At 60.4% G+C, this 56759-nt stretch carries 53 protein-coding genes and 4 pseudogenes (2 of these 57 cut by a window edge); 31 read left to right on the top strand and 26 right to left on the bottom strand.

Features of this window, described 5'->3' with window-relative positions; all coding sequences use genetic code 11:
* A protein-coding gene (locus tag BS627_RS12650; RefSeq protein ID WP_077983578.1) for an MFS transporter crosses the window boundary here: on the top strand, positions 1 to 256 show its 3' end. It extends 1265 nt beyond the left edge of the window; 256 of the gene's 1521 nt are visible here — the last part of the coding sequence; its start codon lies beyond the left edge, outside the window; it ends in the stop codon at positions 254 to 256.
* Positions 257 to 467: 211 nt separating this feature from the next.
* On the opposite strand, the gene BS627_RS12645 is transcribed toward BS627_RS12650, so the two are convergent.
* The 7 genes and pseudogenes from BS627_RS12645 to BS627_RS24825 form a co-directional block, all read right to left on the bottom strand.
* Entirely contained in the window at positions 468 to 752 is a 285-nt protein-coding gene (locus BS627_RS12645; RefSeq protein ID WP_077983577.1) for a copper-binding protein, read from the bottom strand.
* A 23-nt stretch (positions 753 to 775) separates the two neighbouring features.
* A complete protein-coding gene (locus tag BS627_RS12640; protein WP_077983576.1) occupies positions 776 to 1252 on the bottom strand; it encodes a cupredoxin domain-containing protein in 477 nt (158 codons plus the stop codon).
* Between the two features lie 54 nt (positions 1253 to 1306).
* On the bottom strand, positions 1307 to 2656 hold the full coding sequence (locus tag BS627_RS12635; RefSeq protein ID WP_077983575.1) for a multicopper oxidase family protein: 1350 nt from the start codon (positions 2654 to 2656) through the stop codon (positions 1307 to 1309).
* A 14-nt stretch (positions 2657 to 2670) separates the two neighbouring features.
* Entirely contained in the window at positions 2671 to 4146 is a 1476-nt protein-coding gene (locus tag BS627_RS12630; RefSeq protein ID WP_077983574.1) for a TolC family protein, read from the bottom strand.
* Positions 4143 to 4373 (bottom strand): hypothetical protein, encoded by a 231-nt coding sequence (locus BS627_RS12625; protein WP_077983573.1) that lies wholly within the window; start codon positions 4371 to 4373, stop codon positions 4143 to 4145. Before BS627_RS12625 ends, BS627_RS12630 begins: the two co-directional genes overlap by 4 nt.
* Before the next feature lie 87 nt (positions 4374 to 4460).
* A complete protein-coding gene (locus BS627_RS12620; protein ID WP_077983572.1) occupies positions 4461 to 4874 on the bottom strand; it encodes a hypothetical protein in 414 nt (137 codons plus the stop codon).
* A 123-nt stretch (positions 4875 to 4997) separates the two neighbouring features.
* A pseudogene (locus tag BS627_RS24825) lies at positions 4998 to 5099 on the bottom strand (acetyltransferase); the annotation flags it as partial.
* Between the two features lie 150 nt (positions 5100 to 5249).
* Here BS627_RS24825 and bioB point away from each other — a divergent pair.
* Genes bioB through BS627_RS12590 form a run of 5 tightly spaced genes read left to right on the top strand, consistent with a single transcriptional unit; the run spans position 5250 to position 10396 of the window.
* Complete coding sequence (bioB, locus tag BS627_RS12610) at positions 5250 to 6284, top strand: biotin synthase BioB (RefSeq protein WP_077983571.1); 1035 nt, start codon at positions 5250 to 5252, stop codon at positions 6282 to 6284.
* Complete coding sequence (locus BS627_RS12605; RefSeq protein WP_077983619.1) at positions 6281 to 7426, top strand: 8-amino-7-oxononanoate synthase; 1146 nt, start codon at positions 6281 to 6283, stop codon at positions 7424 to 7426. Before bioB ends, BS627_RS12605 begins: the two co-directional genes overlap by 4 nt.
* Positions 7423 to 8061, top strand: coding sequence for a dethiobiotin synthase (gene bioD, locus BS627_RS12600; RefSeq protein WP_077983570.1), 639 nt, complete (start codon positions 7423 to 7425; stop codon positions 8059 to 8061). The genes BS627_RS12605 and bioD overlap by 4 nt, the downstream gene beginning before the upstream one ends.
* On the top strand, positions 8058 to 9353 hold the full coding sequence (locus tag BS627_RS12595; protein WP_077983569.1) for an adenosylmethionine--8-amino-7-oxononanoate transaminase: 1296 nt from the start codon (positions 8058 to 8060) through the stop codon (positions 9351 to 9353). The genes bioD and BS627_RS12595 overlap by 4 nt, the downstream gene beginning before the upstream one ends.
* Positions 9354 to 9409: 56 nt before the next feature.
* The gene (locus BS627_RS12590) at positions 9410 to 10396 is read left to right on the top strand and encodes a beta-ketoacyl-ACP synthase III (protein ID WP_077983568.1); all 987 of its coding nucleotides are present in this window, start codon (positions 9410 to 9412) and stop codon (positions 10394 to 10396) included.
* Between the two features lie 155 nt (positions 10397 to 10551).
* Here the strand turns inward: BS627_RS12590 and arsK are convergent, their stop codons facing one another.
* From arsK to BS627_RS24710, 5 genes and pseudogenes are all read right to left on the bottom strand, one after another.
* Positions 10552 to 11769 carry an arsenite efflux MFS transporter ArsK gene (gene arsK / locus BS627_RS12585; RefSeq protein WP_077983567.1) on the bottom strand — a complete coding sequence of 406 codons (1218 nt, stop codon included), beginning with the start codon at positions 11767 to 11769 and terminating at the stop codon, positions 10552 to 10554.
* A complete protein-coding gene (locus tag BS627_RS12580) occupies positions 11766 to 13193 on the bottom strand; it encodes an NAD(P)-binding domain-containing protein (RefSeq protein ID WP_077983566.1) in 1428 nt (475 codons plus the stop codon). The genes arsK and BS627_RS12580 overlap by 4 nt, the downstream gene beginning before the upstream one ends.
* 54 nt (positions 13194 to 13247) lie before the next feature.
* Positions 13248 to 13568, bottom strand: coding sequence for an ArsR/SmtB family transcription factor (locus BS627_RS12575; protein WP_077983565.1), 321 nt, complete (start codon positions 13566 to 13568; stop codon positions 13248 to 13250).
* Between the two features lie 76 nt (positions 13569 to 13644).
* Positions 13645 to 13875 (bottom strand): annotated as a pseudogene (locus BS627_RS12570) (NAD(P)H-dependent oxidoreductase); the annotation flags it as partial.
* Positions 13864 to 13985, bottom strand: a pseudogene (locus BS627_RS24710) (arsenical-resistance protein); the annotation flags it as partial. The pseudogenes BS627_RS12570 and BS627_RS24710, both read right to left, overlap by 12 nt.
* A 337-nt stretch (positions 13986 to 14322) precedes the next feature.
* Between BS627_RS24710 and BS627_RS12565 the strand changes: the two are divergent.
* The 5 genes from BS627_RS12565 (at position 14323) to BS627_RS12545 (ending at position 21287) form a co-directional block, all read left to right on the top strand.
* A complete protein-coding gene (locus BS627_RS12565; protein WP_077983564.1) occupies positions 14323 to 15267 on the top strand; it encodes a TAXI family TRAP transporter solute-binding subunit in 945 nt (314 codons plus the stop codon).
* 122 nt (positions 15268 to 15389) lie between these two features.
* On the top strand, positions 15390 to 17501 hold the full coding sequence (locus BS627_RS12560; protein ID WP_077983563.1) for a TRAP transporter permease: 2112 nt from the start codon (positions 15390 to 15392) through the stop codon (positions 17499 to 17501).
* Positions 17498 to 17875: a DUF1850 domain-containing protein gene (locus tag BS627_RS12555; RefSeq protein ID WP_077983562.1), complete on the top strand. Its 378-nt coding sequence runs from the start codon at positions 17498 to 17500 to the stop codon at positions 17873 to 17875. The genes BS627_RS12560 and BS627_RS12555 overlap by 4 nt, the downstream gene beginning before the upstream one ends.
* Positions 17876 to 18117: 242 nt before the next feature.
* On the top strand, positions 18118 to 19932 hold the full coding sequence (locus BS627_RS12550) for an ATP-binding protein (RefSeq protein WP_165691237.1): 1815 nt from the start codon (positions 18118 to 18120) through the stop codon (positions 19930 to 19932).
* Positions 19929 to 21287, top strand: coding sequence for a sigma-54-dependent transcriptional regulator (locus BS627_RS12545; protein ID WP_077983560.1), 1359 nt, complete (start codon positions 19929 to 19931; stop codon positions 21285 to 21287). Before BS627_RS12550 ends, BS627_RS12545 begins: the two co-directional genes overlap by 4 nt.
* A 125-nt stretch (positions 21288 to 21412) precedes the next feature.
* Here BS627_RS12545 and BS627_RS12540 read toward each other — a convergent pair whose 3' ends face one another.
* Together BS627_RS12540 and BS627_RS12535 are read right to left on the bottom strand one after the other, a co-directional pair.
* Positions 21413 to 22039 (bottom strand): GDSL-type esterase/lipase family protein, encoded by a 627-nt coding sequence (locus BS627_RS12540; protein WP_077983559.1) that lies wholly within the window; start codon positions 22037 to 22039, stop codon positions 21413 to 21415.
* 68 nt (positions 22040 to 22107) lie between these two features.
* On the bottom strand, positions 22108 to 23019 hold the full coding sequence (locus tag BS627_RS12535) for a 2-dehydro-3-deoxygalactonokinase (RefSeq protein ID WP_077983618.1): 912 nt from the start codon (positions 23017 to 23019) through the stop codon (positions 22108 to 22110).
* Positions 23020 to 23134: 115 nt separating this feature from the next.
* On the opposite strand from BS627_RS12535, the gene BS627_RS12530 reads away from it, so the two are divergent.
* From BS627_RS12530 to BS627_RS12490, 9 genes are all read left to right on the top strand, one after another.
* Positions 23135 to 24043, top strand: coding sequence for a dihydrodipicolinate synthase family protein (locus BS627_RS12530; protein ID WP_077983617.1), 909 nt, complete (start codon positions 23135 to 23137; stop codon positions 24041 to 24043).
* On the top strand, positions 24040 to 25206 hold the full coding sequence (locus tag BS627_RS12525; RefSeq protein ID WP_077983558.1) for a mandelate racemase/muconate lactonizing enzyme family protein: 1167 nt from the start codon (positions 24040 to 24042) through the stop codon (positions 25204 to 25206). Before BS627_RS12530 ends, BS627_RS12525 begins: the two co-directional genes overlap by 4 nt.
* 24 nt (positions 25207 to 25230) lie before the next feature.
* Positions 25231 to 26502: an ABC transporter substrate-binding protein gene (locus BS627_RS12520; protein WP_077983616.1), complete on the top strand. Its 1272-nt coding sequence runs from the start codon at positions 25231 to 25233 to the stop codon at positions 26500 to 26502.
* Between the two features lie 83 nt (positions 26503 to 26585).
* The gene (locus BS627_RS12515; protein ID WP_077983557.1) at positions 26586 to 27512 is read left to right on the top strand and encodes a carbohydrate ABC transporter permease; all 927 of its coding nucleotides are present in this window, start codon (positions 26586 to 26588) and stop codon (positions 27510 to 27512) included.
* 10 nt (positions 27513 to 27522) lie between these two features.
* Positions 27523 to 28353: a carbohydrate ABC transporter permease gene (locus BS627_RS12510; protein ID WP_077983556.1), complete on the top strand. Its 831-nt coding sequence runs from the start codon at positions 27523 to 27525 to the stop codon at positions 28351 to 28353.
* 2 nt (positions 28354 to 28355) lie between these two features.
* Positions 28356 to 29438, top strand: coding sequence for an ABC transporter ATP-binding protein (locus tag BS627_RS12505; RefSeq protein WP_077983555.1), 1083 nt, complete (start codon positions 28356 to 28358; stop codon positions 29436 to 29438).
* A complete protein-coding gene (locus tag BS627_RS12500) occupies positions 29435 to 30418 on the top strand; it encodes an NAD-dependent epimerase/dehydratase family protein (protein WP_077983554.1) in 984 nt (327 codons plus the stop codon). Before BS627_RS12505 ends, BS627_RS12500 begins: the two co-directional genes overlap by 4 nt.
* Positions 30415 to 32097 carry an SMP-30/gluconolactonase/LRE family protein gene (locus BS627_RS12495; protein ID WP_077983553.1) on the top strand — a complete coding sequence of 561 codons (1683 nt, stop codon included), beginning with the start codon at positions 30415 to 30417 and terminating at the stop codon, positions 32095 to 32097. Before BS627_RS12500 ends, BS627_RS12495 begins: the two co-directional genes overlap by 4 nt.
* A gap of 3 nt (positions 32098 to 32100) precedes the next feature.
* On the top strand, positions 32101 to 32862 hold the full coding sequence (locus tag BS627_RS12490; protein ID WP_077983552.1) for an SDR family NAD(P)-dependent oxidoreductase: 762 nt from the start codon (positions 32101 to 32103) through the stop codon (positions 32860 to 32862).
* A 40-nt stretch (positions 32863 to 32902) separates the two neighbouring features.
* Here BS627_RS12490 and BS627_RS12485 read toward each other — a convergent pair whose 3' ends face one another.
* Genes BS627_RS12485 through BS627_RS12475 form a run of 3 tightly spaced genes read right to left on the bottom strand, consistent with a single transcriptional unit; the run spans position 32903 to position 36067 of the window.
* Complete coding sequence (locus BS627_RS12485; RefSeq protein WP_077983551.1) at positions 32903 to 34015, bottom strand: ABC transporter substrate-binding protein; 1113 nt, start codon at positions 34013 to 34015, stop codon at positions 32903 to 32905.
* Complete coding sequence (locus BS627_RS12480) at positions 34012 to 35430, bottom strand: sensor histidine kinase (RefSeq protein WP_245307110.1); 1419 nt, start codon at positions 35428 to 35430, stop codon at positions 34012 to 34014. Before BS627_RS12480 ends, BS627_RS12485 begins: the two co-directional genes overlap by 4 nt.
* Positions 35390 to 36067, bottom strand: coding sequence for a response regulator transcription factor (locus tag BS627_RS12475; RefSeq protein ID WP_077983549.1), 678 nt, complete (start codon positions 36065 to 36067; stop codon positions 35390 to 35392). Before BS627_RS12475 ends, BS627_RS12480 begins: the two co-directional genes overlap by 41 nt.
* A gap of 253 nt (positions 36068 to 36320) precedes the next feature.
* On the opposite strand from BS627_RS12475, the gene BS627_RS12470 reads away from it, so the two are divergent.
* The 3 genes from BS627_RS12470 to BS627_RS12460 all read left to right on the top strand — a co-directional run bounded on the left by BS627_RS12470 (position 36321) and on the right by BS627_RS12460 (position 39472).
* Entirely contained in the window at positions 36321 to 37295 is a 975-nt protein-coding gene (locus tag BS627_RS12470; protein ID WP_077983548.1) for a Bug family tripartite tricarboxylate transporter substrate binding protein, read from the top strand.
* A gap of 161 nt (positions 37296 to 37456) precedes the next feature.
* A complete protein-coding gene (locus BS627_RS12465; RefSeq protein WP_077983547.1) occupies positions 37457 to 37930 on the top strand; it encodes a tripartite tricarboxylate transporter TctB family protein in 474 nt (157 codons plus the stop codon).
* 30 nt (positions 37931 to 37960) lie between these two features.
* A complete protein-coding gene (locus tag BS627_RS12460) occupies positions 37961 to 39472 on the top strand; it encodes a tripartite tricarboxylate transporter permease (RefSeq protein WP_077983546.1) in 1512 nt (503 codons plus the stop codon).
* Between the two features lie 237 nt (positions 39473 to 39709).
* Here BS627_RS12460 and BS627_RS12455 read toward each other — a convergent pair whose 3' ends face one another.
* From BS627_RS12455 to BS627_RS12440, 4 genes and pseudogenes are all read right to left on the bottom strand, one after another.
* Positions 39710 to 40639, bottom strand: coding sequence for a sugar phosphate isomerase/epimerase family protein (locus tag BS627_RS12455; RefSeq protein WP_077983545.1), 930 nt, complete (start codon positions 40637 to 40639; stop codon positions 39710 to 39712).
* Positions 40640 to 40735: 96 nt separating this feature from the next.
* A complete protein-coding gene (locus BS627_RS12450) occupies positions 40736 to 41908 on the bottom strand; it encodes a Gfo/Idh/MocA family protein (protein WP_077983544.1) in 1173 nt (390 codons plus the stop codon).
* 79 nt (positions 41909 to 41987) lie between these two features.
* Positions 41988 to 42868, bottom strand: a pseudogene (locus BS627_RS12445) (sugar phosphate isomerase/epimerase family protein).
* Between the two features lie 124 nt (positions 42869 to 42992).
* Positions 42993 to 43295, bottom strand: a complete 303-nt coding sequence (locus BS627_RS12440; protein ID WP_245307108.1) for a type 1 periplasmic-binding domain-containing protein — start codon at positions 43293 to 43295, stop codon at positions 42993 to 42995.
* Positions 43296 to 43443: 148 nt separating this feature from the next.
* Here BS627_RS12440 and BS627_RS12435 point away from each other — a divergent pair, with 148 nt between their 5' ends.
* Entirely contained in the window at positions 43444 to 44484 is a 1041-nt protein-coding gene (locus tag BS627_RS12435) for a LacI family DNA-binding transcriptional regulator (protein WP_077983543.1), read from the top strand.
* A gap of 9 nt (positions 44485 to 44493) precedes the next feature.
* Here BS627_RS12435 and soxG read toward each other — a convergent pair whose 3' ends face one another.
* Genes soxG through BS627_RS12415 form a run of 4 tightly spaced genes read right to left on the bottom strand, consistent with a single transcriptional unit; the run spans position 44494 to position 49533 of the window.
* The gene (gene soxG, locus BS627_RS12430) at positions 44494 to 45030 is read right to left on the bottom strand and encodes a sarcosine oxidase subunit gamma family protein (protein ID WP_077983542.1); all 537 of its coding nucleotides are present in this window, start codon (positions 45028 to 45030) and stop codon (positions 44494 to 44496) included.
* Complete coding sequence (locus BS627_RS12425) at positions 45023 to 47986, bottom strand: sarcosine oxidase subunit alpha (protein WP_077983541.1); 2964 nt, start codon at positions 47984 to 47986, stop codon at positions 45023 to 45025. Before BS627_RS12425 ends, soxG begins: the two co-directional genes overlap by 8 nt.
* Positions 47983 to 48258, bottom strand: coding sequence for a sarcosine oxidase subunit delta (locus BS627_RS12420; RefSeq protein ID WP_077983540.1), 276 nt, complete (start codon positions 48256 to 48258; stop codon positions 47983 to 47985). Before BS627_RS12420 ends, BS627_RS12425 begins: the two co-directional genes overlap by 4 nt.
* 24 nt (positions 48259 to 48282) lie before the next feature.
* Positions 48283 to 49533: a sarcosine oxidase subunit beta family protein gene (locus BS627_RS12415; RefSeq protein WP_077983539.1), complete on the bottom strand. Its 1251-nt coding sequence runs from the start codon at positions 49531 to 49533 to the stop codon at positions 48283 to 48285.
* Between the two features lie 89 nt (positions 49534 to 49622).
* Between BS627_RS12415 and BS627_RS12410 the strand changes: the two genes are divergently transcribed.
* The 7 genes from BS627_RS12410 to purU all read left to right on the top strand — a co-directional run bounded on the left by BS627_RS12410 (position 49623) and on the right by purU (position 56745).
* Positions 49623 to 50597 carry a GlxA family transcriptional regulator gene (locus BS627_RS12410; RefSeq protein WP_077983538.1) on the top strand — a complete coding sequence of 325 codons (975 nt, stop codon included), beginning with the start codon at positions 49623 to 49625 and terminating at the stop codon, positions 50595 to 50597.
* A gap of 34 nt (positions 50598 to 50631) precedes the next feature.
* Positions 50632 to 51312 (top strand): helix-turn-helix domain-containing protein, encoded by a 681-nt coding sequence (locus BS627_RS12405; protein ID WP_165691242.1) that lies wholly within the window; start codon positions 50632 to 50634, stop codon positions 51310 to 51312.
* Between the two features lie 96 nt (positions 51313 to 51408).
* Entirely contained in the window at positions 51409 to 52314 is a 906-nt protein-coding gene (locus tag BS627_RS12400) for a class II glutamine amidotransferase (protein WP_077983537.1), read from the top strand.
* 37 nt (positions 52315 to 52351) lie between these two features.
* Positions 52352 to 53038: a GltB/FmdC/FwdC-like GXGXG domain-containing protein gene (locus BS627_RS12395; RefSeq protein WP_077983536.1), complete on the top strand. Its 687-nt coding sequence runs from the start codon at positions 52352 to 52354 to the stop codon at positions 53036 to 53038.
* A gap of 16 nt (positions 53039 to 53054) precedes the next feature.
* Positions 53055 to 54383 carry an FMN-binding glutamate synthase family protein gene (locus BS627_RS12390; RefSeq protein WP_077983535.1) on the top strand — a complete coding sequence of 443 codons (1329 nt, stop codon included), beginning with the start codon at positions 53055 to 53057 and terminating at the stop codon, positions 54381 to 54383.
* Positions 54384 to 54465: 82 nt separating this feature from the next.
* Positions 54466 to 55773, top strand: coding sequence for a type III glutamate--ammonia ligase (gene glnT / locus BS627_RS12385; RefSeq protein ID WP_077983534.1), 1308 nt, complete (start codon positions 54466 to 54468; stop codon positions 55771 to 55773).
* Positions 55774 to 55860: 87 nt separating this feature from the next.
* Positions 55861 to 56745: a formyltetrahydrofolate deformylase gene (gene purU, locus BS627_RS12380; protein ID WP_077983533.1), complete on the top strand. Its 885-nt coding sequence runs from the start codon at positions 55861 to 55863 to the stop codon at positions 56743 to 56745.
* Here the strand turns inward: purU and BS627_RS12375 are convergent.
* On the bottom strand, positions 56728 to 56759 hold the end of the coding sequence (locus BS627_RS12375) for an HAL/PAL/TAL family ammonia-lyase (protein WP_077983532.1). Its footprint extends 1513 nt past the window's final position; 32 of the gene's 1545 nt are visible here — the last part of the coding sequence; its start codon lies off the right edge, out of view; its stop codon occupies positions 56728 to 56730. The two genes, purU and BS627_RS12375, sit on opposite strands and share 18 nt — an antisense overlap.

Below are 56759 nucleotides of genomic sequence, written 5' to 3'. Positions count from 1 at the left end.
GGTCGAGGGCGTCCAGGCTTCGCTTTGGGCAAACCTGCCTTCCGGTGCGGATGTGCATGAAGTGCAGTCGCTGGCGGAAAAGATCGCGGCAGGAACTGCCGGCGCCTCGGCGCAGGGGATTTTGGAAGAACTCGTCCATCGCGCGCTTGCGGACGGGTTCGGGCTGGTCATGCTCTATGCCGGCATCAGCGTCTGGTTCCTTGCCGCCATCAGTTTCATGATCTTCGGTCCGGCGCGAAAACCCGCCCGAGGTTAGGGCGACGGCTGCAAGAGGGAAAGCTGTTTTCTTCGCCTCGTCATTAGCAGCGTTGCGCCTGGAAGCGCGGAAACAGGGCCGCAGCATGCTGGAATGGATCAGCTTTAGGGATGATGCCAGCTCGGGAAAATCTGCGATCCCGTGGCTTCTTTACCATCGTATCGCACACGCCTGTGCGGATCTCTCACAGGCGTGTGCAACTGCCGATGTCTTATTTCACCTGGGCGACGACCAGCTTGCCGTTTTCGCGTTCGGCGACGAACTCGATATTGGCGCCTTCCTTGAGCTTGGCGAGGATCGCATCGTCCTTGACGCGAAACACCATCGTCATGGCCGGCATGTCGAGGTTCTTCAGTTCTTCATGGATGATGGTGACCTTCTTGGCTGCGGTATCGACCTTTTTGACCGTTCCCTTGGTGAATTCTTCCGCGAATGCACTGAGGGGAGCGGTGAGCAGGAGTGCCGTTGCAACGGCGATTTTTACGAGGGTCTTCATGGTCAGATTCCTTTGTTGCCGGGTTACTTTGCAGAAACTTTGAGATCGCCGCGCATGCCGGCCTCGTAATGTCCGGGCTTCAGGCAGGCGAATTCGAACATGCCGTCATTGGTGAATTTCCAGATGATTTCGCCGCTTTCGCCGGGCGCGAGGCTGATCGCATTCGGATTGTCGTGCTCCATTTCCGGAGCCTTCTCCATGGCGGCCTTGTGCTCCAGATTGGCCTTCTGTTCGTCGAGAATGAATTCATGGTCCAGTTCGCCGACATTCTTCACGGCGAAGCGAACCGTTTTGCCCTTTTTGAATTCGAATTTGGTGGGCGTGAACACCATCTTTCCATCAGGCGTTTCCTTCATCGTCACCTGAATGGTCTGGGTCACCTTGGCCTTGTCGCCCGGTTCACCGATCGCCATCGCTTCATGGCCGCCGCCATGAGTGCCCGATGCAAGGGCGGGCGTGGCGAGAGCGGCAAGAAGCAGTGCAATTTTCAGTTTGGTCATTCCATATTTCCTTGATTTTGGTGAGGGATCTTGTGGGTGTGTGTGGCTGCGCGATCAGCCGTGTTTCATCGGTTTCGGCGTGATCTGCGTTTTGGGGTCATTGGTCTTGGTCGTATCCGGCAACGTGCCGGTCCATTCCCAGGCCTGGGTTCCGGGCGGATTTTCGTACCAGCCGGGATCTGAGTAATCGCCCGCGGAGATGCCTTCGCGGACCTTCACCACGGAGAACATGCCGCCCATTTCGATCGGGCCGTGCGGCCCCCAACCCGTCATCATGGGTACGGTATTTTCAGGGATTTCCATTTCCATCGCGCCCATATCGGCCATGCCGGCGGTGCCCATCGGCATATATTCCGGCCGCACCTTGCGGATTTTCTCTGCGACAGCCTTCTTGTCGACGCCGATGAAGGTCGGGACGTCATGTCCCATGGCGTTCATCGTATGGTGCGACTTGTGGCAATGGATCGCCCAGTCGCCGACATATTTGGCGTCGAATTCGTAGGCGCGCATGGCGCCGACGGGAATGTCGATGCTAACCTCCGGCCAGCGCGCCTCGGGCCGCACCCAGCCGCCATCCGTGCAGGTCACCTCGAAATCGTAACCATGCATGTGGATCGGATGGTTGGTCATGGTCAGGTTGCCGACGCGCACGCGCACCCGGTCGTCCTTGGAAACCACCAGCGGATCGATGCCCGGAAACACCCTGCTGTTCCATGCCCACAGGTTGAAATCCGTCATCGTCATGATCTTGGGAACGGAGGCGCCGGGGTTGATGTCGAAGGCGTTGAGGAGGAACACGAAATCGCGGTCTACCGGCATGAAGGTGGGGTCCTTCGGATGGACAACGAAGAAACCCATCATGCCCATCGCCATCTGCACCATCTCGTCCGAATGCGGGTGGTACATGAAGGTGCCCGATTTCACGAGGTCGAACTCGTAGACGAAGGTCTTGCCGACAGGAATATGCGGCTGCGACAGGCCGCCCACCCCATCCATGCCGGACGGCAGGATCATGCCGTGCCAGTGGATCGTCGTATGTTCCGGCAGCTTGTTGGTGACGAAAATACGCACCCGGTCGCCTTCGACGGCCTCGATGGTCGGGCCGGGCGACTGACCGTTATAACCCCAGAGACGGGCGGTCATGCCCTCCGCCATTTCGCGCTCCACCGGCTCGGCGACAAGGTGGAATTCCTTGACGCCGTTGTTCATCCGGAAGGGCAGGGTCCAGCCGTTCAACGTGACCACAGGGTTGTAATCGGGGCCGGTAGTGGGCTTGACCGGGGCCTGGGTCGCGGCCGTTTCCATCACGGCCGCTTCCGGCAGGCTGGTGTTGGATGTTTTCGCCCAGGCCGCCGAGGAGACCATGGCGGCGCCGACACCCAGAAAGTTTCTTCTATTGAACATGGTGATTTCCTTTCTCAGTGTCCGCCACCGCCGCCAGCGGCGGCAACCTCGGTCTCCGCACCTGCCGCAGCACCCGTACCTCCCCCGTAGATGGCGGGAGCGAGGCCGGCCTCCGCGAGCCAGAAGTCGCGTTTGGCATTGATGGCCAGCAGGTTGGAACTGACCTTTTCCCGGCTGTCGGCCAGAAGCTCGAAGGTGTTGGTGATCATGCCATTATAGGTCAGCAGCGACTGCTCCTCGATTTTGGTGCGCAGCGGCACCACGCTGTTGCGGTAGTGTCGGGCGATGTCGTAATTTGAGCGATAGGCCTGATAGGCGGAGCGGGCTTCCGAGCGGACATTGACCGCCTTTTCCGCCAGCAGGTTCGCCGCACGCATATAGGCGAGTTCGGATTCCCGCATGCGTGCCTGACCGGAATCGAAGATCGGAATGACGAATTCCAGCTCTGCATTGCCGGTTGTCTGCTTGTGTTTTTCGCCATCCTCCAGCTCGCGTTCGGTCTCGAAGCCGGAGCGGATTTCGAGATCGGTCACATATCGGGTGGCTTCGGTGAGCTTGAACGATCGGGCGGTTGCCTCCAAATCGAGCCTGGTCATCTGCAGGTCCACGCGGCGCTGCAGCGCCTCGGCCTCGATCATGTCCCGTTTGGCAAGCGCCTTCGGAAGCGGGGGCAGGCGGTTGGGAATGGTGTATTCGATGTCGGCGCCCCACAGTCCCATCAGCCGCGTCAGTTCCTCCTTGGCAAGGCGGGCCTCAAGCCGCGCCTTGGCGATCTGGCCCGTCAGTTCGGCGTAAAAGACCTGCTCGCGGGCTTGGCCTTCCTTGTTGAGCGAACCCGCTTCCCCAAGCTTGACGGCAAGTTCCGAGGCGGCATCCGCCGCGGTCTGTGCCTGCGCCAGCTGGCCGACATTTTCCCATGCCGCCACTGCGGTGATCCAGGCGCGGCGGGTATCAGACGCCAGTTGCAGCGTCTTCAGCGCGGCGCCAAGCTGCGCCTTACGGAAACCGGTATCGGCGATCTCGACATTTTTCTTGAGGGTGGCGAGCGCCAGAATATTGGTGACGACGACACCTTCGATCGCCTTGTAGGCCCTGAGACCTGGGGTGCCGATCCCCGTCAGCCCGATGCCGATCCGCGGATTGATCAGCATGGTCGATTGCCATGCGGTGGCGGCGGATTCGCCGAGATCGGCATAGGCCGCCTGAAGGCCTTTGTTGTTCAGCAGCGCAACCTGCACCGCCGTCTCGACATCAAGGGTCTTGCTCTCTGCCATCAGCGATTTAACGCGGGCCTGCGTCGCCTGCGCCTCGGTCCGGTTCTGCACCCAGACCGCCTGTTTTCCCGTCGCCTCGGATGTCCTGGCCGAAACATTGGTGAAACCGGCGTCGCGCGACGCATACTGGGCGGCCGTGACACAGCTGCCAAGAAGAAACGGCAGGCAAAGGGTGGCCGCGAGTTTCGCGCCCAGTTTGAAGGTAAGTATCGTCATGATGCGTCTCCTTTCGGAGCCTGCGCATCGTTCTGGTTCCGCCAGGGCTTCGGATCCACCGGCGTGCGGTGCGCGTAACCCGCGACCGGGGTCTGATAGCGGATAGGGGCGGCGCCGAGCGACGGGTTTGCCGCGTCGTCATAGGAGGCGGTCTCGTTCATCAGGGATGTGGCTGTGCAGCCGCCCAAAAGCAGGGGCACTGCAACCACAATGTAAATTGGGTTCATGGTTATTTTCCGAACAGGAGATTCAACGGCGCGACGGCGCTAAAGCCGCTCACGCACGGTCATTGCCCAAAGGCGGGCTTTGCCTGTTCAGATATTCGGGGGACGGTGAAGCAGCGGAGTCTGGCCCAGCGCCTTGCTGTCATCGAGGAACGAGCGGATGCTGTTGACGACGGGTCTGCCAGTGGTGTCGTGGCTGATCAGGACCGCCATGCCGAGACAGAAATCGCCGCAGCATTGGGGCTTTGCGGTTTTTTGGGCGCCGCTATCATGCTCGGCGGTCATGTCGTTGTGATCATGACTATCGGACATCATGGTTGAACCGCCATGGTCCATCATCGCGCCGTGGTCGATCATGGCGGACTGATCGTGCTGCATTCCACCGGCTTCGGCAGGATGCATTGCGGCATCGACAGTGGAAACGCTATAGCCCGCCAGTGACAGGATCATCACCAGTCTGAACAACAGGGCCATTAATTTCGATGCTCGCAACATCTCACGCATGCGGGATAGAAAAGCTGCACTCCTGTGATTTGTCAATGGATATACCTCATAACCATTGACGAAAGCCGTCATGTCGCATTCCCGCGCAGCGCGGGTGGCAAGCGTACTGGCGTAGCTTGCGGCCTATTCTCCCGTTGCGCGACATTGAAGAGGATCGAGCGGATAGGGTCGCCCCTGTCCGCCGAGGGCGGAGCGTCCCGTCTGTTCGAATCCCAGCCGGCGATAACCCCATGGCCCCAACGATCCTGCTCCCGCATCTGCCGCCCATCTCTCCTGTCAAAAAATCTTTCCCGAAAAAAGTGCTTGCAAAACGGGGTTCGAGAAAAATAGATAAAACGAACTTCTATCTATTTATTTTGAGGGAAAGATCGACAGATGGGCCAGATCGTGACGCAAATTGACAGAAATCTAGCTCCAATTGCGAGTCCTGGAGATCGTTCGTCGCTTGAGGAAGCCATAATTATCTATAATTTGCCGTTTAACGATCTTCTGTTCCGCGCCCAGCAGGTGCATCGCTGTCATTTCGATCCGAACGCCATCCAGATGAGCCGGCTTTTATCCATCAAGACCGGCGGCTGCCCGGAGGATTGCAGCTATTGCAGCCAGTCCGCCCGCAACCCGACAGGCCTCAAGGCCTCCAAACTCATGGAAGTGGAGCGGGTGCTGGCTGAGGCGCGCAAGGCGAAGGAAGGCGGCGCGACGCGTTATTGCATGGGTGCTGCCTGGCGCAATCCCAAGGAGCGCGACATGGAGGCCGTGGTGGCCATGGTCGAGGGCGTGAAGGCGCTCGGCATGGAAACCTGCATGACGCTCGGCATGCTGACGCCGGAGCAATCCGAACGGCTAGCCGATGCCGGTCTCGACTACTACAACCACAACGTCGACACTTCCGAGCGGTTTTATTCTGAGATCATCACCACCCGCACCTTCGAGGACCGGCTGGAAACGCTGGCCAATGTCCGCGATGCCGGCATCAAGGTCTGCGCCGGCGGCATTCTCGGCATGGGGGAAACGGTGGAAGACCGGATCTCGATGCTGGTGACGCTCGCCAATCTACCGGTTCCGCCGGAAAGCGTGCCGATCAACATGCTGATCCCGATCCCCGGATCGAAGCTTGCCAATGCCGATCCCGTCGATCCCATCGATTTCGTCCGCACCATCGCGCTGGCGCGTATCCTCATGCCGCATTCGCATGTGCGGCTTTCGGCCGGGCGCACGGAGATGAGCGATGAGACACAGGCGCTCTGTTTCCTGGCCGGCGCCAACTCCATCTTCATCGGCGAGACGCTGCTGACGGCGGATAATCCGGGTGAGGACCACGACACGGCGCTTTTCCGCCGTCTGGGCCTGAGGCCGATGGAATTGCAGTCCACGGAATTGCAGTCTGGGGAGGCGGGAGGGTGCCGGTGAACCTTGCGGCGTTCTCCCCCTACGAGGCGAAGCTTGCCGGCCTGGAGCGCAAATCGCGGCTGCGCGCGCTTGCTCCTCAACAGGGGGTCGACTTCACCTCCAACGACTATCTGGGGCTTGCCGATTCACCCCGGCTGAAGGCGGCAATCGCCGACGCCATCGGAAGGGGCGTGCCGGTGGGGGCCGGCGGCTCGCGGCTGCTGCGCGGCAACCATCCCGAACATGAGGCGCTGGAAGCGGAAGCGGCGGTGCTTTTCGGGGCGGAAAAAGCGATCTATTTCGGCAGCGGTTTTACCGCTAATGTCGCACTGTTCTCCACATTGCCGCTGCGGGAAGACCTCGTTCTTCACGACGCCCTGATCCATGCCAGCGTCCATGACGGTATCGTGGCCGGCAAGGCGAAGGCGATCGCGGTGCCGCATAATCAGGTCGAGGCATTCGAACGGGAAATAATCCGCTGGCGGCAAGAGGGTGGCCGGGGCCGACCGTGGATCGCCGTCGAAAGCCTTTATTCCATGGATGGCGACCGTGCGCCGCTTTCGGCCCTGGCTGATCTTGCCGGGAAATATGAGGGCTTCCTTGTCGTCGACGAGGCTCATGCCACCGGTGTTTTCGGCCCCGGCGGGCGTGGCCTTGCCGCGGAGCTGGAAGGCCGGGACAATTTGGTGGCGTTGCACACCTGCGGCAAGGCGCTCGGTCTTTCCGGTGCGCTTTTGAGCCTGCCGGCGGTTCTCGCCGATTATCTCGTCAACCGCGCCCGCGGTTTCATCTATTCGACCGCACCTTCGCCGCTGATGGCTGCTGCGGTTCGGGAAGCCCTGCGCATCGTCGACGATGAACCATGGCGGCGCTTGCGGCTGGCGGAACTGGTAAACTTTGCCGGCGAGGAGCTTCGCTCCCGGCTCGGCGTTGCGCCCAGCGGCTCGCAGATATTACCGGTGATGATAGGCGACAATGCCCGTTCGCTGCGTATCGCCGCGCATTTGCGGGAGGGTGGTTTCGATGTGCGGGCGATCCGCCCGCCGACGGTGCCGGAGGGCACGGCGCGCCTGCGCATCGCCATCACGCTCAATGTGGATGAAAGCCAGATCGCCAATATGATCGGGCTGCTCGCCCTTTCGCTTGCGGAGGAGCGGAGATGAGCCCTCGTTTCGTCATCTCCGGCACCGACACGGGCATCGGCAAGACGGTTTTTTCCGCAGCGCTGACCCAGGCCCTGCAGGCATATTACTGGAAACCCGTGCAATCCGGGCTGGAGGAAGAAACAGACAGCGAGACGGTGGAACGGCTGGGTGGCGTGCCGCGCGGGCGTATTCTACCGGAGGCCTATCGCCTCAAAATGCCGGCTTCGCCGCATCTGTCGGCACGCGGCGAGAATATAACGATCGATCCCGCGCTGCTGCTGCCGCCGCAAACGGATGGACCGCTGGTGATCGAGGGGGCGGGCGGGCTTCTGGTGCCGCTGACGGACACGGTGCTCTTCGCCGATATCTTCGCCCGCTGGCAAATTCCGCTTGTGTTATGCGCAAGGACGTCGTTGGGCACCATCAACCACACGCTGCTCTCGCTCGAGGCGTTGCGGCACCGTGCCATTCCCGTGCAGGGCGTGGTTTTCATCGGAGACGAGAACCGGGAAAATGAGCGCGTCATCGCCAATATAGGCGCCGTTCGCCCGCTTGGACGTCTGCCGCGCCTGCCGGAGATGACATCGGAGGCGCTGCATCGGGCCTTTGCGCGACACTTCAATCTCGCTGATTTTCTGGAGACGCCGGCATGAGCCGTTCCCCGATCTGGCATCCCTTCACCCAGCATGGGCTGGAACCGCCAATGAAACGCGTGGTTTCTGCGGAAGGCGCATTTCTCGTCGATGAGGACGGCAATCGCCTGTTCGACGCCATTTCCTCCTGGTGGGTCATCACCCACGGGCACCGGCACCCGGCGATCATGGCGGCCATCCGCGCTGCGACAGAGGCCTTCGATCAGGTCATTTTCGCCGAGTTCTCCCATGAACCCGCCGAAACGCTGGCGCGCGGGCTGATCGAGCTTGCGCCCGCCGGGCTAAACCATGTGTTTTATTCCGATAGCGGCTCGACTGCGGTTGAGGTAGCGCTGAAAATGGCGCTGGGATATTTCCATAATCGCGGAGAAAAGCGCGACCGTATCGTGGTAATGGAACACGGCTATCACGGCGACACTATCGGCACCATGTCGACCGGTGAGCGCGGTGTCTTCAATGTCGCTTACGAACCGCTGCTCTTCGGCGTCGACCGGCTGGCTTTTCCGGAAGCGGGCAACGAACAGCACACGCTGGACATGTTCGAAAACTTCTGCCGTTCAGGCCGTATCGCCGCCCTGTTGGTCGAGCCGCTGGTGCTCGGGGCGGGCGGCATGAAGATTTACGGCGCGGATGTTCTGGCCGGGCTGAAACAGATCGCCGAACGCCATGGCTGCCTCGTCATTGCAGACGAGGTGATGACGGGCTGGGGCAGAACCGGAACCATGTTCGCCTGCGAACAGGCCGGCATTGCCCCGGATATTCTGTGTACCTCCAAGGGCCTGACCGGCGGCTCCTTGCCGCTGGCGGCAACGTTGTGCAGTGCGGAGATTTTCGATGCGCATTTTTCGACGGATCGCCGCAAGACCTTCTTCCATTCCAGTTCCTATACGGCTAATCCGATCGCCTGTGCTGCGGCTGTCGCCAATCTTCAGGTCTGGCGGGATGAGCCCGTGCTTCAACGCATGGGGCAATTGCAACAGGTTCTGCACGACAATCTCCAGCGATTTGCAGATGACCGGCGTTTTACCGGTATTCGGCAAATGGGGACCATCGCGGCCCTCGATCTCGTGACGCCCGCCGGCGGGTATCTCGCCGAGGCGGGGCCGCGCATGCGGCAATTGTTCCGTAAGCGCGGGTTCGTTATCCGGCCCCTCGGCAATGTGCTTTACCTGATGCCGCCCTATTGTTCGACGGCGGAAGATTTAAGCAGCGTCTTTGGCGCCATCGACGAGGTGGCCGGGATCGTCACCGAAACCGCTCCGCTAAAATCGCGCGCGCTCGGCATCGCGTGAAAACAGGGTGCGGCCATTTTCAGCCTGTTCCAGAACTGTCTCCGAAAGTCCTGACAATGCAGACCCGTTCTTCCCGCATGGCCGGTTTTGGTCATGCCGTTCCGTCAAGATGTGTTGAAAATGCCGAGATTGAGACCAGTCTCGGGCTGGAAGCCGGCTGGATCGAGCGGCGCACCGGCATCCGCACGCGTTATTGGGCGCAAGAGGGCGACACGCTGAGCGGCCTTGCGGCGAGAGCCGGTCGCATGGCGCTGGAAGACGCCGAAATCGCCTCCGATGACATCGCATTGACGCTGCTTGCGACTTCCACGCCGGATCATCTTCTGCCGCCCTCGGCGCCGCTGCTCGCACACAGGCTGGGCCTTACCCGATCCGGCACGATCGATCTTGCCGGGGCCTGTTCCGGCTTTCTTTATGCGCTCACGCTTGCGGATGGCTTTGTCCGCACCCACGGCCGCGCCGTGCTCGTCGTTGCCGCCAATATATTGAGCCGTCGTATCAATCCGGCGGAAAGGGCAAGCGCTGTCCTGTTCGCCGATGCCGCCGGCGCTGTCGTACTCAAGCCCTGCCGCCAGGCGCAGCGTGGGCTTTTGTCGGCCGATCTCGTTGCGGATGGCGGCGGTTACGATCTGATCCAGATAGCGGCGGGGGGCAGTAGCCAGCCCTTCTCAGCCGATACATCCACTGAGGAGGCGCTGATGACAATGCGTGACGGCCGCGAGGTTTTCTCCCGTGCCGTGACGCTGATGACCGAGACCGCGCAAAGGGTGTTGCATGAAGTCGGAATGACGGCAGTCGATATCGACCGTTTCGTGCCGCATCAGGCCAATGCCCGTATGTTCGACGCCGTCTGCGGCAATCTCGGCATTGACAGGCAAAAGACGGTCCGCACCATAGAAAGCTTCGGCAATTCTTCCGCCGCAACCATTCCGCTTTCGCTCTCCGTCACCAATGCCGAAAGGCCTCTCGCGGAAGGCGAAATCCTGCTTTTGACCGCCGCCGGCGCCGGTATGACGGGTGGAGCGGCCGTTTATCGCGCATGAACGATGCAGGGCACGGGATGTCGCGATGCTGTGCTGTATTCACAACTCAGGAAGCTGACTTTATTTGGAGAAATTTGGCTGGTGAACCTGGACCTTCATGGGGTGCGGAGGTGCTGCATAAGGCGGGTTTCCACATCAAGGATGAGCTGCCTGATTTAGGCAGGTTGTTCAAGCTGGGCCGTGTGGTTTCGCGACATTAAGCGCAGGATGCCGATGAAAGCTGCGACTGCAGCTGAACCGAGCAAGGCGGCGACCGACAAGGCCCATGCGACGCCGACCTCGTTCATCATGAAAGCCAAGACAAACGGTGCAGTCGACGAGATGACCAAACGGATCGAAAGGATTTGGCCTTGACGTTTTCCGTAACCTTGGCTTCCGAAGAGGACTAGCGGAAGAGTGCCTTGCACAATGCTGCTGAGGCCTGAACCCAGGCCGAAAACCACCGCAAACACCAGAGCACCTGGAACAGATGGAGCGGTGGCGATCAGAATAATGAGCGCCGCTGGCAACAGAACGGCGGAAATGAGTGCCAAGGTCAATTGAGACAGACCGCTCCCGAAAACCATATTAACGAAGCGGCTCAGAACTTGAGATGGACCAAACAGTGTGCCGACCATGACGGCCATGGCTCCAAGCCCGAGTCCGGAGAGAACGGGAACCATGTGTACGAGCAGCGCGGCGTTGACGAAACTCTCAAGCGCAAAGCCCGTCACCATCAGGACGAACGCAGCTGGTCGTATCGAAGGTTGCAGACCGGGAGCCACTTGCCTGGCCGGTTCTCCGCTCGCGCCCTTGTGGTTTCTTGTAACCTTGAACGACAGCCACGCCTGAAGTGGCAAGCAGACCGAGAGATTGAGCGTAGCGAAGACCATATAGACCTGCTGCCACGACATGTGAGCCTGTAGCGCTGTCGTAATCGGCCAGAAGATCGTTGAAGCGAAGCCGGCGATCAGTGTCAGGTAGGTGATGCTGCGCTGCGCGACCTGCGGCTTGATCTGGACGAGCAATGCGAAGGCCGCTCCGTACTGCACCAGGTTGGATGCCGTCTCGATCGCGATCAGTGAGAGAACGAATGCCACCTTGCCGGAAGAGAGGGCGCAGGCCACCAGCGCCGCGGCGGCGATTGCCGAGCCGCCCGTCATGACACGGCCGGCGCCGAACCGATCGATCCATTTCCCCATCGTGGGCGCGGCGAGGCCCCCGATCAGGAGAGCGGCGGATAGTGCGCCGAAAATCCATTCCAACGACCAGTCCAAATCTCGCGCCATGGCGGGCGCGAGAATGCTGAAGCTGTAATAGAGACTTCCATAGCCAATGATCTGGGTCAGACCGAGGGCAAGGATCGCGGCGGCAGGAACCTTGTTATCGCTCATCGAACCTGTACCAACGTGTTGTCGGCACGGGCAGCACCGTTGCATCCGCATCCCGTCTGCTGGGCCGCCTTCGCCGCCGCGTCGGCCACGCAGCAGGCATCAACATTCGCTGGCGCCGGACCGCCGCAGCATTGCCCAGACCCCGCTCCTTCCGTCAGGCTTACGCCGAGATCGACACTGCAAACGCCTGTCTTCGGCAATACCAAATGGACCTCGCGCGCCGCCTTGTGATCGCCGGCGATCTCCGCCGCCACGGAGCGCACCTGCTCGTATCCGGTCGCCATCAGGAAGGTGGGCGCGCGCCCGTAGGACTTCGACCCGACGATCGTAAAGCCAGGTTCCGGATGCGCGAGTTCGACGATGCCATGCGGAGGCACGTCGCCACAGGAGTGGAGATTGGGATCGATCAGCGGCGCAAGCGCCGGCGGCGCCTCGACGGTAGGATCGAGTGCGATACGCAGTTCGCGCAGGAACGAGTGATCCGGCCGGAATCCCGTGGTCACAATGATCCGATCGACGACGATCGAGTATCGCGCACCAGCGAGCATTGCCTCCACGCGCAGACTGTAACCTTCCTTCTGAATCCTGTTCACCGCGAACGGTGTCAACATATTCAGGCGACCATCCTCCATGGCGCTCTTGGCGGCAAGGCCGAGCGCGCCGCGCTCCGGCAACTGATCGTTCAATCCGCCGCCTAGCAGGCGGTCGAGGCCACCACGACGAAGCGCCCAGAATATCTCCGTGCCCGGTTCTGCCTCCTGAACCTCCATCAGCGCCAGCGCCGCATTGATCGCGGAATGGCCGCCGCCAATCACGAGGACGCGCTTGCCCGCAAACTTACCCCTCTCTACGCCAGCGACATCGGGAATGCCATACGAGATGGAATCGGAAGCCGCCGTCTCGCCGGGGACGGGTAGGCCGTCGACGCCGATCGGGTTCGGTTGCGTCCAAGTGCCGGAGGCGTCGATCACAGCGCGGGCCCGAACCCGAGCTTCCTCGCCATCTTGGTCCCTGTATCTGACGAGGAAGGCCGAAACGTCGCGGCCGGCGGACGAGACTTTGTCCAGACCCTCGCGGGTGATCGCGGTGACGGTGACGCCCAGCTTGAGGTTCCGCGCGATCTGCGGGAGTGAGGCGAGCGGCTGCAGATATGCGCCAACAATGTCGGACCCGGTTGGCAGAGCATCTTCATCAGGGCCTTGCCATCCAGCGTTCTCAAGAAGGGAGCGGGCGGCTGCGTCAATATTGTATCTCCATGGAGAGAACATGCGGACATGTCCCCACTCGATCAGCGAAGCGCCAACCGTGTCGCCGCGCTCGAAAACAATTAACGGGATGCCACGGATGGCGAGATGCGCTGCGGCGGCGAGACCGACCGGTCCGGCACCAATGACGGCCACGGGAAGTTCACCAGCATTCAACATGACAGTTCCTTCGATATTTCTAGTAATTTAGAATTATATGGGCAAAAAAAGGGATCATTCCGCGGCCTCCACGGTCTTCGATGAACAGTTGGCATCGGCACAGCATTCGTCAACGAGATAGCCGACTAGTGCCTGCATCTCCGGATAGTTGGCGCGGCAGATCAGCGTCGTCACCTGCCGTTCCTGGGTCACAAGGCCGGTATCGACCAGGCGCTTCAGATGATGGGAGAGCGTCGACGCCGCGATATCCAGCTTTTCCTGAATGCGGCCTACGGGCAATCCATCCTCTCCGGCGCGAACAAGCGTCCGGTAGAGTTGGAGGCGGGTGATATTCCCGAGGGCTTCAAGCTGGGCGGCTGCTACTTCGATTTTCATGGAAATAAAATGACTCGCATTCACCACGACGTCAAGGCTATTTCGACAGATGTGGAAATAGCCTTGACGCGGTCAGATCGTAGCAGGAGGATGGCTTCATGCGCCCGTCGGCGTCGAATTCCTGAAATGCCTCGGCGACCGACGACTGGTTGGGAACGGTGATCATGCGCATCCAGCGGCTGAGAACCCGGAGCTGGTTGATGGCGTTGAACGACTGCGATCCGCTCAACACCTGTATGAGCGCAAGCGTCTTGCCCTGCGTCGGCCGGACTGAGTCGACAGACAGCGGAATCCAGTCGATCTGCGCTATCGGCAGCAATGGTCGGAAGGTCATCCGATGAACAGCCAACCCAACAGTGCCATCGAGAACGGCTTGACCGCCCAGTTCACCAGCAGCGTTACGCCGATGCCGCACCAATCGACCGGACTGTATCTCGCCGTCAATAAAGCGGATCAAAGTGGTCGGCTCCGTATCCACGAAACGCGGCTTCAACGGCTAATTCATCGGTATCCACGCCGAGAGCGCACGATCATCGAATGAAGCGGATTGTAGCAGAATTCAGGCGGAATCTTGCCAGTCATCCGCGCGCGACAGGCGGAATTTCGCCCGCTGTCGTTCGGGACTCTTTTTCTTCACCGCAAATTCAATTAGTTAGAGTTGGCCCGTCTTTTGCTGCTTCGGCGTCACGCGGTTCCGTTCCGGTAACGGTCGCGTCGATCACAAATGAGTGGGAGGAACCCAGTGAACAGCATATTGAAACGCGCCATCATTTTGGCAATCGCAAGCACGTCCATCACCTTTTCCGGGACAGCGGCAAAGGCGGCGGATTTCATCAACATCCTGACCGGCGGCACATCGGGCGTTTATTACCCGCTCGGCGTTGCGCTCTCCAAGATCTACGGCGAGAAGATTGAAGGTGCTCGCACCCAGGTTCAGGCGACGAAGGCCTCGGTCGAGAACCTCAACCTGCTGCAGCAGGGTCGCGGTGAAATCGCCTTTGCACTGGGGGATTCGGTCAAGCTGGCCTGGGAGGGTAACACGGATGCCGGATTCAAGGCCCCGCTCGATAAGCTGCGCGGGATCGCGGCCATCTATCCGAACTATATCCAGATCATGGCGTCGAAAGAATCCGGTATCGCCACCCTTGCCGATTTCAAAGGCAAGAGCCTTTCCGTCGGCGCGCCGAAATCCGGCACGGAGTTGAATGCCCGAGCGATTCTTGCCGCTGCCGGCATGAGCTATGCAGACCTCGGCAAAACGGAATATCTGCCCTTTGCCGAATCCGTCGAGTTGATGAAGAACCGGCAACTCGATGCGACGCTGCAGTCTGCCGGTCTCGGCGTCTCCTCTTTCAAAGATCTGGCAACCTCCGTCGAGGTACAGATGGTCACGATACCCGAGGAAATCGCCACGAAACTCGGCGCGCCCTACATCAGCGCAACTGTTCCAGCCGGCACATATCAGGGCCAGACTAGCGATGTGAAGACGGTTGCGGTCGTCAATTTCCTCATCACACATTCCGAGGTTTCCGACGAAACCGCCTACCAGATGACCAAGCAGTTGTTCGAGAACCTGCCGGCGCTCGAGGCGGCGCACAAGGCGGCAGCGAATATCCGCATCGAGGACGCGCTCAAAGGCATGCCTGTTCCACTCCATCCAGGAGCTGAGCGCTTCTATAAGGAAAAAGGTCTGCTTTAACGGCGACGGGCGGCGTCCGGCGCCGAGGTTGCTGCTGCGGCCATTGCGCGTCGGCCTCTGGAAGCACGGCCCTCCAGCGGGCCAGCGCCGCCCACATTTGCTCGGATTTTCGGGAGGAATCCATGCTCGACAATACAAATGAACAAAATCATGCCGCGGAGCTTAACGGGCACGAGACTCTGACCCAGGCCTTTCCGAAGACCTGGGACGGACGACTCCTGTTTGCGATCGCGCTTGCCTTCTCCATTTTCCAGATCTCGACCGCTGCGCATCTGCTCGACTTGCCGAGTCAGATCGTTAGGGCAGTGCACGTCGGCTTCGTCACCGTGCTCGTATTCCCGTTGCTGGCGACATTCGCCGGGCGCGGCGTGCCCGCAAAGACGTTTGCCTGGGTCCTTGCCCTGCTTGGCGCGGCCGTGGCCTTCTACCAGTGCTACGAATATGCCGAACTGCTCGTTCGTGCCGGCGATCCGCTTCCGCGCGATGTTGCCGTCGGCGTCCTGGCGATTACTATCGTCTTCGCCGCCGCATGGGCGATCATGGGACCGGCCTTGCCAATCATATCCGGCGTCTTTCTCGCCTACAGCCTGTTCGGTGAATATCTGCCGCCGCCGCTTGATCATCGCGGCTATGGTTTCGCACAGGTGATAGACCATATGGCCTATGGTACGGAGGGCATCTACGGCATTCCGACCTTTGTGTCGTCGACCTATATCTTCCTGTTCATTCTCTTCGGCGCCTTCCTCGAAAAGGCCGGTATGATCCGGCTCTTCACCGATGTCTCACTAAGCTTCGTCGGCCACAAGCGCGGCGGTGCGGCGAAGGTGGCAATCATTTCCTCCGGCCTGATGGGCACGATATCCGGCTCCGGCGTTGCGAATGTGGTGACGACCGGGCAATTCACCATTCCCCTGATGAAGAAGTTCGGTTATCGACCGGCTTTTGCCGGCGGCGTCGAAGCGACGGCCTCGATGGGCGGGCAGATCATGCCGCCGGTCATGGGCGCTGTCGCCTTCATCATGGCAGAGACGCTCGGCGTCGAATATCACGAGATCGTCAAGGCGGCGATCATTCCGGCTATTCTTTATTTCGCTTCCGCCTTCTGGATGGTGCACCTCGAGGCCGGCAAGCGCGGGCTGCTCGGCCTGCCGAAGGCGGATTTGCCTTCGGCCAAGGCTGCGGTCGTCGAGCAATGGTATCTGATCCTGCCGCTCGCCGCGCTGGTCTGGCTGCTGTTCTCGGGCTACACGCCGCTCTTCGCAGGCACGGTCGGCCTTGCCTTCACGACCCTGCTGATCCTCGGCAGTTCGGTTGTCTTGGGTTTGCCCGCCGGCGTAATCCGAATCATCTTCTGGATCGGCCTTGGTCTCGTGGCGGCCGCCTTCTTCCAGTACGGCATCGGCGTGATCGTCGCCGCGCTGGCATTGCTCATCGGGGCCAACGCGTTCTCGAAGGGCGGCCGGGAGACGCTGGTGACCTGTCGCGACGCCCTTGCAGAAGGTGCGAAGACGGCCTTGCCGGTCGCAATCGCCTGCGCGCTTGTCGGTGTGATCATCGGAACGATGACGCTGACGGGTGCGGCCAACACCTTCGGCCAGTTCATCGTCTCGGTCGGCGGCCAGAGCCTCTTCCTGTCGCTGCTCCTGACCATGGTGACCTGCCTCGTGCTCGGCATGGGTATACCGACGATCCCTAACTACATCATCACCTCGTCGATCGCTGGCCCGGCGTTGCTGGAACTTGGCGTGCCGCTCATCGTCAGCCACATGTTCGTCTTCTATTTCGGAATCCTGGCGGACCTGACGCCGCCGGTCGCGCTCGCCTGCTTTGCGGCAGCACCAATTGCGCGCGAAAGTGGACTGAAGATCGCGATGCAGGCGATCAAGGTGGCGGCGGCGGGTTTCGTCATCCCGTTCATGGCCGTCTATTCGCCGGCGCTGATGCTCCAAGACGGCGGAGCGATGGCCGCGGCCGTCGGCTATCCGCTCGCGGTCGCCTATATCGTCATCAAGACCGGCCTTGCGATCGGGCTCTGGGGTACGGCCGTGATCGGCTTCGTTGCCGTCCGGCTGTCGATTGCAGAGCGCGCGCTTGCGGCCGCGGCTGCTTTTACCCTGCTTGCGGCCCTTCCTTTGACCGATGAGGTGGGCTTCGGGCTTGCCGCTCTCTTCGTATTTCTGATCTGGCGGCGGGCGCGAACGGCGAATGGCAAGCCGGCGTCGGAGGCCGTGTGAGCACGCTGGTCTGCATCATTGCTGGCAGCAAGGCCGTTGCCTTGGCCGCCAGCGTCTTCACGCTCGGCTGGACGCATTCTGTCGAGAAAATCCAGTGGCAGGAGCGCTGGGCTGCCACATCGCAGGGCCTTCTTCTCGAGGAGGCGCGCGTCCAGGGCTCGGGCGCCGGTATGGAACCGGGAGAAAATGCCCATCGCGAAGGCGGCTGGTCAATCTGGACGCCGGACCTTCCGCCGATCCCCGAGTTGGTCCTGGCCGCTTCCGGGGCGACAATCTCCGGCTGGACGCTCTGCGATGTCGGTGGTTGCCGCGAGTTCGGGCGAGAGAAACAGGAGCCGATCGTCCTGCGGCCATGTGACGCCCCTCCGCCGTGAGGCCTGCTGCAGGGGTCCTTAAATCGCAAGGTATTTGAAGAGGGAACGATGCAGCAGTTCAGATCGCTCGCTTGCGGATCTGCTGTTCTCTCTGCAAGAAAGAGGCGCTACACTTGATGCATCGGACAATTCTTGCGGCACGACACGGTTTTCAGATCCGCAAAGGTCGCTGCAACACTTACAATCCGTCCTTGGGTCGCTTTCGATCTAAGGACACATCCGGAAGGCAGGTCGACTCGGCAATGGCGCGCAACATCGGCAGAATGACTGTCCTGATGCTGGTCGTGACCTGCATTGCGCCTTTTGTCGCCTACCATCTTGCGAGCAGTTCGGCGACCGGCGCCCTGGAAGGGCAGATTCAGCGAAGTCTTTTCCTGACCAACAGGGCGATTGCCACGGAGATCGAACGGTTTCGTTATCTACCACTTGTTATGGGCGAAGATGCCCGCATACGCGCCCTTGCAGAAAGCGAACCCAGCCCGGCTGTTCTTGATGCCGCCAACCGCTATCTTCAGACAGTCGTAAGGCAAGCCGGCGCCGCCGAGCTCTACGTGCTCGACGCCCGCGGGATCGCGCTTGCCGCGAGCAATTTCGCGACTGGTGAAAGCTTCGTCGGCCACGATTACAGCTTCCGCCCTTATTTCCAGGATGCGCTGCGTGCGGGCGAGGGACGTTATTACGCGATCGGCGTTACCACTCGCAAGCCTGGCTATTTTCTCACGTCGCGGATAGACGTGCCCGGTCGTCCGCCGATCGTCGCCGTCGTTAAGGCGGATCTGCTGCCGCTCGAATTGACCTGGGAGGCTGCGGGTGTCCAGACTGCGATCGCCGACCGCTGGGGCATCGTCTTTCTCTCTGGCAACCCGGATTGGAAATACCGGCCGTTGGCGGCACTTTCCGATGAAGCCGTCGAGCGACTTGCCAAGGAACGGACCTACGAGGGGGCCGATCTCGCGGCGAGACAACCTATCCTCCCTTCGGGCGTAACCCCGCCGGCGGACAATACGGACGAGCGGGCGGTCCATGTGGAGGAGGGCGGGCAGCGGCTCCTGGCAAAATTCTCGCGCGTCGAGCCGGACGGTTGGATGGTGCTGGCGGCAACGAGCACGGGTGACGCCGGCAAGATCGCCGGCTTCTGGGCGCTCGCGGCGCTGATCGCCGGCCTCATATCCACCGGCGCGCTCTACTTCCTGCATCAGCGCGCGCTCATCATCCGGATGCGGCTGCGCCAGGGCGAAATCCTGGAACGCAAGGTGGCCGAACGCACGCAGGACCTCGCCCGCGAGATCGACATGCGCAAGCGGACAGAGGACGAGCTTCGCCGCGCGCAGGAAGGGCTCATCCATTCCGAAAAGATGGCTGCCCTCGGCCGGATGTCGACTGCGATCGTGCATGAGGTCAGCCAGCCGCTGGCGGCGCTTGAAGCCACATTGGCGACCGCCGGTGTTCTGGCGGAGAAAGAGGCCGCCGCGAAAGTGGGCGACCGGCTTCTCGATGCGCGCGCGCTGGTCAAGCGGATGCAACGAACGGTCAAGCACCTCAAGACATTTGGCCGTAAGGGGGCTTCCGACCTCGAAGCGGTCACCATCGACGCGGTCATAGGAAACGCTCTCGATCTTGCGGCTCCTCGGGCGAAGGCGCTTGGTGTCACGCCGGCGTTCGAGGCGAGGGGGCCGTCGCCGGTTGTCGTTGCCGTGGCGGTGAAGCTCGAACAGGTGACGCTCAATTTACTCCTGAACGCTCTCGATGCGGTGGAAGGCATACAGAACCCTTCTGTCACCATACAACGGACTGCGCATGCCGGGCGGGTGAGCGTAGCGGTGATCGACAACGGTTCGGGTATCGCACCGGAGCACCGTGATCGTATTGCCGAGCCCTTCTTCACCACCAAGCTCACGGGTGAGGGCCTTGGCCTTGGCCTGTCCATTGCAACCGCGATTGTTCGGGAGTTCGGCGGTGAGATTCTTTATGCCGAAACGCCAGGCGGCGGGACAATGGCGACGATTTCGATGCCGGTGGGCAAGCGGCCCGCACATCCGCTCGAGGCGGCGCAATGACCCGCGGACATATTCTTCTTGTTGATGACGACCGCGACCTCCTGAAGGCGGCAACCGACTGGTTGGAGGTCAGCGGGTTTTCCGTATCCGCTTTCCATCGGCCTGAAGAAGCGTACCAGCAATTCTTTCGCGACGAGCCGGATGTCGTGTTGAGCGATATCCGCATGCCCAGCATAGACGGCATGACGCTTCTGAACTCTCTGATCAAGGCCCGCAGCGAGGTTCCTATCGTTCTGATGACTGGTCACGGCGACGTTACCCTGGCGGTCAAGGCGATGAAGCAGGGAGCGGAGGACTTTATCGAAAAGCCCTATGATGCCGAGCATCTGCTTTCGATTCTCGACAAGGCGGTCGAGAAGCGTCGGATGAAACAAGAAATCGCCCGCCTTCAGGGGTTGGTCCAGACGGGCGGCGGCGTCGAGATCGTCGGCGACAGCCCGGCGCTCCGGGACTTGCGCAGCCGCATCCAGATGCTGGCGAATGTCGATATCGACGTGCTGGTCGTCGGTGAAACCGGAACCGGCAAGGAGCTCGTCGCCCAGGCGCTCCACCAGCAAAGCCGCCGGGCGGGCGGTCCCTTCGTGGCGATCAATTGCGCAGCGCTGCCCGAAAGCATCTTCGAGAGTGAAATTTTGGGTCATGCGAAGGGGGCCTTCACCGGCGCGCTCGCCGACCGGCAAGGCAAGTTCGAGCATGCCGCGGGTGGAACCATCTTTCTCGATGAAATCGAGTCGATGCCCCTGGGACTGCAGGCGAAAATCCTGCGCGTGCTGCAGGAGCGCTTGGTCGAGCGACTGGGCGAAAACCGGCTGCGACCGATCGATGTACGGGTTATCGCCGCTGCCAAGAGCGACCTTTCCGGCGAAATCGCCGCCGGGCGGTTCCGCGAAGATCTGTTCTACCGGCTGGCGACCGTGGATGTGCGCATCCCGCCGCTCAGGCAGCGCCGGCAGGATATCGGCCTACTCTTTGGTCATTTCGCTTCGCTCGCCGCCCATCGCTACGGCCGGGCCGAGCGGAGCGTATCCGCCGATCTCCTGGCGCGATTGCGGCAGCAGGAATGGCGAGGCAACGTCCGGGAGCTCAAGGCGTACGCCGAGCGCTTCGCTCTTGGGCTCGATGACGCCGCATCCGGAGGGGAAGTCCTGCAGCCCGGCGATCCCCTGACTTTGCCCGAGCAATTGGTCGCCTTCGAGGCTGACGTCATCGGCCGCGCGATCGATGACAGTAACGGCAATACGGCTAAGGCGGCCGCGAGGCTCGGCATCCCCCACCGCACGCTCAATGAGAAAATCGCCCGTCTCGGCCTGAGGGATCGGCCGGGAGAGCCCGCGGATACAGGGTTAAAGCGATAGAAGCGCGCAAGAGAGATCATGCTGAAGGGCTTCCGGCACTAAAAAAGCGTGCGATTGGCGATGCTCCTGGTTGGCCCGCGGCGGATTCGGATTCCTTCGATGCGAAGATAAAGTTGCCGCCCGCCTCAGTTGTGTAGGCCCAGCGTTTTTCTGAGCGCTTCCGACCAGACGGCATAGCCTGCCGCATTCAGGTGAACCAGATCGGATAAATAATAACGGAACATCGGGAGGCCGTTCTCACCAATGAGGCCGGCGTTCGGGTTAAGCCATGTTGTGCGTTCGCTGCTATTGCACCAGTCGCGCGCCATCTGGTTGAAGAGATCGAATTCATGGCGGTATATCCAGCGCGCCGGACTGTGCTTGATCGCCACAACAAACACGTCCGCCTGCGGTAGCGCACGATAGATTCCATCCCGCAAATCGTGCAGGTGCCGGAGCGACGTCTGAGCCTTGAGGCCGTCGCTGGCAATATCGTTTTCGCCGAAATAAAGCACCACTCTGTTTGGTTTTAAAGGAACCAGAAGCTGGTGCATGTAGTGGCTGGCGGAGAGGTAAGTGCCGCCGCCAAATCCCAGATTGACGATATCCAGCGAGCCGAGATCTTCGGCAATGGAACCCCAGATTCGAAACGAGGATGAGCCATAAAAGGCGATCGGATTGTCTGGGAGGCCGATGCGTTGAAGGCGGACCAGAGCGGTAATGATATCGTTTTCGTGACGGCTGGTGCCGATATTGGCTGGGAAGTCGTACATGACGGTCCTAAAAACATGGGGTTTGAAAGCAGGATGCCGCCATTTGGGCATCCGGCGCTCGGCAGAGGTTACGAAATAGCTTGGCGCAGGACAGCCAGGGCACCCTTCGTGAGAGCATCGTCCGCCCCCATGGATGTCTTGAGCCCGAAAACATCTGCGGCAACCAGATAGAGATCGTTCAGCCCGTCATTGCCGACGATCGCTGCCTCGTCTCCCTCCGCATACCATCCGGCATCGCGGGCCTGCCGAAACTCCTGCCCGATGACCAGTCCCCGCACATAGGAGCGCAACTGATCCGGCGAAAGCCGGCCGGCAAGCCCGCCAGTTCGCGCCGAAAACAGCAGCGACAGCATGGCGGCGGATCGTTTTGCCTCTTTCAGACCCCAGCGATAGGCCTGCGGATCATCGACCGGCGGCTGCGTGGAACCGCGCGCGATGAAAGAGTGATTGATCAGCAGATTAAAGATTTCACCGGTCACGAATGTCTGGAAACCGTCGATCCGACCCGCCTTTATCCGCGCCCATTTGCTGTGCGTTCCGGGGATGATGAGGGTGGCGTCTTCGCCGAGGCCATGGCCGACGATCTGGGTTTCTTCGCCGCGCATCACGTCGGGAAAGGGCTGGCGGGCGGGGTCATTGAGACCCGGCAAGAAGACGAGATTGGAGCCGTTCGGCAGCGATTTGCGCACCGTTCCGGCGGCAAGTTCCGCCGGGCCTGCCGGGCACGGCACATAAGCGACTTCGACCCAGCCGTTGCGGCTGGTGATCATGCCGAGCGCTGCGACGGGCAAGGCCCCGTGACGCGAAAACCAGGGCGCGAGTGCTGCCATCAGCGCAGCTTCGTGTTCACCCTTGCCAAGGCTCGTAATGCCGTCGGCGGTTTCGAGATGATCGAGTTCTGCGCCGCCTTCACCAACGAGCGCCGCCCTCAGTGATGTCGTTCCCCAATCAACGATGATCGATGTCGCCGGTGCTGGCATGTCTTGAACCTCCTCGTTCATTTCATCTTGGGGCTTGTCATAGGGTGCGAGTCTATGTAGTGTCAATTAGTGAATTCAAGGTATCAATATATGATACTTAATTGGGAGGAGAATGATGGTGGCTGGCCTCAAGGGGATTTTGCCTGTTCTGCCCACGCCTTTTCTGGCGGATGGCGGCATTGACGAAGGGGGTATGAAGCGGCTGGTGGTCTTTGCGCTCGACAAGGGCGTGGATGGTGTCGTGTTTCCCGGTTTCGCCAGCGAGGTGGAGACTTTGAATGCCGCCGAGCGTGCAACGCTCTTGAAGATCGTCGTGGATGCGGTGGCCGGTCGGGTGCCTGTTGTGGCCGGCGCCAGTGCGGCCGACTGGCGTGAGGTGGTCGAGCACGGGCGGGCGGCATCGGCGCTTGGCATTCGCCACCTGATGGTGCAGCCGCCCAAATCCGTCGGCACGGATGCGCCGGCGCTGATCGAATTCCTCGGGCGAATAGTCGAGGCACTGCCCGAGGTTGAAATCATCCTGCAGAACGCGCCTGCGCCGCGCGGCTCCGACCTTTCGCCACAGGCGATTGTGGAGATCGTGGGCGCCTTGCCGCAGGTCGCCTACGTCAAGGAAGAAACGCTTCCCGCCGGTCCGGCCATCAGCCACATCATCGCCCACGCGCCTTCGACGCTGAAGGGCGTCATCGGCGGCGGCGGTGCGCGGTACATTCTCGACGAATATGCCCGAGGCGCTACGGCGGCGATGCCGGCGCTGGAGATTGCCGAGGAACATGTGGCCATCGACCGGGCGCTTGTCGCGGGGCGGCAGGAGGAGGCTCGGAGAATCTATATCCGAACCCTGCCGCTTCTGGTGTTGCAGGCTGTTTATCGCATGCGGCTGACCAAATATGTGCTGGCCCGCCGAGGGGTGATCGACGGCATTGGCGTGCGCGCGCCGACACCCGAGCTCGATGCGGCGGCGCTTGCCGATATCGATGCCAATCTGGTCGAACTCGGCCTTGTTGCCGCGGAGGCCGCATGAATAGCCCCATTGCAACAGTCGAAGTCTTCACGCTGACCCAGCCGCGCAAGGTGCCCTATCTTGGCGCGCTCAGGGAAGGCGAGGTGGTCAATCTCAATGGCTACATCGTGCGCAAGGGCAATCGCACGGTCTACCCCACCTTCGACCGCAGCGTGTTGGTGCGCATGATGACCGAGGCCGGCACTGTCGGCTGGGGCGAGACCTATGGCATCGTCGCCCCCGGCGCGGTCGCCGCCCTCATCAATGATCTTCTCGCCGGTTTCGTGATCGGCCGCGATGCGTCCGATCCTTCGGCTGTTTATGACGACCTCTACGACATGATGCGGGTGCGCGGTTATACCGGCGGCTTTTACGTCGATGCGCTCGCCGCGCTTGATATCGCGCTCTGGGATATTGCTGGGCAGGAAGCCGGAAAATCCATCCGCGATCTTCTTGGCGGCGGGGTAGATACGTTTCCGGCCTATGTTTCCGGCCTGCCTGAAAAAACGCTGAAGGCTCGTGGAGAGTTGGCGAAATACTGGCAGGATCGTGGTTTCGATGCCTTCAAATTCGCAACGCCGGTGGCTGATGACGGCCCGGCGGCGGAAATCGCCAATCTCCGGCAGGTGCTTGGTCCGCAGGCGAAGATCGCCGCCGACATGCACTGGAATCAGACGCCGGAACGGGCGCTGGAGCTGATTGCCGAGATGAAACCTTTCGATCCTTGGTTCGCCGAGGCTCCGGTCTGGACGGAGGACATTGCGGGTCTTGAGAGGGTTTCGAAGAACACCGATGTTCCGATAGCCGTCGGCGAGGAATGGCGCACCCATTGGGATATGCGCGCCCGCATAGAGCGCTGCCGTATCGCCATTGTGCAGCCGGAAATGGGACACAAGGGCATCACCAATTTCATCCGCATCGGCGCTCTTGCCGCCGAGCATGGCATTGATGTCATCCCGCACGCAACAGTCGGCGCCGGCATTTTCCTTGCCGCCAGCCTGCAGGCGTCATCGACATTGTCGATGCTGAAGGGGCACGAATTCCAGCACTCGATCTTCGAACCCAACCGCCGCCTGCTGGAGGGCGACATGGATTGCCGCGAAGGCAGATATCACCTGCCTTCGGGACCGGGACTTGGGGTAAGACCGTCGGAGGCGGCACTCGGTCTGATTGAACGCATCTGATTTGGTTTTTTGGAGGAGGAAACCATGACAAAAAGAATGAAAAAGCTGGCGCTCAGCACCGCGGCCGCCGTTTTGGTAACGATGGGGGCCGTTGCCCCTGCCATGGCCGATACCGTGCTGAAGTTCATTTCCTGGCAAACCGATGATGCCGGCACGGGCGAATGGTGGCGTTCCGCCATTGCCGCCTTCGAGAAACAGCATCCGGGCGTGAAGATCGAGTTCACCAAGGCGGAGCGCAGTTCCTATGCCGACACGATGACGACGCTTTTTGCAGCCAACCAGCCGCCGCAGATCGTGCATCTGGCGTCTTTCGAATTCCAGATGTTTGCCGATAGCGGTTGGCTGGAGCCGCTCGACCCGTGGCTGAAGAAGGACGGTATCGACATGACGGGCTGGGCCGGCCAGCAGAAATGCGAATGGAACGGTGAAACCGTCTGCATCATGACCAACTATTTCGGTTTCGTGATGGCCTACAACAAGAAGCTTCTCGAAGAAGCGGGCGTTGCAGTTCCGAAGACCTATGACGAGTTTCTGGCCGCTGCAAAAGCCACGACCAAGGATCTGAACGGCGACGGTATTGTCGATCAGTTCGGAACAGGCCATGAAACCAAGGGCGGTCCGGGGCAATATCTGACGGAAATGCTGAACTATATCCTCGACGCCGGCGCCTACTGGACCGACAAGGACGGCAAAATCACCATCGACACGCCGCAGATGGTGGAAGGTTTGACCCGATGGAAAACCGTGATGAAAAGCGGCATCAGCCCGGTGGACATGAGCGCCAGCGACGTGCGCAAGCTGTTTGCCGATGGCAAGATGGCCATGCGGCTCGATGGGCCGTGGCTTTATGGCACAACCGAAAAGGGTTCGGCCAAGAGTGACATTGTTTATGCCGTACCGCCGCTTCATCCGCCGCTTGGCGGGTCTTCCAACGTGCTTGCCATGCCGGCCGATATTCCCGACGACCAGAAGGCATTGGTCTGGGATTTCATCAAGCTGACGATGACGCCGGAATTCCAGCGTAGTTACGCTATCCTCGGCGGCAACACCCCGCCTAGCCCGAAAGCGGATGTCTCTGGCGTCGAAAAGACCATCCCGCATTTTCCGGTGCTGATCGAGACAATGAAGGCCGCGTCTGAAGCCGGTATCGACCGCATTCCGACCGGGCTTGAGCTTTTCTACAACGAGTTCAGCAAGATGGTGATGGAAGAAAGCCAGCGGATGATCATTCAGGATCTCGATCCGGCGGAGGTGGCGAAAACCATGCAGGCAAAGGCCGAAGCCATCAAGGGTTGATCCCCCATTGTCCTGATCTTGTTGTCTTGCCATGGCCCGCAAAGGGCCATGGCCATCATCCGCATCCGGCAGGAGGACCATCCATGACCGAACCCGTTCGGGCTGGGCGTCGCAAGTTCTTTGATCTTGCGCGTCCCAGCCGGCAACATCTCCTCGGCTATATTCTAATCGCGCCAGCGGTCCTGATGGTTGCCGCCATCATCGTCTGGCCGCTCGTTTTGGCCATCGACCTGTCGTTCCAGCAGGTCAAGATACCGAGGCTCGGCGGCGCCAGCCGCCCGTTCTCCTTGACGAATTACAACTGGCTGTTTTCGTCGCCGGAATTCTGGCTGGCCTGCTGGGTCACGCTAAAACTGGTCATCGTCGTTACTGCCGGCAGCGTCGCAGTTGGCCTCAGTACGGCGCTTCTTGCCAATAACCGTTTCAAGGGCCGCACCGTCGCGCGGCTGGGGATGGCGCTGCCCTGGGCGGTGCCGGAAATCATCGCGGTCGTCATCTTTGCATGGATGTTCGACACCTCCTTCGGCCTTTTCGGCTGGCTGGCGATCAAGCTCGGTTTTACCGACCAGATGATCCCGTGGGTGAGCAGCTCCACGGCGGCCTTCTGGGCTGTTGCCATCACCATGGTGTGGAAGGGTTTTCCTTTCGTGTCGATCATGTGTCTGGCCGGCCTGCAGTCCATTCCCGCCGATTATTACGCCGCCGCCAAGGTGGATGGCGCAAGTGTCTGGCAGCGTTTTCGCTGGATCACCATGCCGCTTCTGATGCCGGTGCTGGGCGTGACGCTGGTGCTGACGCTTCTGTGGGTGTTCCGCGACTTTTCGATCATCAAGGTTCTGACCGGCGGCGGGCCGCTGCGTTCAACCCAGACGCTTTCGATCATGACCTATGACCAGGCCTTCCAGTACCACAATTTCGGCCGGGCCGCCGCCGTCGGCGTGCTGACGCTGGTGATCTGCATCGTCGCGAGCCTCCTGATGCTCGGCCGGCGCTCGAAATCGATCTATTGAGGAGGCTTTGATGAAACGGACATTTTTACAGAGCCTTGCCCTTTACGCGACTGTGATCTTCACGCTGGTGATCATCCTGTTCCCGGTCTACTGGCTGCTGGTCACGGCGCTCTCCACCACCGATGAACTCTACCGCCTGCCGCCAACCTTCTGGCCGGACGATCCGCAGTGGGACATCTTCGCCCGTGTCTGGGCGGCAAAACCGATCCTGCTGTGGCTTTGGAATTCGATGCTGGCGGCCATCGGCTCGGTGGCGCTGTCGATGTTGGTCTCGGTCAGCGCCGGTTATGCGCTGTCGCGTTATTCCATGCGGGGCGGCGCGACCATGGGTCTCTTCGTCCTGACGGCGAAGATGCTGCCCGCGACGCTGCTCGTCATTCCGCTGTTTTCGATTTTTTCCAGCTTCGGCCTGATCGGCAGCCTGTGGACGCTGGTTCTGGCGCATTCGACAATGATCATTCCTTTCGCCACATGGATGCTGAAAGGCTATTTCGACACCATTCCGAAGGAACTGGAACAGGCTGCCATGGTCGACGGCTGCTCGCCCATCGGCGCGATGGTGCGTGTTGTGCTGCCGATCGCCACGCCGGGGCTTGCCGCTACCGCACTTTATGCCTTCGTGCTCAGCTGGGCAGACTATGCCTATGCGCGCACCTTCCTCGTCAACTCGCCGGACAACTGGACGGCCAATCTCGGCATCACCACGATGCAGGGCGAATATGTCACCTACTGGAACGACATTTCTGCCGCATCCGTGTTCATCGCCCTGCCGATCATCGCAATCTACCTGTTCCTTGAACGTTATTTGGTCGGCGGCCTCACCGCTGGCGCGGAGAAATAAGCATGGCCAATATTTCCATTCGCAACGTCAGCAAGTCCTACGGCGCGCTAAACGTCCTCAGGCCCTTTTCGCTGGAAATCGAGAACGGCGAGTTCGTGGTGCTGGTCGGGCCTTCCGGCTGCGGCAAGTCGACGATGCTGAAAATCCTCGCCGGTCTCGAACCGGCAAGCGAAGGCCAGATCTTCATCGGCGACAACGAAGTGACGGATCTGGCGCCGGGTGACCGCGACATCGCCATGGTGTTTCAGAACTATGCGCTTTATCCGCACCTGACCGTTCGCCAGAATATCGGCTTCGGTCTGAAGATGCGCGGCACGGACAAGGCCGAGATCGATCGCCGGGTTGACGATGCGGCGCGCATTCTGGAAGTGACCCCCTATCTCGATCGCAAGCCCAAGGATCTCTCGGGCGGCCAGCGCCAGCGCGTCGCGCTTGGCCGCGCCATCGTGCGCCAGCCGCAGGCCTTCCTGATGGACGAGCCGCTGTCCAACCTCGATGCCAAGCTGCGCGTCCACATGCGTGCCGAAATCGGCGCGTTGCACAAGCGCATCGGCGTCACCACCGTTTATGTGACGCATGATCAGGTCGAGGCGATGACGATGGCGGACCGCGTCGTCATCATGCAGGGCGGCATCATCCAGCAGATCGCCGCACCCGACGAGCTTTTCAACAATCCGGCCAATCTTTTCGTTGCCGGTTTCATCGGCTCGCCGGGCATGAATTTCCTCAATGCGGAACTGCACGACGGCACAGTGACCCTCTTTGGGCAACAGGTCTCTCTGCCGGGGGTCGTCGACCGTCAGGGCGGCGTGATCGTGGGCCTGCGGCCGGAGCATCTCGTTCTGGGCGATGCGCCTGTTACCTTCGATGTCCGACCGACACTGGTGGAAAGCCTGGGATCGGAAAAATACGTGTATTTCGATGCGGAAGGCGCAAGGGTCGCAGATGGCGAAGAAGGCAAGTCAAAGGGGCTGATCGCGCGTGTCTCGCATACCGGCAACCTTCCCGGCAATGGGGCGCTCCGGCTCGGTTTCGATCCAATGCAGCTTTATCTTTTCGATGCAAAGACCGGAGCACGGCTATGATCCTCGTCACCGGATCGGCAGGTCGTGTCGGCCGTGCCGTTGTTGCCGCCTTGCGCGCGCAGGGTCGCACCGTTCGCGGTTTCGATCTCAGGCCATCGGGAAGCGGCGGCGAGGAGGTTGTCGGCTCGCTGGAAGATGCGCGGGCGCTGTCCGACGCCATCGAAGGTGTGAGCGCCGTTCTGCATCTGGGAGCTTTCATGTCATGGGTCCCGGCGGATCGCGACCGCATGTTCGCCGTCAATGTCGAGGGCACGCGCCGGCTTCTGGATGTGGCTTCGGCGGCTGGCGTGCGGCGGTTCGTTTTCGCTTCGTCGGGTGAGGTCTATCCGGAAAACCGGCCGGAATTCCTGCCCGTCACCGAGGACCATCCGCTTCGTCCAAATTCACCTTATGGCTTGACCAAGCTTCTCGGCGAAGAACTGGTGCGCTTTCACCAGCGAAGCGGCGCAATGGAAACGGTGATCCTGCGTTTTTCGCATACGCAGGATGCGGCGGAACTGCTGGATGAGGAGAGTTTCTTTTCCGGTCCCCGGTTTTTCCTGCGGCCGCGCATTCGCCAGCAGCAGAATTTCGGAAACACTGTCATCGCCGAATTGCTTCAGTCCCGCGATATCGGTGAGCCGTCGCACATTCTGGCGCGCAATGAAAACGGCCGTCCATTCCGCATTCACATCACGGATACGCGCGATATGGTGGCGGGCATTCTGCTTGCCCTCGATCACCCCGACGCGGCGGGCGGCACCTTCAATCTCGGTGCCGATGAACCGGCCGATTTCGCCGTGATTTTGCCGAAGATAGCGGCGCTGACCGGCCTGCCCATCGTGACAGTCGATTTTCCCGGCGACGGCGTTTATTACCATACGTCCAACGAGCGGATCAGAAACACTTTGGGGTTTGAAGCTGAATGGACGATGGACCGGATGCTGGACGACGCGGCGGCCGCAAGGCGGCTGCGATTAGCGAAGGAGCAGAGGCGATGAAACCGGAGACACCGGGCGGCACGGCGGCGCTGGCCAAGGGGCTGACCCTGCTCGACATGGTCGCCGATGCGCCGGAACCGCTGCGTTTTGCCGAGCTGTTGCGTGCCTCCGGTCTGCCGAAGCCGACATTCGCGCGCATCCTGCGCACTCTCATCGCCTATGGCCTCGTCCGTCAGGATGAGGCCCGTGGCACTTATGTCCTGGGCCAGCGTTTTCTGGAAATGTCCCACAAGGTCTGGGAGAGCTTCGATCTCGTCTCGGCGGCGACGCCGGAACTCGAGCGGCTGGCGGCCGAGCTGGGGGAAACGGTTGCATTGTGCCGGCTTGACGGCACCATGACGCAATATCTGGCGGAACGTTCGCCGAACGGTCTTTCGGTGCGCGTCGAGGTGGGACGCCGTGTTCCCCTGCATTGCACCGCACCGGGCAAGGCGCTGCTCGCCTTTCAGGACCCCGCCGTTGGTCGTGCGCTGCTGGATCGCCTGACGCTCGATCTGCAGACACCCAAAACCATTACCACCCTCGATGCGCTGCAGGCCGATCTGACGCTGACCCGGGCGCGGGGTTATTCGATTTCCTACGAGGAGCATCTGCCGGGGGTGAATTCGGTCGCCGCCCCTGTGATGGGGCGTGACAATACGCCGATGGGCGTGCTCGTTGCGCTCGGGCCGTCCTCGCGACTGGATTCCTCCAATATCCATCCCGCCGGGCGTGAATTGATTGCCGCCGCCCGCCGCATTACCGGCGCCGCCGGGGCCGTGGCGATCAGCTCGCGGCCCCGCCCACGTTCGGCAACGGGCCGCCCCAGCGCCGAACTCAGTTGCATTCTGCCATGGGGTGCGCAGTTGGGGGAAAGCCCGGTCTGGCACGAGGGGGAAAACGCGCTCTACTGGGTGGATATCCTGCATCCGGCGGTGCACCGCTTCGATCCCGTGACTGGCCGCAACGAAACCTGCGAGACCGGCAAGCTGGTCAGCGCGGTCATTCCGGTCACCGAGGGACGGTTACTGGTGGCATCGCAGGACGGCGTCGAATGGCTGGATTTCGCCTCCAGCCGGCTAACCCCCTTCGTCAGCCCGGAGGCTGGCATTGCAGATAACCGCCTGAACGACGCCAAATGCGGGCCGGATGGCGCGATCTGGGTCGGCTCGATGCGTATCGACGCCTCCAAGCCCACGGGTGCGCTTTATCGGATCAATGCCAATGGCGCATCCGAGCGCAAGGAAGGGGGCATCATCGTCTCCAACGGTCTCGGCTGGAGCCCCGATGGCAGGACCTTCTATTTCGTCGACACCGTGCCCGGCCTTATCCACGCCTATGATTGCGATCCGGCGACGGGCGCCCTGTCGCAGCGCCGTGAGTTCGCCCGCATTCCCGTGTCAGACGGCCGGCCGGATGGGCTGGCCGTGGATGCGGAAGGCGGTGTCTGGTGCGCGATCTGGGATGGCTGGTGCGTGCGCCGTTATCTTCCGAACGGCAAGCTGGATCAGGTGATCGACATGCCGGTGCCGCGTCCTTCCAGCATCGCTTTCGGCGGGCCGGACCTGTCGACGCTGTTCATCACCAGCGCCCGCACGCGCCTGCCGGCGTCGACACTCGCCGACGCGCCGCTCTCCGGCGGCCTGTTTTCCTGCCGCCCGGGAATCGCCGGCGCGCACATCTCGCTGTTTGAAGGATAAAGGATGCGTCTCGAAAGCGTGTTTGGACTGAAAGGCCGCACGGCGCTCGTCACCGGTTCCAGCCGCGGCATAGGCGCCGCCATTGCCGAGGGGCTGGCGGGCGCGGGTGCCCATGTCATTCTTCATGGCGTGAAGCCGGGCGCCGCAGCAGCCGTGCAACAGCGGATTGTCGCAGGCGGCGGTACGGCGCAGGAACTGGCGGGCGATCTTTCCCAGCCGGGCGCCGGCCGTGATCTCATCGAGCGGGCCGAGGCGGTCGCATCGGTCGATATTCTTGTCATCAATGCCAGCGCCCAGATCAACGCCGTGCTGTCGGAACTGACGCCTGACGATCTGGCGTTTCAGCTGGCGGTCAATCTGGGCTCGACGGTGGATATGCTGCAGGCGGCTCTGCCGCGCATGGCGGCCCGCAAATGGGGCAGGGTGGTTTCCATCGGCTCGGTCAATCAGCTGCGGCCGAAGGGCATCGTTACCGCTTACGCCGCCACTAAGGCGGCGCAACACAATCTGATCCAGAGTCAGGCGCGGGACTACGCGCGCGACAATGTGCTGCTCAACACGCTCGCGCCCGGCCTCATTGACACCGACCGCAATGCCAACCGTCGTGATGAGGATCCCGAAGGCTGGGCCGAATACGTCCGGACGCTGAACTGGATGGGCCGTGCCGGGCAGCCGCAAGAAATGGTGGGTGCCGCGATCTTCCTGTCGTCGCAGGCCTGTAGCTTTATGACAGGCGAGACCATCGTCCTGACGGGTGGTTATTGACGGATTTGCCGGTGTAGCCGAATTGGATAATCGTTTGCGATCAGCGCTTGAATAAATCCAGATTTGGCAAGCTGTATGGCCGGATCAGTCGGTACCAGCTATCGATAAAGGTGCGCCGTTGAATCTCGTCCTGGGCCGCCAGCAGTGTGGGTCCAATGCGGATGGGCCTCCCCACTCCGGATTCGATCAGATCTTCAGGTCCTTCTACACCCTCGGGAAGTGGCGCATTCTCGGCGAAAAAGAAAGACGAGCGCGACGCGATGTCTCGGCTGCGATCAGAGAGGAGATAGTCGAGAAAGTGGCGCCCCAATACAGCGTCTCGTGCTGTCGAAGGTATCATCGCGCCGCGAGACAGCACCAGAGTGTAATCCTGGGGAATAACGATACCCAGCGCCGGGTTGGATCGCATCGCGAAATAGGCGTAGGACCCAAGGACGTTGTAGGCAATACGAATCTCGCCCGTCGACAAGGAGCCGAGCACCTCATTGTTGCAGCAACGGATCACGGGCTCCACGCGGCTGATGCTCTCGAGCAGGCGACCATAGGTCGTTGGCGCCTGGCGCGAGTCGTAGAAGGCCAGAAGATAACCAATTCCAGAGGCGCTGATATCATAGGTGCCGATGCGTCCGCGATATTCATCCGGCTTGCGGCGCAAAAGATCGACCAGCGCCACGTGGCTGGTCGGAACGTCTTCTGGTGGAATCGCACGCTTGTCATAGGCAAATACGACAGGTTCGAAGGTAAAGCCAAACACTTCGTCACGCCAGTTGGCCCAGTTGGCAACCTTGGCGGTTTCACTGGACTGGTGCGGTTGTGCGCAGCCGTCATTTGCCAAGCGAACGAGTTGATCAACGGAGGAAGACAGGATGATGTCGGCATTTTGCCTTCCGTCCGCGCAGGCAGCAGCAACCTCACGAAACAAATCATTGGTCACAAAGTCGAGGATCTCGACAGCGACCCCCGGCGCGGTCTCCTGGAAATCCAAAACGATTGGACGCATGGCTTCAAGATCCGTGGCCGCATGAATGAGAAGGCGCCCCGTTTCCTCAATTCCCTTCGCCGGGAACAACTCCCTATCCCCTTCCACTGCATGGGCGTTGGTGATGAGGCAGAAACATGAAATGGCTGCGATGGCGGAGTAAACGTTTTTCATGGCCGTTCCTGCTTGATCAGCGGCAGTTCCAAATAGACGGCAAACAAATCCGTTTCTGTCTTCTCGCGAAACCCAAGCCTCCCCCCCAGCGCGCGCGCTACTTCCGCAGCAATTGCAAATCCCAAACCAGACGCCGGTCCCTGGCTGCGCGTCGAGAAGAAACGTTCGGTGACGCTCTCCCAATCGGCTTGAGGAATGCCAGGACCGTCATCCTCGATGACGATCAACCCGAAGTCGCCACAATTTTCCACGCGCACTGCCAGCTGTGTCTCGGCTCCGTGCCGCAATGCATTGTCGATAATGTTGGCCACGGCCTCTCGAAGGCTTAACGTGTCGCCCATCACTTGAAGCTCTTGTTCATCCGGCTCGAAGGACACCACCATATCCGGATCGATCGTGATCGGTATTGCCTGGCGAAAGGCTGCACGGGTGACCTCGTTCAGGAACAGGGGTGCAAGTTGCGCAGAATCGACCCGATGGATCACCATGGCATGATTGAGGAGTTGGTTGGTCAAGCGTGAAAGCTCCGACGTTCTGTTGCGGACACGCTCCAGATGGCGCCGATCCTCCGGTGCAAGCCTTTCCTCATTGATGAGACTAACCTGCGCCGATAACGCTGTAAGGGGCGTTCGTATCTGATGCGCGCTGTCTGCGACGTAACGCTGCATCAAACGCACGCGTTCATCGAGCCTTCGGATGAAGTGGTTTATAGAGGCAACGAAGGGCCAAAGTTCGCCGGGGACCGACACGGACAAGGGTGTTAGGTCTTGCGGTTCGCGGCTTGCCAAAGCCTCGCCAAGCGTCTCGACCGGTCGCAGCGAATAGCGGATTGCAAAGGCAGTGCCGACGAGCGCAAGCAGGCTCATCAGGCTCACGATGAAAATCGCCCTCGTCATCAGTTCCGAGATGAGCGCACGGCGTGCCTCCGTCGTTTGGGCGACCATCATATAGGCCCATTTCGTTTCCTCATTGATCGTGATCGCGTGGGATAGCGTGACCATGCGAACATCGACGCCGCGATAGACGGCGTTTTCAATGAGCGGAGCGGGGCGGCTGTGCGAAATCTCCAGGGGAGCTCCAAGATCGCGATAACCTGTCAGCGTCTCCCCTTCAGTATCAAGGACGCGATAGAAGATGCGGTCGCGTTGCGCGAGCCCCAGAAGTTCAAACGCAGAGGTTGGAAGTTGAAAAGTGAGTTTGTCATCGGAGACGACGAGCCCTTCGCTCATCTGAAACGCAGCACCCAGCAGAAGCCGGTCATACGCTTCGTCGGCGGCAGCGCGCGCATAATACAACGCAGCTGTGATCATGGCTGCTGCGCCCAGGGCCAGCACGATGCCGACGCGGCGCATCAGGCGAGAGAAGAGGGAGCCTCTATGCGCCAGCATCGGAAACCAGTTGGTAGCCCATGCCACGCACTGTCACGATGCGGGTCTGGGCGCCTTCGAGCTTTTTACGCAACCTGCCCACATAAAGCTCGATCGCATTCGGGCCTGCCGCCTCGTCGAAGCCAAACAGGCGGTCCAGCAGTTCCTCCTTGCTGAACACTTTGCCGGGGCGCGAAGCCAGCACTTCGAGCAGCGTCATCTCCCTCCGCTTCAACTGCACCTCCCGTTTGCCGACCCGAACGCTGCGATTGGTCCTGTCGAGACTGACATCGCCGCAGACGAGTATGTTCGTGGCGTCGCCGCCGCTACGTCGTCGCAGCAGCACCCGCGCGCGCGCCTCCAGCTCACGGAAATCGAACGGCTTTATCAGGTAATCGTCGGCGCCAAGATCCAATGCGCTGACCCGATCGTCGATCTCGGAACGAGCAGTCAATACGAGGACAGGCGCGGTGCTGCCAGATTTTCGCAACGCCTTCAGTATGGCAAAGCCATCCATGCCCGGCAGCATCACGTCGAGAATGATGAGGTCGTAGTCGGTGTAGGAAAGGACGTTGGACGCAGAAAGCCCATCCGAAATCCAGTCGACGGAATGCCCCGTCTGCTGAAATCGGCGGCAAATTGCCTCTCCAACATCTTGTGTATCTTCGACCAGAAATACCCGCACCTGAAAACCATCGCATAGCACTCTGTGCAGATCAAGATCGGCCCGATCCAGAGGGTCAAGGCGGTCGCTAACGGCTTGACAGGATCGTGACAGGAACAGGCTTTATTTTCTGCGCGTCGACTTCAAGGGAGAGAACAAGTCGACCCGAGGAGGAATTCTGCACCGTCGCCGATAGCCAACCACTGTTCCGGTTGTGCTGGACCAATGCGAGCATTGCGGTCCTCCCGGTCTCAGGGATGAATGGGAGAGATCAATGATCCGTATGACGATGAAGACAATCGCCGCTGCCGCTTTCGGTACGCTCTGCATGACCATGGCCGCATCCGCCGAACCATCGAAGCCTGAATGCCTCGCTGGTGCAAAACCCGGCGGCGGCTTCGACCTGACGTGCCGATTGGCCGGCAATGCTCTTTTGGAGACCAAACAGATCTCCAGACCCATGGTTGTGACGTACATGGAAGGGGGCGTCGGGGCGGTGGCCTTCAACCATGTGATTGGCAAACGGGGCAAGGACGGCAATCTGATCACGGCTGCTTCGTCCGGTTCCGCCTTGCTGATCGCCCAAGGGAAATTCGGCAAATATGACGAAACGGGTGTGCGCTGGCTCGGGGCGCTCGGCGCCGATTACGGTGTTCTCGTCGTGGCCGCCGATTCGCCATACAAGACGCTCGGCGAACTTGTTGATGCATACAAGGCAAGCCCGAACGATTTTCCTATTGCCGGTGGTGGCGCCGTTGGCTCGCAGGATTGGATGAAGGGGTCGCTGCTCGCAAAGGCAGCCGGCCAGGACGCCAAGAAAATGCGCTATGTGGCTCTTGAAGGCGGCGGAGCGGTGCTGACTGCACTCGAAGGCGGCCACGTGAAGGTCGGTTCCGGTGATGCAGCTGAAATGGTCAAGCATCACGTTGCCGGCAAGGTTCGCATCCTGGCCGTGATGGCGCCGGAGCGTCTGCCGGGTGAGCTGGCGAGTGTGCCCACGGCCAAGGAGCAGGGATTCGATATCGATTGGCCTATCTGGCGTGGCTACTATGTCGGCAAGGATGTTTCCGACGAGGACTACAACTGGTGGGTCGACGCCCTCAAGAAAATGGCCGCCACCCCTGAATTTGCAAAGGAGCGCGAAGCGCGCGGTCTCTTCGAGTTCACCCTTCTCGGTCAAGATTTCGAGAACCGCGTCAAGGAAGATGTGGCGCGCTTCAAGGTTCTTGCCAAGGAATCCGGCATGTGAGGCAACCCTTGCCGGGCTCGATGCTTTCGCCCGGCAAGTTTCGATCTGGAGCGATCTCCGGACCACGGGATTGGTGCGAGAGCTTCGAAATCCGTCCAGCTTTTTACACATGGCGAGGGCTGAAATCAGCCTCGCCTATCATCCCCTTTTGTGAGGCTATAATGTCAGAAGCCCGTAACACCGAGCCGCGCAACGCCCGGCTGATTGGTCGCGTCTCGGCTGTCATTCTCCTGCTGCTTGCGATTGCCTATGGCTTTGGCGGAAGCGTCATCGACTACGCTTTCGCCTCCGATCCGCTCGGCCCCCGCGTTTTCCCGGTGGCCCTTGCCTTCATCCTCGGTGCGCTCGCAATCGTCTATTACCTTTCGCCCGGTTCGGTGGAAGGGTTTCCAGACGGGCCGCTTCTCATCAGGGTGCTCGCCATACCGGCTTTGGTCTTGATCGCTGCGCTGCTTTTTGAACCCGCCGGCTTTTTCGTCTCCATTCTCGTGCTGACCTTCGGCTCCGGTCTCCTCTTCGGTGCGCCGCTCAAAACGGCTCTGGCTGGTGCTGTGGGACATGCGCTGCTTTGGTGGTTCGTCTTCGACTTCTTGCTCGAAGTCTATCTGCCGGTCGGTTCCATGTTTGGTGGCTGAGCCAAGTCGCAATCCCGAAAGGTTCTTATCATGAATTTCGACTATCTCTGGCACGGCTTTGCCGTTGCTCTCACCGGGCAGAATCTTCTTATCGGTTTCATTGGCTGCTTCATCGGCACAATGGTTGGGGCACTGCCAGCCATTGGCCCGATCAACGGGATCGCGCTGCTGATGCCGATCGCGTATTCGATGGGGCTGCCGGCGGAAAGCACCATGATCCTGTTGGCCGCGGTTTATTGTGGCGCAGAATATGGCGGACGTATTTCCTCAATTCTGCTCAATGTTCCAGGTGATGCCGGCGCCGTCATGACGGCGATGGACGGCTATCCGATGGCCCGGCAGGGACGCGCTGGCGAAGCGCTGGCGCTTTCCGGAATTTCATCCTTTGTCGGAGGTATCATTGGCTCTATCGGTTTGGCGCTGTTTGCGCCCGTGCTATCCGGGCTTGCCATCGGTTTCGGTCCCGCCGAATATTTTGTGCTTATGGTCTTCGCCTTTGCAACGCTCGGATCCATGGTCGGCTCCCAGCCCGCCAAAACGCTGATCGGCTGTATGCTCGGTTTGATGCTGGCAACCGTTGGCCTTGACGCCACCTCCGGCGCTTATCGGTTCACCTTCAACGAACCGGAACTGGGCGACGGTATCGAATTCGTCGTGCTCGTCATCGGTCTGTTCTCGATTTCCGAAGCAATGCTCATTCTGGAGCACCAGGGCAGGGGCGTCACGGTGATCCGCGAACTCGGGCGCACGACCGCTCGCTGGGCGGATGTCGTCAAAAGCGCCGGTGCGACGGTGCGCGGGTCGCTTATCGGCTTTGTCGTCGGCGTCTTGCCAGGGACCGGCGCGTCGGTATCTTCCGCTGTATCCTATACCACTGAAAAACGCATCTCGGACTCGGAAGGCACCTTCGGCAAGGGCGATGTGCGAGGATTGGCGGCGCCCGAGGCGGCGAATAATGCGACAGCCGCCGGCGCCTTCGTTCCCATGCTCACACTCGGTGTTCCCGGATCGGGCACCACCGCCGTGATGCTGGGTGCGCTGATGCTTTACAACATACAGCCAGGCCCAATGTTGCTTGCAGAGCGCCCCGAAGTCGTCGGCGGCCTCATCGCCTCGCTTTTTGTGGGCAACTTTATCCTGCTCGCACTCAACCTGCCGCTCGTTAACATATTCGCTCGCGTGCTGACGGTGCCGAACTGGTTGCTTGTTCCAGGCATCCTCGTCCTGTCGATCGTCGGCGTCTATTCCACGCACGCCTCGGTCTTCTCGATCGTGCTCATGCTGGCTATCGGCTTCCTGGGCTGGTTGTTGCGCAAGGTCGGTTTCGATATGGCGCCGATCATCCTTGGTTTCGTGCTGGGACGCGTCATGGAGGTGAACTTGCGCAATGCCCTCGCGATCTCCGGGGGAGACGTCTCCATCCTCTTCAGCAGCACCATCTCCATCGTCTTGTGGTGCATGGCGGCAGGTGTTGCCATCCTCCCATTGGTGCTGGCCCGCCGCGCGCGCAGGATCAAGGCCATGGCTCTTGCCAAAGAGTAAGGCGTGATAACGACCGTTGCCGTTCTGACGGCAACGGTCTTGACGGGATATCGGTCGCTATTGGTATCGCCCATCCCCGCAGCGCGGATGGGATGTCCCGCTTTATCTCAAGACCGACCAGCAGGACGAGGCCTCCCAAGGCCCTGAGACCCAAGTTTCCTCCGGAATTTCGGAGAGTCTTCGATTTCTTGCTCCGCGACCAAAATTCGGAAGAAGTTCAGTGGCTCAGGTCAACGCTTAGAACCCGCACTCGGCGAGAAATGCTCTGCTGGCCGCCAGATCGTCCAGAATGCCGCCGGCATTGCGCGGGTCGCGCTCCTGTTCGATGGTGATATAACCGCCATAGCCAAGTTCCGTCAGAAGGCGGCGGATGGCCGGATAATCGATTGAGCCGCGACCGATAGGGCACATGACGCCCTTGGCGCAGGCGTCGAAGAAGCGGATGCGTTCTGCCATCACCTTTTCAAAAACCGTGGCGTCGATGTCCTTGAAATGAATATAATCGACGCGATCCCAATAGCGACGAAGCGTGGTGACGGGGTCCATGCCCGAATAGGCCATATGGCCGGTATCGAGGCACAAGCCAGCCAGATCGGCGGGAATGTCGTCGACGATCTGCTGCAACTCATCGGCAAATTCGATGTAACCGCCGGCATGGGGGTGGATGGTGGCGCGCACGTCATATTTGTCACGGGCGAGGGTTGCGATGGCGCGGATGTTTTCGACCACGCCGCTCCATGCGCCGCCATCGAGGCGCGGCGCACGATCGGAATGGCCGGCGGCATAGTCCCGCTCGTCATGGCCCCAGTCCATCACCGTCAAATAGGGGGCGGAAAAGCGTTGGCCGGCATGGGTTTCCGGTTTCGGCAGGCGGGTGATCAGCGCGCAGATTTCATCAGTCTGGCGCAGCAGATTGTCGCGGTTCTGAGGTGAGACCAGATCGTCGAAGATCGTGCCGGCGACGATCTTCAAGTCGCGCCCATTGAGCGCCTGCGAAACGCGCTCAAGGTCGAGCGGCAGATAACCGTAGGGGCCGAGTTCCAGGCCGCCGAAACCGGCGGCCTTTGTCTCGTCCAACACCTTTTCCCAATGGGGCAGATGGGGGTTTTTGACGTCGTCGACGCCCCAGCAGCAGGGAGCGGTGGTGATGGTGATCTGGTTGGTCATGGCATCCTCGGGGCGCAATTGATGCTGGCCGCGTTCTGCGGCCCGAAGCAGGTCTCGGCGGCTGATAGTGGCTTGAAGGGCGTGTAGCCAATCTGATTATGCGAAGTCGATCCAGGCGGCGCCGGCGTCGGCCGAGCGGACGCAGTTCTCCAGCCAGCGAACGCCTTCGGTGCCGGCCGCGATGCCGGGATAATGGTGGGTTTTCAGGAAAGCCCTGTCACCGCGGTTTGCCGCGTCGATCGCCTGGGCGATCCAGAGATAGATATTCGACCAGCTATCCCCAAGACCTTCGGTATGCAGCGCGCCCATGCGGTCTATGGCGAGGCTTTCCTGTTCCAGATAAGGCATGCCGTGATGCAAGATGCGTCCGGGTTCGCCCTGAACCTCGTAGATCAGCTGGTCGGGGTGGGAATCGGACCATTCGAGTGAGGCCTTGGAGCCGACGAAACGGTAACGCTGCGACCCCATATTGCCGGCATTCACCGAAGAGACCCAGAGACGGCCGCGTGCGCCATTGTCATAATGCATCAAGACTGTGGCGTGGTCTTCCAGCGGCGCGCGCGTGGGGATGAAGGCCTTGCGGTCGCAGAGCAGCCGTTCCACCTTCATGTGAGGGAGCACGATTTGCGAGAGATAATAGAGATGCGTGCCGATATCGCCGAGCACGAAGGTTGGGCCGGCAGTGCGGGGATTGGTGCGCCACTTGACGGCTTCGCCCGCGCCCACGTCGTCACCGGCATTGAAGCCGTGGGTATATTGCAGGTCGACGATACGGATGTCGCCCAGCATTCCCTTTTTGACCATGGCCGCCATCTGGTGGACGAGCGGATGCCCGGTATAGCCATAGGTAACGCCGACAATCAGCCCCTTCTGTTCGGCCAGCCGCGCCACCTCATCGCATTCGGCCACCGTGAAGAATAGCGGTTTTTCGCAGATGACATGCAGTCCCGCCTGAAGACAGGCTTTAGTGATTTCGTAGTGGGTGAAATTGGGGGTGGCGATGGAGACGACGTCAACGCCGTCTTCGCGCGCGGTTTCGCCGGCAATCAGCGCCTTGTAATCCTGATAGCAGCGTTCCGCTGCCACGCCGATGTTGACGCCGAAATCGCGGCCCATTTCTGCATCGAGATCGAAGGCGCCGGCGACGAGTTGGTAGCCGCCGTCGCGCAGAGCGCCTGTGCGATGTTTGTAGCCCACCTGTCCTGTGCGACCGCCGCCCACCATGGCCCAGCGCAACGGACGCGAAATCAGTCTTTCTCCATTGATCATGTCAATCGTCTTTCCATTTGATCGTTCGAATGACGGTGTTCCCCAAGGGCCGTCTCGGCCGCAGCGCCCGGCTGCCTCGTTATTTTCTGAAATAAAGGTCGATATAGTCCTGCATCTTGGTGCGCATGAACCGGCCTGATTCATCCGCCCTGTCCTCCCAGGCGAAGACGCAGGAGGTCATGATGCCGTCAAAGCCGATTTCGGAAAGCGTGGCGAAGAAGTCGTCCCATGGCACTTCGCCCTGGCCGATATTCAGGTGCTGGTGCACTCGCGCCTGCGTGCCCGGCGGGTTGAGGATATAGCGCAACCCGGAGCTGGCCTTGTGGTTGAAGGTATCGCCCACATGCACATGGGCGAGCACGTCCTTGGCTTCGCGCAGCATCGCCTTGGTGTCGTCGCCGAAATAAAAGGTATGCGGTGCGCAATAGAGGAACTTGACGTTCTTCGAATTGACGGTGCGGATGATGTCCAGCGCCGGCTGCAGCGTTTCGCACCAGTCTTCCGGATGCGGCTCGACATGCAGGTTGATGTTTTCGCGCTCGAATATCGGCACCAGTTCTTCCATCGAGCGCCACCAGGCATCCTCGCAGGCCTCGATCATCGAGCCGGTGTGGCAGCAATAACATGAACCCTTGTCGGGATGCGGTCCGCGGCCGAATTCGGAGTTCATCGTGTCGACTTCGAGTTCGATGGCGATCTCGATGGCGCGTTTCCAGTGTTTGACCGCCGCCTGCCGCTCGGTTTCGTCATTGGAGGCCCAGCGATACATCGGCAGCAGCGAGGCGATGCCGACATCAGCGTCCCTCAGCGCCTTCTTGAAAGACTTGATCCGCTCGGGAAAGGCGCGCGGTGCCTTGAACCATTCGAGGAAATCGGCGCGCGGACAAGTTCCTTCACCTTGGCGGGAAGGACTTCAAGGCTGAGATGGCGGTGCATATGGGGGTCTAGGGCGATTTTCAACGGTCCTGATCCTTGCTTTGTGTTTTTGTTTTTACAAATTTTCCGGACGTAAAAGCGCAATCGCTCTTACTCAAAATGCTTTAATTCGATGGCGGCTGCGGCGGATGGCCGTCATGGTTGGCCATTAAATTTTCCACCTCGGCGCCGAGATCGGCGAGCGCCTCACCGCGACCTTCTGGCCGATGGCGGCCTGGATCAGCTGCACCACATCTGGCGCGAAATTGTCATAGGTCTGCAAACGCAGGTAGTTGACCTTGGCGCCATTCGCCTCGGCCGCGAGGCGTGCGTTGTTGACATCCTTTTGGATGAGGTTCCAGACCGCATCGTCATTCTTGTCGCCGACAAGGGCTATAGTGGCTGCAACCGCGCCGGACGCCACCGCGAGCGCCACCGCGCCCGTTGCGAGAAATTTCCTGAGAAATGCCATTGCTTCCTCCCTGCCCATTCTCCCGACGGGCCTTAACGACAGGAGGGTTTATATCTTCCATCCTCGTGGAAATGGAATTTATATTTCATTTAATGTTGCAATAAATATCATTTTATGTCATTCATGGATGATACAATTGTGAGGCGTCATGAATCGACCGACCATTGCCGATCTTGCGAAAGCCGCCGGTGTAAGCATCTCCACGGTCAACCGGTTGCTGCACGGCTCGACTGCCGTACGTCAGGATACGATCGACCAGATATTCAAGGCGGCGGAGGAGATCGGTTTTTATGGTCTCGGCACCATCAGGGACCGTCGCCGCGAGGCCATGCCTCATCACCGGCTCGGTTTTCTGTTACAGCAATCCCACCGGTCGCTTTACCGGCTTTGGGCGGAAGGGATTGTCGCTGCCGCACGCCAGCGGCCGGATAGCATCATCGAGCCGGATATAGTTTTCGAGGATGATCTTTCACCGGAAGCTGTGTCCTCCGATCTCTTGAAAATGGGACAATCCTGCGGCGCAATCGCGGTGGTGACGGCCGATCATCCGCTCGTCAGCCAGGCGATCGACGAGCTGCGAGGCAAGGGCGTTCCCGTGGTGACTTACGTATCCGATCTGTCGGCGGCGAGCCGCGCGGGCTTTGTCGGCACCGACAGCTGGAAACGCGGCCGCACGGCGGCATGGTTCCTCAGCCAGACGGTTAAGGGCGAGGGCGTGGTCGTGCCGCTGATCGGTAGCAATCGGTATCAGTGCCAGGATGTTTCGGACGCAAGCTTCCGCTCCTATATGCGCGAAAACACACCCGAACTTCAGGTCGTGGAAACCCTGCTGACCCACGAGGAACCGGAAAATGCCTATGTCATCGTGCGGGATATGATTGCTGCCGAACCGGGGCTCAGGGGGATTTATGTCAATGGCGGCGGCATATCGGGTGTTCTGCGTGCACTCAGGGAATTGCCTGCCGAGCGGCAGCGCGACATAAAAATCATCTGCAACGACATCGGACCGGAAACAAGAAAAGGCCTCAACGAAGGGCTGATCACCGCCTCGCTGCCGCTTCCTCTCGACAGGATGCCGCAGCAGTTGATCGACGTGATGTTGCGGCGCATCGAGAACGGAGATTCGTCCTCCGTTGAACAGCGGATCGTTCCTTTCGAAATCCTGACGCCCGAAAGCATCTGGACCTGACCGGCACGATCACTGGAATTCGAGGCTCATCCGGGCAAGGTCGTCCCACAGGCTTTCGGCAAAACCGCGCAGCACGATGACTTCGAAGACCCGCCCGTCAAGCCGGGTGAGGTGGGCGGCGATGTGGCCGATCAGCGTCGCGACGGAATGTCCTACCGGGAAGGCTACTAGAGACAGGTCGACCGCCGTGCCTTTGGCCAGAACCCGCTCGGCCATCTTGCCTTCGATGCGAATGCGAACGCGTCCCTGGCTCTGGTCGACACCCGTTGCCTGAGGTTCGAGCGCCGTAAGAAGCGCCTTCACATCAGCGTGAGGCAGAGGTTGTTCACCGACGATAAACCATTGGCCCGGTGAGACCGCGCGTATATCGCCTTTGGCAAGGTGGCGAAGGCGGGCTTCCAAATCCGTTGCGTCGGGTGCGGCCAGAACATGGATGATCGCGCCTTCCGGCAGGGGAGAGAGCTTGATGGCGGTGGAGGCAATTGCCCGCTTCGCGCCCAGCACCGGGCGCAGCGCCGGCCGGAAGCCAGACTTGAAATCAGACATGGAGTTTCTCGTTTTGAGGATCGACAAAAACCGGGTTGCAAAGGTGGGCTTGAGTAAATTCGCTACGCAGGCCGTTCCAGACTATGATTTCCTCGCCATGCCGCGCAGGGCCATTCTTGACCAGGGCGAGACCGATCGTTGAACCTAAATGCGGTGAGAACGCGCTGGAGGTCACATAACCCTGATCGTTCTCCAGCGTTGCCGCGGCATCCTTCGCAAGAATATGCGAGCCGGTGCGGAAAGACTGTTTTGGATCAAGCGGCACGACGCCGACGAGGCTCGGACGGTCGGTGGCGGAAAGCCCCTCGCGTTCCAGCATCCGTCGGCCAATGAAATCGGCCTTCGTGGCGGAGACCATTTTGCCGAAGCCGAGATCGGCAGGCACCACCGTGCCGTTGATTTCATTGTGGGTGACATGGCCCTTTTCGATACGCAACACACCGAGCGCCTCTACGCCATAGGGCATGATATTCTCCGGCCTGCCAGCTTCCAGCAGCGCGTCGGCAACGCTTTCACCGTAACCGGCCGGGACGGCAAGCTCGTAGGCCAGTTCACCGGAAAAGGAGATCCGGAACAGGCGTCCATGCAGTTGCCCGCCAAACAGAGAGACTTCCCGGGCTGCAAGGAAGGGAAAGGCCTCGTCGGAAATATCTTCATCGACGATTTTCTGAAGAATGGTGCGCGCCTCTGGTCCGGCAATCGCCATCTGCGCCCACTGGTCTGTGACGGAGGCAAGTCGCACGTCGAGGTGCGGCCAGAGCGCCTGGGCGCAGAATTCCAGATGGTTCATGACGCCCGCCGCGTAGGCAGTGGTGGTCGTCATGAAAAAGCGGTTTTCTTCCAGCCGGCTGGTGGTGCCGTCATCATAGATCATGCCGTCTTCACGCAGCATCAGGCCATATCGCGCCTTGCCGACCGGCAGCTTTAGGAAAGCGTTGCAATAGACCCGGTTGAGAAATTCGGCGGCGTCCTTGCCACAGATTTCGATCTTGCCGAGCATTGACACATCGCAGAGCCCGGCATTCTTGCGAACATTCAAAACCTCACGGTCGACGCTTTCCCGCCAGCCGTTTTCACCCTCGCGGGGAAACCAGGAGGAGCGATACCAGAGACCGGTTTCAACGAAGATGGCTCCATTTTTTTCGGCCCAACCGTGCAGCGGCGATTTGCGTACCGGTTGGAAATGATGGCCGTGATAAGCGCCGGTGAGCGCACCAAAGGAGACGGGCGTATAAAAAGGCCGAAAGGTGGTGGTGCCGACCTCCGCCGGGGAAACGCCACGCGCTTCGGCCAGCAACCCGATGGCATTGACATTGGAAAGCTTGCCCTGATCGGTCGCCATGCCGTTTGTCGTATAACGCTTGGCCAGTTCGACATGGCCATAACCTTCGCTGACGGCAAGACCGAGATCTTTGCGATGAACATCATTCTGGTAATCGACAAAGGCTTTGGCCTTGATGCCGGGGATGGACCAGAGTGCCTTCGTAGGCGAGGCAACGACATCATTTTCCACGCCGCCGAATGTCGGTGTTGTTGCCGTAAAACCGAGATCCTGCGCAAGTGCCGCGCCCTTCCGCGCACCATCCTCAAGGCAGGTGGCGATACCGTTTGTTGCGGAAACTGCGCCGGCGAGCTCCAGCCCCTTGAGATTGCCGGGTGCCAGAAAAGCGGCTTGGTCTTCCGACCAGACCGGCTTGCCGCCGCGATGGCAGGCGAGATGGATGATGGGGCTGAAGCCGCCCGACATGGCCAGCGCATCTACATTGAGGTTTTCCGAGCGGCCATTCGCATAAATCTCGATGGCGGAAAGCGCCTTGCCGCCCTTGGCATTGGATACGACGCCACCCCTGATGACGCGTGCCTTGCCGTCATAGCCCGAGTGACCCTGTTCGCGGCTATCGATGATGGCGGCAAGAGGAATACCCCGTGCCTCCAGATCTTGGGCGAGCGCATACCCGCTGTCGTTGGTGGTAAAAATTGCCGTCGCCGTGCCAGGGCTTATGGCATAGCGGTTGAGATAGCTGCGCATCGCGCCGGCCATCATCACGCCGGGAATGTCGTTGCCGCCAAAGACCAGCGGCCGCTCTTCCGTGCCGGTGGCAAGCAGTGCGCGCTTGGCCACGATGCGCCACAGGCGCTCGACTGGCACATGCGCTTTCGGGCTTGCCAGGTGTTTCTGCACCCGCTCCACTGCGCCGAAGACATTGCCGTCATACCAACCGAAAGCCGTGGTTCGCGTCAGCACCGTCACATCAGGCAGGGCTTCGAGTTCGGCGACACAGTGCGCGGCAAAGTCGGGAGCGCTCCTGCCGCCGATGATTGCGGTTTCGGACAAAAGTCCGCCGCCTGCCACAGAATGCTCATCGACAATGATAACGCGTGCCCCTGCGCGGCCGGCTGCAAGAGCAGCGGCGAGTCCTGCCGCACCAGAGCCGATCACCAGCAGGTCGCAATGCGCCCAGCATTTGTCATAGATATCCGGGTCCGCCTCGTGGCTCGCCTTGCCGAGACCGGCGGCCTTGCGGATGAAAGGCTCGTAGATTTTTTCCCAGAAGGCGGCGGGCCACATGAAGGTCTTGTAGTAGAACCCCGCCCCGACGAAGGGTGAAAGCAGGCCGGTCAACGCGCCGATATCAACGTCGAGCGAGGGCCAGCGGTTCTGGCTTTTCGCTTCCAGCCCGGCATAAAGCTCCTGCATGGTGGCGCGTGTGTTCGGCTCGGTGCGGCCACCGCTGCCAATGGTCATTAGCGCATTCGGCTCGGCGGCGCCTGCCGTCAATATGCCGCGCGGGCGGTGATATTTGAAACTGCGGCCGACGAGCTGCTGGCCATTGGCGAGCAGGGCGGAGGCGACGCTGTCACCCGCAAAGCCTGACATCGGCCTGCCGTCGAAGGTGAAGGAAAGCGGTTTGGAGCGGTCGATCAGACCGCCGGTCTTGAGGCGGTGGAAACTCATGCGCTTGTCACTTTCGTCTTGTCGGCAGCGTCGCGGCAGGCGGATATTTCGTGGGTCACGGTATCGCGGGCCACGACCAGCCAGCGGCGGCAACCGGAGGTGTGGTGCCAATATTCCTCATAAGAGCCGCGCGGATTGTCGCGCAGATAGACATAGTCGAACCATTCCTCGGTGCCGACATCGGCGGCGGGCCTTTGGAGGGCAGCACCCTTGATGGTGAATTCTTCCTTGGGTCTTGGCCCGCAATGCGGGCAGGGCACGAGACTTGCCATTTCGGATGTCCTTGCTGCGCAAAATCAGTGAAGGTTGGGCTGGGCGCCCTGACCCTTTTCATCGATGAGATAACCGCGCCGGAAGCGGTCCAGCCGGAAGGCCGTCGCCGTCTCCTGCGGTGTGCCGCGAGCGAGAAGATGGGCGAAGCAGAAACCGGAGGCGGGCGTCGCCTTGAAGCCGCCGTAACACCAGCCGGCATTGAGATAGAGATTGTCGATAGGGGTCTGGTCGATGATTGGCGAACCATCCATCGACATATCCATGATGCCGCCCCAGGAGCGTAACACCCGGACGCGGGAGAGCGCCGGTATCATCGCCTTGCCGGCTTCCGCCACATGCTCGACCGTCGCCAGATTGCCGCGCTGGGCGTAGGAATTATAGCCGTCTATGTCGCCGCCGAAGACGAGGCCGCCCTTGTCCGATTGCGAGACGTAAAAATGGCCCGCCCCGAAAGTGACGACGCCATCGATAAAGGGTTTCAGCCCTTCCGACACGAAAGCCTGCAAGACATGGCTTTCGATCGGCAGCTTCAGTCCGGCCATGGCGGCGACCTGCGAAGAATTGCCCGCCGCCGCCAAAGCCAGCTTGCCGCAGCCAATGAAGCCGCGGCTCGTTGCGACGCCCACGACCGCGCCGTTTTCGCGGCGAATGCCTGTTACCTCGCAGCCCTGAATAATATCGACGCCGCGGCTGTCTGCGCCGCGCGCATAACCCCAGGCCACGGCATCGTGACGCACGGTACCGCCGCGTCTTTGCAGCAGGCCACCCTGCACCGGAAAGCGGGCATTGTCGAAATCGAGAAACGGCAGCATGGCCTTGACTGCGGCGCGGTCCAGCAAATCGGCATCGACGCCGTGCAGTCGCATGGCATTGCCGCGCCTTGTATAGGCGTCGCGCTGGGCATCCGAATGATAGAGGTTTAGCACACCGCGCTGGGAAACCATGGCGTTGAAATTGAAATCCTGCTCCAGCCCTTCCCACAGTTTCATCGAAAGCTCGTAAAACGGGTTGTTGCCCGGCAGCAGATAATTGGAGCGGATGATCGTGGTGTTACGGCCGACATTGCCGGAGCCGATGTAGTTTTTCTCCAACACCGCGACATTGGTGATGCCGAATTCCTTGGCGAGATAATAGGCTGTCGCCAGCCCATGCCCACCGCCGCCAACGATGATGACATCATAATGCGGTTTCGGAGAAACGTCCCGCCAGGCGGGTTTCCAGGATTTGTTGTCGAAGAGACCATTCTTGAAAATGGAAAAGGCGGAATAGCGCATCTGCGTACCTCGAACGATATGGCGCAAGCTTATCGGCGTCGTTCGAAAGGGAATTGCAAATAAAGGACATAATGATTTAAAAAAGAGACATGACGATCATTGAGCAGAAGAATGTCCAGCGCATTGGTTTCATCCTAGTTCCGAATTTCGCGCTGATGTCTTACGCCTCCGCGGCAGAGCCGCTGCGGGCCGCCAATCTGATCGCCGGAACCGATCTTTACGATGTGGTTCCGCTTTCTTTCGATAGCGAGGCCGTCAGAAGTTCTTCCGGTATCATTGTCGGCTGCGAGGCGCTCGCCGCTGCCGGCGAGAAATGCCACACGATCTTCGTCTGCGCGGGGGGCGGGCCGCAGGACTGGACCGTTGCGGAAAATTCCTATGGGACGTTAAGGCGGCTGGCGCGGCAGGGTGTCCGGATCGGGGGCATTTCCAGCGGCGCTTATGTGTTGGCGGCGGCGGGATTGCTGGAAAACCGCGATTTCACCATCCATTGGGAGCATGCGCCGGTGCTGAAAGAGGCCTTCGGCCATCTGACGCCCCGGCAGGCGCGGTTTGTTTTCGATGGGGACCGCATCACCTGCGCTGGCGGCGTTGCCCCCCTCGACATGATGCATGCGATGATTTCGCAGAGAATGGGCGCTAACTTCGCAAGGCGTGTCAGTGACTGGTACCTGCACACGGCGGTCGCCGAACCCGGCGCACCGCAGCGCGGTTCCTCGGCGGAACGTCATGGCACCAACCATCCGGCCCTGTTGACCGTGCTGGAAAAAATGGCAACGACCATTGAAAGCCCGCTTGATCGGCAGACCATGGCGAAATTGGCGGGAACCAGCGCGCGCCACCTCGACCGGCTTTTCGCAACCCATCTGAAAACGACGTTTTTGGGAACATACCGCGCGATCCGCCTCGATCACGCCCGGCGATTGCTCGAGCAAAGCCCGCTCTCCATCGCGGAAGTTGCCTTCGCCACCGGCTTTTCCAGCGCCGGACATTTTTCAGGGAGCTTCAAGGCCCGCTTTGGCCATACGCCGAATATCATGCGGCAAAGATTTCCTCCGAATTAAAATAGTTTTCCTGTAAGGAAGGGAAAACACGACGATACCGGAGGATACCATGGCCAAGGATGCCACCCAGAGCGAAGCTGCGCAGTTCCTGTCACAGGATCCGCATGCCGTTCGCGAGCCGAGGGTCAACAATCTGGAAATGGCGATTGGCCATGAGGTGCGCGCCTATCGCAAGAAACTCGGCATCACGGTCACCGATCTGGCATCGGCCACCGGCGTCTCCGTGGGCATGCTTTCCAAGATCGAAAACGGCAATATCTCCCCATCGCTTACCACCCTGCAGACGCTTTCAAAGGCGCTCGGCGTGCCGATCACGGCTTTCTTCCGCGGTTTCGAGGAACCGCGCAGCGCCACTTTCGTCAAGGCGGGGCAGGGCGTGAATATCGAGCGCAGGGGTACGCGCGCCGGTCATCAATACAGCCTGCTTGGCCATATCGACAACAATACCAGCGGCGTCACCGTCGAGCCCTATCTCATCACGCTGACCAAGGACTCGGATGTGTTCCCAACCTTCCAGCATGAGGGAATGGAGTTTCTCTACATGCTGGAAGGCGAGGTGGTTTACCGCCACGGCGAGCAGCTTTTCACCATGCAGGCCGGCGATAGCTTGTTTTTCGACGCCGATGCACCGCACGGGCCGGAGGAATTGGTGAAGCTTCCCGCCCGTTATTTGTCGATCATTTCCTATCCGCAAAGGCGGCTAGGCAACGATTGATAATTTGCCTTAGAAGAAAAAAATATTCCTCATAGTTGACGGAATAGAATTCCATATGTTAGCCCTTCATTCGGAAACGAATGGAGGCGCCTATCGATGTGCGGCATTGTTGGACTATTCCTGAAAGACAAAAGCCTTGAGCCGCAGCTGGGTCAGCTGCTCTCGGACATGCTCGTCACCATGACCGATCGCGGGCCGGATTCGGCCGGCATCGCGATCTATGGAAGTGCGGCCGATGGCCGTGCGAAAGTGACGATCCAGTCGGCCGAGCCGACCGCCGATTTCTCCGGCCTTGCCGAGGCGCTCACGGAAAACAGCGTTGACGCCGTGGTCACGGTAAAAAGCACCCATGCGGTTCTCGATATTCCCGCCGGGAAGCTGGATGGTATTCGTGCGGTTCTCGCCGCCATCCGGCCGAATGTGCGGGTGATGGGTTCCGGCGACAGTGTCGAAATCTATAAGGAAACCGGCCTGCCGAAAGATGTCGTCGCCCGTTTCGACGTGCGTTCCATGGCCGGCAGCCATGGCATCGGCCATACCCGCATGGCAACGGAATCGGCAGTGACGACGCTTGGCGCGCACCCCTTTTCCACCGGTGCCGACCAGTGCCTGGTGCATAATGGTTCGCTTTCCAACCACAATAATCTGCGCCGTGAACTGGTGCGCGAAGGCATGACGTTCGAAACCCAGAACGACTCGGAAGTCGCCGCCGCCTATCTCACGGCGGAAATGGCCAAGGGCAAGGATCTGGGCGAAGCACTGACAAGCGCGCTCGATGATCTCGATGGTTTCTTCACTTTCGTCGTCGGCACCAAATCCGGTTTTGGCGTGGTGCGTGATCCCATCGCTTGCAAGCCTGCTGTCATGGCCGAGACCGACCAATATGTCGCTTTCGGTTCGGAATATCGCGCTCTGGTCAACCTGCCCGGCATTGAAAATGCCCGGGTGTGGGAGCCGGAGCCGGCGACCGTCTATTTCTGGGACCATGAAAAGGCTGCCTGAGACCCGTCATCGGCGCCTGTTTTGAAAGTCATAATCCATGCCAGTTTTCGATCTCTCCCAAACACCCTTGCGTGAATTGAATAGCGCGCTCCACGGTCTTTCCTCCGGTGTCAACGATACCGAATTCGAAGTCGTCAATCCGCGCGGCCACCATGCCGTCGCCGTTGGCATCGACAGCCCCGTCACCGTCGATGTGCGCGGTTCGGTCGGTTATTATTGCGCCGGCATGAATGATGGCGGCACAGTCACCGTTCATGGCTCGGCCGGACCGGGCGTTGCCGAAAACATGATGTCGGGCACCGTCGTCATTGAGGGCGATGCTTCGCAATATGCTGGCGCCACCGGCCGCGGCGGGCTTCTGGTCATAAAGGGCAATGCCGCCTCCCGCTGCGGCATTTCCATGAAGGGCATCGATATCGTCGTGAAAGGCAATATCGGCCATATGTCCGCCTTCATGGGCCAGTCCGGCCATCTCGTCGTCTGCGGCGATGCGGGCGATGCGCTGGGCGATTCCCTTTATGAGGCGAAGCTTTTCGTGCGCGGCTCGGTGAAGAGCCTGGGTGCCGATTGTATCGAGAAGGACATGCGGCCGGAACATCTCGAAAAGCTTGCAGAACTCCTCGAAAAGGCCGGCGTCACGGATGTCAGCCCAAGCGAGTTCAAACGCTACGGTTCGGCCCGCACGCTCTATAATTTCAACATCGACAACGCCGACGCGTATTGAGGCGAGGGATATTCCGATGAGCTATCACAACCCCTTCACCCCGCCGCGCAAGTCCGCGACTTTCGACGATCATACACTGGCGGAAATCCGCCGCGCGGCGGCGACCGGCATCTATGACATTCGTGGTGCGGGCACCAAGCGCAAGGTGCCGCATTTCGACGACCTGTTGTTTCTCGGCGCCTCCATCTCGCGTTATCCGCTCGAAGGTTATCGTGAGAAATGCGATACGACCGTGACCCTCGGCACGCGCTTCGCCAAGAAGCCTATCACGCTGAAAACGCCGATCACCATTGCCGGCATGAGTTTTGGCGCGCTTTCGGGCAACGCCAAGGAAGCGCTCGGCCGCGGCGCGACAATCGCTGGCACCTCCACCACGACGGGCGATGGCGGCATGACGGATGAGGAGCGCGGCCACAGCCAGACTTTGGTCTATCAATATCTGCCCTCCCGTTACGGCATGAATCCGAAGGATCTGCGTCGCGCGGACGCCATCGAGGTCGTTGTCGGCCAGGGTGCGAAACCGGGTGGTGGTGGCATGTTGCTCGGCCAGAAGATTTCCGATCGCGTCGCCAATATGCGCAACCTGCCGAAGGGCATCGATCAGCGCTCCGCCTGCCGTCATCCTGATTGGACCGGCCCCGACGATCTGGAAATCAAAATCCTCGAACTGCGTGAAATTACCGACTGGGAAAAGCCGATCTATATCAAGGTCGGTGGTGCGCGGCCCTATTACGACACGGCGCTGGCGGTGAAGGCCGGTGCCGACGTGGTGGTGCTGGATGGCATGCAGGGCGGCACGGCCGCCACGCAGGATGTCTTCATCGAAAATGTCGGCATGCCCACGCTGGCCTGCATTCGCCCCGCCGTTCAGGCGCTTCAGGATCTCGGCATGCATCGGAAGGTACAGCTCATCGTCTCTGGCGGTATCCGATCCGGTGCCGATGTTGCCAAGGCGTTGGCGCTTGGTGCGGATGCTGTCGCCATCGGCACGGCGGCGCTGGTAGCGCTGGGTGATAACGATCCGAAATGGGAAGACGAATATCAAAAACTCGGTACGACAGCAGGCGCTTATGATGACTGGCACGAAGGCAAAGACCCCGCAGGAATCACCACGCAGGATCCCGAACTTGCCGCACGCCTCGATCCCGTCGCCGCCGGCCGCCGTCTTGCCAATTATCTGAAGGTCATGACGCTCGAGGCGCAGACCATCGCGCGCGCCTGCGGCAAGAACCATCTCCATAATCTGGAGCCGGAAGATCTGGTGGCGCTGACGATGGAGGCCGCCGCCATGGCGCAGGTTCCGCTGGCGGGAACCAGCTGGTTCCCGGGCAAAGGCAGCTTTTAAGCCATAAAGACGGACGGGCGCATTTGGGAGGATGTGCCCGTCTTTTTTGATGAGTGTCTGATATTCAAAAAAGGGGAATGACGTGACACTGGACCTCTCCAAATTTGCTGCCGAAAAGGGCGTCAAATATTTCATGATCAGTTATACCGATCTCTTCGGGGGCCAGCGCGCCAAGCTGGTTCCTGCAGAAGCGATCGCTGATATGCAGAAGGATGGCGCGGGTTTTGCAGGCTTCGCCACCTGGTTCGATTTGACGCCCGCCCATCCCGATCTATTCGCCGTGCCCGACGCCTCTTCGGTCATCCAGCTTCCATGGAAAAAGGATGTCGCCTGGGTCGCCGCCGATTGCATGATGGAAGACCAGCCGGTGGAGCAGGCGCCGCGCGTGGTGCTGAAAAAGCTCATCGCTGAGGCGGCAAGCGAAGGGCTCAGGGTCAAGACCGGCGTGGAGCCGGAATTTTTCCTGATTTCGCCGGATGGTGCGAAAATCTCCGACGAATACGACACAGCGGAAAAGCCCTGCTACGACCAGCAGGCGGTGATGCGCCGTTACGATGTGATCGCCGAGATTTGCGACTATATGCTGGAGCTGGGCTGGAAGCCCTACCAGAACGACCATGAGGACGCGAACGGCCAGTTCGAGATGAACTGGGAATATGACGACGCGCTGCAGACCGCCGACAAACATTCCTTCTTTAAATTCATGGTCAAATCCGTCGCCGAAAAACACGGGCTGCGCGCCACCTTCATGCCGAAGCCTTTCAAGGGCCTGACCGGCAATGGCTGCCATGCCCATATTTCGGTCTGGGACCTCGACGGCAAGGTCAACGCCTTCGCCGACTGGGAAATGCCGTTCGGTTTGTCGGCCAAGGGCAAGACGTTTCTCGGCGGCATCATGAAACACGCGTCGGCGCTTGCGGCCGTCACCAATCCGACGGTCAATTCCTATAAGCGCATCAACGCGCCGCGTACCGTTTCCGGCGCGACCTGGGCGCCGAATACGGTGACCTGGACCGGCAATAACCGCACCCATATGGTGCGCGTGCCGGGGCCGGGACGGTTCGAACTGCGCCTGCCGGATGGAGCCGTGAACCCTTATCTGTTGCAGGCCATCATCATCGCGGCTGGCCTTTCCGGTGTCCGCTCCAAGGCCGATCCCGGTCCGCACTACGATATCGACATGTATCGCGAGGGCCATACGGTCACGGATGCACCGAAGCTACCGCTCAACCTTCTCGATGCGCTGCGCGAATATGAGAAAGATGCGGAATTGCAGCAGGCGCTCGGCATGGAATTCTCGAATGCCTATCTGAAACTCAAGCAGGGGGAGTGGAACAGCTATTGCGCGCAGTTCACCGCATGGGAGCATCAGACGACCCTCGATGTCTAAGCCCGATTTTCCCCGCCGCGCTTGCGGCTTTCCCCGCGCGTCCAGCCGCGCGGGCGTTTTCCATATTGATGACAGAAAGATCGCCAGATGACGAACTTCGTCCTGACCGTGACATGCAAGTCTACCCGCGGCATCGTCGCCGCCCTTTCAGGCTTTCTCGCTGAGAAGGGGTGCAACATCGTCGACAGTTCGCAGTTCGACGATCTCGGCACAGGCCGTTTTTTCATACGCGTGGGTTTCATTTCCGAGGAGGGTGAGACACGCGACGCGTTGATGGACGGGCTGGCGCCCATCTCGGAAAAATTCGGCATGGAGGTGGCGCTGCACGATCAGGCAGAGCGGATGAAGGTTCTTTTGATGGTGTCGCGCTTCGGCCATTGCCTCAATGACCTGCTCTATCGCTGGCGCATCGGGGCGCTGCCGATCGATATTGTCGGCGTCGTCTCCAATCATTTCGATTACCAGAAGGTTGTCGTCAATCACGACATTCCGTTCCACCACATTCCGGTGACGAAACAGAACAAGCCGCAGGCCGAAGCCCGGATCATGGAGATCGTGGAAAGCTCGGGTACGGAACTCATCGTGCTGGCACGTTACATGCAGGTGCTTTCCGACAGGATGTGCGAGGCGATGTCGGGCAGGATCATCAATATCCACCACTCCTTCCTGCCCTCTTTTAAGGGCGCCAACCCTTACAAGCAGGCCTATCAGCGCGGTGTGAAGCTGATTGGCGCGACGGCGCATTATGTGACCGCCGATCTGGATGAGGGACCGATCATCGAACAGGATATCGTGCGCATCACCCATGCCCAGTCGGCGGAGGATTACGTGTCGCTCGGCCGCGACGTGGAGGCGCAGGTGCTGGCGCGCGCCATACACGCCCATATTCATCGGCGTTTATTCCTGAACGGCAGCCGAACCGTGGTGTTCCCCCCCGGTCCCGGCTCTTACGCTTCAGAAAGAATGGGATGAGCATTCTGCGTGAG

Origin of the sequence: Agrobacterium salinitolerans (assembly GCF_002008225.1) — a bacterium.
In the GTDB taxonomy this organism is placed as follows: Bacteria; Pseudomonadota; Alphaproteobacteria; order Rhizobiales; family Rhizobiaceae; genus Agrobacterium; species Agrobacterium salinitolerans.
This window is presented reverse-complemented; position numbering and strand designations above follow the sequence as displayed.

Excerpts from the sequence above, each read along its gene's own strand:
- BS627_RS12595 (WP_077983569.1), top strand. The coding sequence starts at position 8,058 with ATGAGCCGTTCCCCGATCTGGCATCCCTTCACCCAGCATGGGCTGGAA.
- BS627_RS12455 (WP_077983545.1), bottom strand. The coding sequence starts at position 40,639 with ATGACCAACCAGATCACCATCACCACCGCTCCCTGCTGCTGGGGCGTC.
- BS627_RS12400 (WP_077983537.1), top strand. The coding sequence starts at position 51,409 with ATGTGCGGCATTGTTGGACTATTCCTGAAAGACAAAAGCCTTGAGCCG.
- BS627_RS12410 (WP_077983538.1), top strand. The coding sequence starts at position 49,623 with ATGACGATCATTGAGCAGAAGAATGTCCAGCGCATTGGTTTCATCCTA.
- BS627_RS12580 (WP_077983566.1), bottom strand. The coding sequence starts at position 13,193 with ATGTTGAATGCTGGTGAACTTCCCGTGGCCGTCATTGGTGCCGGACCG.
- BS627_RS12485 (WP_077983551.1), bottom strand. The coding sequence starts at position 34,015 with ATGAAAAACGTTTACTCCGCCATCGCAGCCATTTCATGTTTCTGCCTC.
- BS627_RS12630 (WP_077983574.1), bottom strand. The coding sequence starts at position 4,146 with ATGACGATACTTACCTTCAAACTGGGCGCGAAACTCGCGGCCACCCTT.
- BS627_RS12515 (WP_077983557.1), top strand. The coding sequence starts at position 26,586 with ATGACCGAACCCGTTCGGGCTGGGCGTCGCAAGTTCTTTGATCTTGCG.
- BS627_RS12415 (WP_077983539.1), bottom strand. The coding sequence starts at position 49,533 with ATGCGCTATTCCGCCTTTTCCATTTTCAAGAATGGTCTCTTCGACAAC.
- BS627_RS12395 (WP_077983536.1), top strand. The coding sequence starts at position 52,352 with ATGCCAGTTTTCGATCTCTCCCAAACACCCTTGCGTGAATTGAATAGC.
- BS627_RS12640 (WP_077983576.1), bottom strand. The coding sequence starts at position 1,252 with ATGACCAAACTGAAAATTGCACTGCTTCTTGCCGCTCTCGCCACGCCC.
- BS627_RS12635 (WP_077983575.1), bottom strand. The coding sequence starts at position 2,656 with ATGTTCAATAGAAGAAACTTTCTGGGTGTCGGCGCCGCCATGGTCTCC.
- BS627_RS12450 (WP_077983544.1), bottom strand. The coding sequence starts at position 41,908 with ATGATCAATGGAGAAAGACTGATTTCGCGTCCGTTGCGCTGGGCCATG.
- BS627_RS12525 (WP_077983558.1), top strand. The coding sequence starts at position 24,040 with ATGAATAGCCCCATTGCAACAGTCGAAGTCTTCACGCTGACCCAGCCG.
- bioD (WP_077983570.1), top strand. The coding sequence starts at position 7,423 with ATGAGCCCTCGTTTCGTCATCTCCGGCACCGACACGGGCATCGGCAAG.
- BS627_RS12620 (WP_077983572.1), bottom strand. The coding sequence starts at position 4,874 with ATGCGTGAGATGTTGCGAGCATCGAAATTAATGGCCCTGTTGTTCAGA.
- BS627_RS12470 (WP_077983548.1), top strand. The coding sequence starts at position 36,321 with ATGATCCGTATGACGATGAAGACAATCGCCGCTGCCGCTTTCGGTACG.
- BS627_RS12425 (WP_077983541.1), bottom strand. The coding sequence starts at position 47,986 with ATGAGTTTCCACCGCCTCAAGACCGGCGGTCTGATCGACCGCTCCAAA.
- BS627_RS12510 (WP_077983556.1), top strand. The coding sequence starts at position 27,523 with ATGAAACGGACATTTTTACAGAGCCTTGCCCTTTACGCGACTGTGATC.
- BS627_RS12500 (WP_077983554.1), top strand. The coding sequence starts at position 29,435 with ATGATCCTCGTCACCGGATCGGCAGGTCGTGTCGGCCGTGCCGTTGTT.
- BS627_RS12625 (WP_077983573.1), bottom strand. The coding sequence starts at position 4,373 with ATGAACCCAATTTACATTGTGGTTGCAGTGCCCCTGCTTTTGGGCGGC.
- BS627_RS12545 (WP_077983560.1), top strand. The coding sequence starts at position 19,929 with ATGACCCGCGGACATATTCTTCTTGTTGATGACGACCGCGACCTCCTG.
- BS627_RS12540 (WP_077983559.1), bottom strand. The coding sequence starts at position 22,039 with ATGTACGACTTCCCAGCCAATATCGGCACCAGCCGTCACGAAAACGAT.
- BS627_RS12560 (WP_077983563.1), top strand. The coding sequence starts at position 15,390 with ATGCTCGACAATACAAATGAACAAAATCATGCCGCGGAGCTTAACGGG.
- BS627_RS12460 (WP_077983546.1), top strand. The coding sequence starts at position 37,961 with ATGAATTTCGACTATCTCTGGCACGGCTTTGCCGTTGCTCTCACCGGG.
- BS627_RS12435 (WP_077983543.1), top strand. The coding sequence starts at position 43,444 with ATGAATCGACCGACCATTGCCGATCTTGCGAAAGCCGCCGGTGTAAGC.
- BS627_RS12535 (WP_077983618.1), bottom strand. The coding sequence starts at position 23,019 with ATGCCAGCACCGGCGACATCGATCATCGTTGATTGGGGAACGACATCA.
- BS627_RS12505 (WP_077983555.1), top strand. The coding sequence starts at position 28,356 with ATGGCCAATATTTCCATTCGCAACGTCAGCAAGTCCTACGGCGCGCTA.
- BS627_RS12390 (WP_077983535.1), top strand. The coding sequence starts at position 53,055 with ATGAGCTATCACAACCCCTTCACCCCGCCGCGCAAGTCCGCGACTTTC.
- BS627_RS12465 (WP_077983547.1), top strand. The coding sequence starts at position 37,457 with ATGTCAGAAGCCCGTAACACCGAGCCGCGCAACGCCCGGCTGATTGGT.
- BS627_RS12590 (WP_077983568.1), top strand. The coding sequence starts at position 9,410 with ATGCAGACCCGTTCTTCCCGCATGGCCGGTTTTGGTCATGCCGTTCCG.
- BS627_RS12440 (WP_245307108.1), bottom strand. The coding sequence starts at position 43,295 with ATGGCATTTCTCAGGAAATTTCTCGCAACGGGCGCGGTGGCGCTCGCG.
- BS627_RS12520 (WP_077983616.1), top strand. The coding sequence starts at position 25,231 with ATGACAAAAAGAATGAAAAAGCTGGCGCTCAGCACCGCGGCCGCCGTT.
- BS627_RS12645 (WP_077983577.1), bottom strand. The coding sequence starts at position 752 with ATGAAGACCCTCGTAAAAATCGCCGTTGCAACGGCACTCCTGCTCACC.
- purU (WP_077983533.1), top strand. The coding sequence starts at position 55,861 with ATGACGAACTTCGTCCTGACCGTGACATGCAAGTCTACCCGCGGCATC.
- BS627_RS12490 (WP_077983552.1), top strand. The coding sequence starts at position 32,101 with ATGCGTCTCGAAAGCGTGTTTGGACTGAAAGGCCGCACGGCGCTCGTC.
- BS627_RS12420 (WP_077983540.1), bottom strand. The coding sequence starts at position 48,258 with ATGGCAAGTCTCGTGCCCTGCCCGCATTGCGGGCCAAGACCCAAGGAA.
- BS627_RS12495 (WP_077983553.1), top strand. The coding sequence starts at position 30,415 with ATGAAACCGGAGACACCGGGCGGCACGGCGGCGCTGGCCAAGGGGCTG.
- soxG (WP_077983542.1), bottom strand. The coding sequence starts at position 45,030 with ATGTCTGATTTCAAGTCTGGCTTCCGGCCGGCGCTGCGCCCGGTGCTG.
- BS627_RS12575 (WP_077983565.1), bottom strand. The coding sequence starts at position 13,568 with ATGAAAATCGAAGTAGCAGCCGCCCAGCTTGAAGCCCTCGGGAATATC.
- arsK (WP_077983567.1), bottom strand. The coding sequence starts at position 11,769 with ATGAGCGATAACAAGGTTCCTGCCGCCGCGATCCTTGCCCTCGGTCTG.
- bioB (WP_077983571.1), top strand. The coding sequence starts at position 5,250 with ATGGGCCAGATCGTGACGCAAATTGACAGAAATCTAGCTCCAATTGCG.
- BS627_RS12550 (WP_165691237.1), top strand. The coding sequence starts at position 18,118 with ATGGCGCGCAACATCGGCAGAATGACTGTCCTGATGCTGGTCGTGACC.
- BS627_RS12530 (WP_077983617.1), top strand. The coding sequence starts at position 23,135 with ATGGTGGCTGGCCTCAAGGGGATTTTGCCTGTTCTGCCCACGCCTTTT.